This window comes from Intestinicryptomonas porci (assembly GCF_033971905.1).
GTDB classification, from domain to species: domain Bacteria; phylum Verrucomicrobiota; class Verrucomicrobiia; order Opitutales; family Intestinicryptomonadaceae; genus Intestinicryptomonas; species Intestinicryptomonas porci.
Genome location: NZ_JALBUT010000009.1, coordinates 1 through 57,671 on the forward strand (window position 1 = coordinate 1; position 57,671 = coordinate 57,671).

Below are 57,671 nucleotides of genomic sequence, written 5' to 3' on the forward strand. Positions count from 1 at the left end.
TTTCGCCAACTTCGTATTACTCTATAAAAACTAAACAGCATAAGAGGCATTGTAGGACTTCCGTCCTCTTTGCCTCCATTTTTTTCTACTTCTTCTACCCTCATCCCACTACCTTTGACGATGAGCGTAATTTTTTAATTCTTTTGCGCCGCCTATAGCATTTCTGACGGCTGTTAATAATCTTTTTTCTGCTATTGCCCTATTTCTAAACCAATCTGTACTCCAAATTCTGTAGATATTCCAACCTAGATTTTCAAGCTGTTCTTGTCTTAATTTATCTCGGTCTCTTGCAGATTTTGACGAGTGGTATGTAGCTCCATCGCACTCAATCCCAATCAAATGCTTACCCTCGTCTGAATCAATTACGATATCTATCAAATATCCAATAGAGCCAACTTGATAACGAACATTAAAGCCATTTCGTTCAAGGAAAGAACCAACGGACGCCTCAAAATCATTTGTAGGAGAAGAATTTGACTTGCCTAAATCTTCAGAGCCTCCATTTGCAGCATAATTTAAGTATTCTTTCAACGCCTTAGGTCCGCTGTCAGAACCATCCGCTACGTCGCTTAACCTGATATCCGAATATTTCATCGATGTAAAAACGTATATTTTCTCTTTAGCTCTAGAGAACAAAACATTCAATCGGCGATATCCATTTTGTTGATTTATTGGGCCAAAGTTGTTTGCGACTATATTGGTTGCTGGAGATGGACCATAGACAAACGAAATAATTATAATATCTCGTTCATCCCCTTGTACATTTTCAAGATTTTTAATGAAGAACTCTTCCAATTTGTTTTCCCAACTTTGAATGTATTTGGCGACATTCAGATTTTGTGAAACAAGAGAATCTAATTTTTCTCTAATCAATTCGGATTGCTTTTGGTTCATTGCAACAATGCCGATACTCTTGTCAGGATTATTCTTCATAATATCAGGCAAAGCGTTTATTAAGGTATCGGCTTCGATTTCATTTACGCCGTTGTCGTATGTCCCTCCGGCAACGAATCGATACTTTATCCCAAAATCAGAGGCGGTACCTTCACTTGAAGGGAATACGACTAATTTGTTATTATAAAAATGTTTGTTGCTGAAATTGATTAAAGATTCGTGCCTTGCTCTATAGTGCCAATTGAGCATTCTTTTATGAGAAAGCTTGCTTTCTGCCATATCCAAAATCGATTCTCCGTCTTGGATGTCGTCGTTAGCATTAATAAGATTTGAGCTAAAGAAATTTGTTGGCGGCAATTGTTTACTATCTCCTACGATTATTACCTGTTTTGCCCTCGCCATTGCGGCGATGGTATCTGATGGCAACATTTGTGAAGCTTCGTCTATAATTAAAATATCAAAAAGCTCTCCTTTACATGGAAGATATTGAGAAACCGTTTGAGGCGACATCATAAAACAAGGTTTTAGAGCCATTACAGTTTGCAAGGAACGAGATAAATATTCGCGCAAAGGCATATGCGCGCGAGTTTTTCCCGCTTCATGAGAAACAAGTGAAAATTCGGTAAAAGTTTTAGGAGATCCTTCGTGAACACCTTGCTTAACTTTAACTTTTGAAAGTGTCTTTGCGATAAATTGAACATTTTCGCTATATAATTCTTTATCCAATTTTACGAAATCACTTTTTATGTTTTCGATTTCTGCGACCTTTTTGATCCCCTCTATTTGAGATTTAGTTAGAAGCGTATAAAGATATGCAAGCCTAAATGCATCTCTAAATTTCTGGACGGGAATCCTCTTTGACAACATTTTATGGATTAAATCAAGTATCCCATTTCCCTTTAGCCTCTCTGAGATTTCGTTCAATTCGCAATACTCACTAAGCATATCTTGCGCATTAAGTATTTCTTCTAAAGACGTAATTGTTTTTGCAGAGAAGTCTTCGGCCAATAAATTTTCTTTTTGGAAACAAGTTGGGACTCCTCCCGCAAGAGTATTTATTTTCGCTAACAATTTCTTTAATGCTTCTAATGTGAGATTATAATTATCAATAGGAATTTTTAATTTATCTACAAATTTTAAATAAAATTCTTTATCTAGCAAATTAGATCTCAACGAAACGTCTTCGGAGAGATTGTTTACTGCGTTTATATAAGTTACAAGCTTGTCAATAATTGCTTTTGTGTTATTGCGATACAATTTTACAAACGTTAAGAACTCGTTTAATTTTGAATATTCTACATCTGCAGACTCGCATATTTTTGTAAGATTATGCAAATCTGCAACAGGTACATCTTCCTTTAAATACAACGAACCCGAAAGGGAAATAATCTGCTTTAAATAATCGCTACGCTTTTTGATTTCGGCATGTAAATCCGAAAGATTTTTTGCATCGTTAATGTCCGCATTTTTGTTCAGCGAACTTATTGCGGATAGAATATTATTGTCATCAAAGGCGTCTAACAATCTCAAAAATTCAGATACAGAAAGATTGAAAACACGAGAAAGGGTATCAAGACAATTGGGATTAGAAATTTTTAACCCCCACATCTTTGCAAGAATGCTATTGTATTTTCTTAAAATAGATTTCCCATTCTCATCCAAAATGAAGTTCAAATTTGCCCTTAGAACAATTTTTTCAGTTCTTACTTCATTTATTGATTCCCATAAGTCGGCAAAATCTTTTAAACATTTTATTTTTTCTTCCTTTTTTAAATTCTTTGCCTCTGGGCATATCTTAACAAGCACTTTTTTTGCTAATCTTGATTCTTTTTTCAAATACCAATTAAAAATAGATGAATTAGTTTCAAGGTCTGTTGCATGTTGTCTGATATTTTCGCATAAAGAAAGTTCTTTTATATTTACAGCGTAAGCGTATTTTTTCAATTTATGCTCAAGCTCTAGCGACTTCCCAAAAGCCGAGTTCCATTCGTTTTTAACGCTATCTTCGTCATGCAAACCTGAAAATACAAATTCGTAATGCTCTTCGCCTATAAGTTTTATTTCTTTTAAAATAGATATTATGTCCTTCAAACCTATAATTGAGAACTCTTTAGAGTTTAAATCGAAAACGCGAGGGAAATTTCCACCGAGCTTCAACAACAGCTCAACAAAGATCCTGTCTTGTTCTGTTGCGGTGTATTCGTCATTTATTTCTTTCAATGTTGTGTTAGGTATTGGAGAAGTAAACGCCTTTATTCTTTCTAAAATATCAGAAATTTTTCTTTCTTCGATGATCGCCCGCAAATATTCGGAATTGTTTGTATAACGATTTGCGCGTTCAATATATTTTAAAAATTTATCATAAGCGGATTTTTCAGTTAATATGGTTGAAAGATATTGCGAATTTCTAAACTTGCAGATTATCTTTTGGTCAATATCTGGCGTATCGGCGTCAAATAAAGTCTTTATAGCATTGATGTTTTCGGTACTTATGTCTGATTCCAAATTTAAAATATTTTTCAGCTCTAAAAGATATTTGTAAATTTCTCTCGCCTTGGATAATAATAAATCTATTTGTTTTATTATATTTTTTTGCTCTATTTTATCTATATTGCAAGATGTTACCCATTTCCAAGGATGTATTGTTATATCGCCGCAAACTTTTTGTATTTGTTCGCATTGTTTTACATAAATATCAATATTACTTGTTATATTTGAAATATTTGCTTTAGAGAGATTTAAAATCTTTTCATCAAAATAGAGATCGTCTACTGAAGCGTTAAATTCAGAACGCAACTTTTCATGTTCCCAAACGGCATCAACATAGGTAATTTCGCTTTTACCAATGTTTTGCTGCATGTTATTGGAAAAAACTCTTAACGCAGTTCTCTTTTCGTTTATATTTTTGACTATTTCGTTGTAATCGCCAATTGAAATACGATTTTCGTCTATTTCTAATCTTCGCTTCATTTCAGAATGAACTGCCTTTTTAGATGTATTTGAATGCAATTCAAAACAGAAATCGCCAAGAGACAAATTCGAACTAGTTTGAGGCTTTATGAAACAGTGATCTAATCTATTTTTTACTACTCTAAGCGCCGCCAACTTTTCACACATAAAGAGGACTTTTTTACCTCTATATAAAGCTTGGGCGATAAGATTGGTAATAGTTTGAGATTTACCAGTTCCTGGAGGCCCTGCGACAACTAAATTGTTCCCTTCCATCGCGTCTAAAATCACCGAATGCTGGGAAGAGTCTGCTTCTTTTATAAGAATATCGTTTTCGTAGTTCTTTACCGCCTCTCTATCAATGTCGTATTCCTTTAAAGATGTTATTGATATTATGCGATCGCTATCTGTGTCATTAGAATCTTTTCCCCAAATGACAGCGCCAATAGTTGGCGAAGAAGAAAGCGGATAATCTTTCCAGTTTTTGGGGTCTAGATCTTCGTAAATTACAACCTTATTAAAATCTAAATTCGTTAATGTTACAAAACGCCTTACTTTCCACTTAGGATTATCTTTTATGGCTTCGTCAACTAACAAGAAATAGTCTTCAATGGTTCCTATCAGATCGCCATTATCGTCAAAACGAAGCGGCGGGAGTTCCATTTTAAAAGAGAGTTTCAGCTTTAAGTCTAAGCCTTTATTTATACGCGGCCCGCCGGCCATAGAAAGCTTATAACTTGCTCCCCTTGCGCCCGTCTTGCATTCTAGCGAAACTGGAAGCAAAATAAGCGGACTTGTTAATTTTGTTGTAGAATTTTGAGATTCTCGCCACTCTAAAAAACCGAAAACTAAGAACAAAGAGCTAATACCTTTATCTTTTTCGTTTGTTTCCGCTTCTGTGTAAATGTACGAAAGACGTGCATTTAAATCATCTTTTGAATACAAGGTCTGAAGAATCGTATCATTATGTTTCTTTTCTGCGGATGCTGAAATTAAATCAAAACTTGGGTTAATGTTCTGCGCTTCCGCAAGAGCTTGAATGTCTTTTGCGTCTGGAATCTTTTTCATTCCGAGCTTTTCACGAACAATATTTCGAATTTCTCTGTCTTTTTTTTGAAATTCAGCTGCCGTTTCAAAATCTTCATCGTCTTCAGATATTCCACGCCTTTGCATTTCATCAGAAAGTGCGTTCCTAAAAGCGAGCGTTTTTTCATCATCTGGATTTGTCAAAGAATCCAGATATCCGAATTTCATAGACCTATCTTCATTCGCGACAAGTTTAAAAATTTGAGAAGGGACTTCGTCAACAATACGTATCAAACGTTTTGATCTATTATTATGAACGAATTTTATAAGTTTGTTCTTTAAACTTATATCCAGGAGATTCTTTCTTAGATCTTGAATTTTTGATTCGAAAAGTTCATCTGTAACAATGTCTTTTTTCATTTTAAAACATTAAATTTATTTAAAAACGCATAAGGATAGATTGTTAAATTCGCGAGTTCTAATTTTTAGTTTTTCAAGAATTGCGAAACTTTTATTTTTTAAAAAACCATATTCCTTTTTTCTGGCGTCAAATATTTCACTTTTATTTCATTATTTTGTCAAGGCCTTTAATTGTTTCTCGATGGCGATAGGAGCACGACCATTAATTATATAAGTCTGTATACAATAGGAGATTCAATACCTGAGTATTTATTAAAATTATCTACTTTATGCAAGTTGTTGAATTTCCGATATATACAAAAATAGGCATTGCAACTAAACGCAACTGACGCTCGCCGTTAAAATTTGCTTGTTGGTAATAAACGACTTGTGAATTTCGGCGCATTCCCTCTCTCTCCGTTTTTTTGGGTCAACCCCAAATGGGTCAACACTAAAGGTTGTGAAATAGCGATTTTTGCGCGGTGTATATGCGCTAAGAATACAAGCGTCTTTCTTAATTCGCCCTTGCCGAATTACTATCTTAAAGTTTTTATATCATATTTGGGCATTGCAAAGGTTTTTCCTTCTCCCGCCTTTTTTCATCAATTCCTCAATTTTTGACGTAGAACGGAATTTGCGCGCCATTTTCTATCGCTTACAACTTTGCGTTAATATGCAAAAAAAAACGGCTTGCAAAAGTTCGCCGCATTTTTAAAAATTATTTAATGACAGATTTTCAATTTAACGTGTTTCTTCTATTTGCAATAGCTATTCTTATTCTGTTTTTTATAAAAAGAATATCTGATTTAAGCAGCCGAATAGATTCATTGCAGTCTTCTTTCAACAGATTATATCAAAAAGTTTTAAAGCTTGAAAAAGAACGCTTTAATATTTCAAAAAAAGAGGCTGCAAACACATCTGAAAATCCGATTTCAAAAACTGCCCCTACCCACAAAATCGAATCGCAAATCAGAGCGAAATTTGAACCCGTCTCCACCGAAAATCAAACTAAAAACGTTGAAGACTTTAATGTTTATTCAACTCTTGACACTTCGAGTTTTGATTTCGGAGAAAAAATAAAGGCTTTCTTTGAAGATTATGTTGCATCGAAAATATTTCTTTGGCTCGGCGGGCTGGCTCTAATTTTTGCGGGATTTTTCTTGGCAAAATATTCCATTGAACGCGGATTGCTTTCGCCCTTTATGCGGATATGTTCCGCTGGAGGATTTTCTTTTATATTGTTTATAGTTTCAGAATATTTAAAGCGAAAGAACGAAAGTTTTTGCATAATATCTGCCATATTGTTTGCATCTGCATTGGCAATAGCTTACGGAGATTTTTATGCGGCGGGTCAGTATTACGGAATCATTTCCAACAAATGCAGTTTCTGGGGCAGCGTTGCAGTGTCGATGGCAGGTTTTGCTTCCGTGCGCCGCCATGGAACTTCCATGATTTATTTGGCTTCGTTTGGTGCCCTTTTGGCTCCCGCCATTTTTTCGACGGACAATCCAAGTGTACTGACGCTTTTGGCGTATCTCTTTGTTGTTTCTGTTTTGTCGATAAAAATATCAGTTTCAAGAAATGCCGTGTTTCAAATATTATTTATGCTTTTAGGCAATATGATTTGGATTTTCACGGTCAATTTGCATATATTGGAAAACTCATTTGCGGATTTTAAGTGGCTGATATGGTATATTGCAGTTATTTCATACATTTTTCATTGGGCAGGACAGCGTTTGGTTTTTTCATCTTTAAACAAGCAGTACCCCAAACTTTTTGAAATTTTCGAAAATCCCGATTCTGGCACATTGGAATGGTTAATATCTTATGCGATTATGACAGCGGGGCTTGTTGTATCGTTTTTTGACATCGCAATATTTGATTTAACAAACCATTATCATTCGCCTATGTATAACTTGGCATTGGCTTATTGCCTGCTTGCTTCATTGGCGATATATGGAAGCATAAAAAGTTCCGCAAATGCAGTAATAAGCATTATGGCATCATTGGGAACTGCGGTAATTTTACTGATGTGTAAAGATAAGTCTTTCTTGGCGGAACTCGGGCTTTTGTGCGTATGTGCAACAAGTGCATTTGTTTATTTTAAGGGAAAATCTTTTGCAAGCCTTGTTTTGTGCGTGATAGGCGCAGTTGCCTCTTTCAATGGAATGAGCATTGATAGCGCAATTGCAATGGGAACGCTTGCAATTATTTATCTATTAGAACGCAAATTTAATTGTTGCGAGCGCAAAGAATTAGTTATCGCAACTTTTAATATTGTTTTGATGGCATTTGTCGCAAACGGCGAACTTTTTAAAGACGGATTTATACTGTGTCTTTCCGGTATTATAGCCTTAAACGCAGTGCTTTTTTATCTGCTAAAAGACGACTCGTTTAATTTTGGAATTAAAACGGTAGTTCTTCTTTTCTCTCCATTTTTAACGATTTTAATTCTGTGGCACTCGCTTCTTTTATGCAATACGCTAACTTCTAATTTAAACGATTTTGAAAGAGTATCGTATATAGCAATTCTTGCGTTTGTAAGTTTCATTGCATATTTTTACACACGCAAAGACAGCCGTGCAAATAAGTTTTTTGATTTCTTTATATTGTTATTTTTGGCAGGCGGCGTGTTCAATTTTGCAGGCTGCTTATTTGCGCGCCTTTTGGGGGAAGATTGGCTATTTGCCTCAAAAGGGATTGCAATCTCTTTAATGGGAATAGTTGCACTGCTTGGAATGATAATTTCTAAGCACCTTCCTTCAAACGCCATTAGAAATGCAAGTTATTTTTTGATACTTATCATGAGTTTACTATCTCTTGCCAACCTTGCAGTGGCAAGGATAAGCGGTCTATATATATGCGGATACCCCATACTTAACGCCTCTATTTTCGACTTGCTGATTCCTGCGATATTGATGATTGCCTTTTACAAGAAAGTTTCGCAAAAAGTAATGAGAAACATAACAATCGCAATGGCAGCAATTTTGCTTTTCGCTTTTGCAAATGTTGAGTTAAAGCTATGCTTTGCTGATAATTTTATAAATAATAAAGCATCGCAAATAGAGTTTTATTCATATTCAGCACTATGGCTTGCAATGGGCGTTGCATTGTTAATATTGGGCAAAATAAACATAAGTTTCAGATACTTGTCGCTAATCTTGATTTTGGTAGCAGTAAGCAAAATTTTCATATTCGACGCCTCAAACTTGGACGGCATTTTGCGCGTTATATCTTTTTCAATGTTAGGAGCGGTATTGATTGGCGTTGGCTATGTCTATAAACGCTATATTTTAAAATAGATACCGAAAACATCGCCTTCAAAAACAAAAAACCCCGCATCTATAAATGCGGGGCGACCTCATAGAAAGGAGGTGATTGTAAGATTTGAGGTCTAATTCGATTCTTAATCGTAATTACAAAAACAAGTAAAAATTACTTTGGCTGAATTGTCAATAAAAAGTCTGATTATTCGGCTACAAAGATTTTTAGCTTTTTAGCCCAAATTACAAAACCACAGGCATTTTCAATTTCTCGCGTACCGAACTCGTCATCGATATCGCTGATTTTCACACAGATTGCCTTCGGAGCGTCAAACTTTATAATCGTTATCGGCTCGTTTGGGTTATAGACTTGCCTGCGCGTAAGAAGCTCGGCGTTTTTGAACTCTTCAAAATTGCACTTTAATACATCTACGCAGTTTTTTCCTTTTCCGTAAAGATTTGAGTATTTTACGCCATCTATAACGATATTCCCGTTTTCTGAAATTGTTGAAAATGCATCAATCCAAAATGTTGACAACAAGGCAGTATCTATTTTCGCTTTTTCTTGTATTTCACCTTTGTATTTTTTGTAAACAACATCTCCATCAAAATCATTTAAAATTAAATAACAATCTCCAAGCTTTTCGCCGCGAACCATATCTTTTTCCTTTTTGGCAAGAGAATAATGTACTGCATAGTCAAGCAATGTCTTTTCAGAAGAGCTTATAGCAGGACGACAAGTCGAATATTTACCCGAACCAGCAAGCTTGAATTTATATATCTTTTGACCTTTTGTATATTTCATCAATTCTTTCTAATTAAACACACAATTTTTACAAAAACTTTTTAATAAAAAAAAGACTTAAAGATAAATTTAAATCCATTAGTAAACTGCGCTCAAACATAAAATGCGAGCAAAGCAAGAAATCGACGAAAATTGTATATTCGCAAAGAGTAGGAAGCATCAACTTGGTAATATTTTTGCAGATTTTACATTTAATGAAATTTTAAGAGGGCTTTTGGGAGATACAAAAACCCCATTTTAATGCAAAAAATCGGTTTCTTTTTAAGGATATTCAAAATTTGCGATTTTTTAGAGAAAATTTTTCATAAGTTCGATTTTTTTCTGCGTAAGTCGTTTTTCATCAATTTGTATTCATTTTTTTAAATAAAATAAAAAATTTTCCAAAAAATGGAGTTTTTTTCCAAAAAAATGTTGACAGTGGGTAAAAATGGGCGATTATGGTAGGAAATGGGTGAAAAATACTGATACAACTATGTCCACTTCTCGAACAGCCAGACCTTTCTTTATGGGCGAATACACTCGTCCCATGGATGACAAGCGACGTCTGACTGTGCCGTCAAAGTGGAGGTTTTCAGGCGATGACGGCGAAAATGCCTATCTCGCGCTCCCAAATCCGAACGGCTCGATAACCCTCTACCCTCCTGAAATGATGGAAAAGCTGTATGAAAAAGTCTCCCAGATGGGGATGGCAAATCAGGACAGGCAAAGGGTGCTGATGAATATTTTTAGAAAGGGCGAAAGTCTCGGCTGCGACAAGCAGGGCAGAATTTCGCTTACGGAAAAATTGACTGCGTATGCGGGAATTTCCAAAGAGACGATTTTAATTGGCAATCTTACAACCTTCCAAATTTGGAACCCTGAAAAGTTTGAAGAATGGTCAAACAAAGAAGGTGGAGAAAGCGTTGAAGACGTGCTGAACGAACTTGGAATTTAACCGGACAAAACAATGCAGAACATATCAAGACTACTGATTTCAACAGGCACCCTCACAATCGCAAGAGAAGACCCGCGTTCGGGTTGGGAATATTTTGAACTCCCGCCCTCCCAGCAAAAAAAGCAGCAAAAGAACTCAACACCAAAAAAAAGAAACCTATTCAAAGCCCTGTTAGATGCCTTCAAGATGCCCTGAAAGTCAAGATTTTCCCGATAAAATCGGACACGAACCCGTGCTGAAAAACGAGTCTGTCGCGCTTCTTGCGCCGAAAGACGGGGGGGCGTACATAGACTGCACTTTCGGGGGCGGCGGACATTCCCGCGCGATTTTGGAAAGCGCAGACTGCACTTTAACGGCATTTGACAAAGACAGGGACGCGGCAATCCGCGCAAGAGAATTTGCAAAAGATTTCCCCGGCAGATTTCAATTTATAGGAGAGTCATTCTCCAAACTGAACGAACTAAAAACATCGGGATACGTCGGGATTCTAATGGATCTCGGCGTATCCTCATTCCAGCTTGACGAAGCCGACCGCGGTTTTTCGCTCCGCAAAGAAGGTCCGATTGACATGCGCATGGACGTTTCAAGTGGCATTACCGCCCTTGAACTCATCGAAAGGACGCCGCTTTTCGAGCTTGAAGAAATCATACGCGATTACGGGGAAGAACCGCGTTATAGAAAAGTCGCAAAAGCGTTGAAAGATGCCGCCCAAAACGGCGAACTTAAAACCACCATCGACTTGGCGAACCTCGTTGAAAAAGTTTTGGGGCGCAATCCGCGCTCAAAAATCCATCCCGCGACTTTGACATTCCAAGCCTTGCGAATTGCGGTAAACGACGAGCTTCAAGAAATCGAAAAAGCCCTGCCCGCCGCATTCAACTTGCTTTCCTCTGGCGGAGTTTTAGCGGTCATATCGTTCCACTCGCTTGAAGACAGGATTGTAAAAAAATTCTTCAAAAAGATGGCGGGAAGACCCGAAGACCGCTTCGACAACTCTTTTGTGCAAGAGCGCGTAAAGCTTGCAGAAATAATAACACGCAAGCCCATAACCGCAACAGATGAAGAAATTTCAAAGAACCCGCGCTCGCGCTCCGCTAAATTAAGGGCAATTAGAAAGCTGTAAAACAATGAAAAAACAAACACAAAGCCTCATGCCGTCATTTTTAAAGCTGTCAATTTTGTTTTGCGCCATTTTGACAAGCGGCGCTCTCGGCAAGTCGTTTTTCATGCGCGAATGCTCGAATATTGCAAAAGAAATGAAGCGCGCCGAAAGCGAAATCAGAATTTTAAACCGCGAAAACGACTTCTGGGACGCTGAAATCGCCAAGATGCAGGCACCGTCAAGCCTGAGGGCAAAAGCAGGCTCAAAGCTTGCTCCGCCCGCCGCGGATAAAGTCGTGCTTGCCTACGAAATCACAGAAATTTTGCCAAACGGAGAAAAAGCCCAAAGACGTCTGCTCTCTCGCAGAGCCGACGGACAGCACAAAACATTCAAAACCGCAAAGAGATGAAATGCTCGCCGTTCATATCAAAATGGAGATACCGCGCCGTGCTGTTTGGCACTGCAGGGATATTTTGCATTATGCTGTGGCGGCTTTACGATCTCCATATAATTGAAAGCAAAAACAGCAAAGACGCCGTTCAAAGCCAGCGACAAATCGTAAGCCCCATAAGCGCGAAGCGCGGCAACATCACCGACGCCCGCGGCAACATTTTGGCTACGTCGCGCTCTGTGATAGACTTGGGCGTCGATCCTGAAGCGATAAAGGAAAAGTTCGACCGTCCCGAAACTCGGGAAAAGCTTTCAAAAATGGCGCATATTTTAAATCTTCCGCTTTCGGAAATCTTGGAAAAATGCAAAAGCGAAGAAATAATATCCCCCTCCGGAAGAATAATCAAACGCCGCTGGAAGCTCATCGCAAAAGTTGAAGAAAATGTCTATGAAGAGATTTCAGCCTTAAAAATCTACGGAATAACAGGCGACAGAAAATACGTCCGCACCTACCCATCGGAAGGCTTGGCAGCGCACGTCATCGGCTTTGTCAACAAGGAAGGCGTCGCAGTCGATGGCATAGAGAAGAACGCAGACTGGTATTTAAAGGGGCAGGAAGGCTGGATTCAAAGCGAAAAAGACGCCCGTCGCCGCGAGCTTGCGCATTTCAGAACGCGCGAAGTACCCGCAACAGACGGAATGAACATCGAACTTTCAATAGACATAATAATACAGGAAATGGCAAACCGCCAGCTCCAAAAAATTGTCGAAGAATTCAATCCCGAAAACGCGACAATCATAGTAAGCGACCCCGCAACGGGATTTATTTTGGCACTCGCAAACTATCCCTCTTTCGACCCGAACAATTACAACAAATACCCTGTTGCAAACCTCAAAAATTTTGCCCTCTCTTCGCAAATAGAACCGGGTTCGACATTTAAAATTGTCCCGATTTCTGCGGCTCTGAACGAAGGGCTTGTCACGCAGGACGACACTTTCGACTGTTCCCAGCCAACCCTCACCCATCGCGGCAGGATTTTAAAGCTTCCGCCCGACGACCATCCCGCGGGGGTTTTGAGCGTCCGCCAAATCGCGGAAAAAAGCTCCAACAGAGGGTCTGCGCAGCTCGGCGCGATGCTCGGCGAACAAAAGCTTTTTGAATACGCAAAAATGTTCGGATACGGCTCAAAAACAAACATTGGGCTTTCGGGAGAAATAAACGGCGTTTTGATGAACCCAAAGAACTGGGATGGGCTTACAATAACAAGGCTCCCGATGGGGCATGCCGTTGCCGCAACGCCCCTTCAAATACACTGCTCGATGGCGACCCTCGCAAACCAGGGAGTATATATGCGCCCCCAGCTTGTAAAGAGGATTTTTTCGGAAAAGACGGGAAAGGAAATAGTATTCGCCCCAAAACGCCTGAGGCAGGTTGTAAGCCCCAAAACGGCTTCAATCATGTGCGACATTTTAACTGACGTCACCGAAAAAGGCACAGGGAAAAACGCCCTCGTAAGCGGATTTAAAGTCGCGGGGAAAACAGGGACGGCGCAAAAAATAATTGACGGCAAATACAGCAAAAAACAGCACGTCGGCTCGTTTTCGGGATTTTTCCCGTCGGACAGGCCGCGCCTTGTGATAACCGTAATTGTCGATGACGCCAAAAGGCAAAACGGCAGACCCGCCTACGGCTCTGTTGTGGCCGCCCCCGCATTCGCAAACATAGCAAAAGAAGCGGCGAGCTATCTCGGCATCCAGACAGACGAAGAATTTGAAAACATCATAGCATTGAAAGATTGGGAATGATAGGATTTAAAAATTTGGCAAGTTTAATTTGCATGACTCCGCGCGGCGGGCTTTCTTTCGCGCAGACCGACGGCGGCGAAAGCGCGTTCACGGTTGACATGCTCGCAAAAGCGGTAAAATGCAAAAAGCTTTCGGGCGAAAAAAACACCGAAATCAAAAACCTCACAAACGACAGCAGAAGGGTCGTAAAAGGCGCGGCTTTCTTTGCTGTCTCTGGGGCAAACACCGACGGCAACCTGTACATAGAAGAAGCCGCCCACAGAGGTGCGGTCGCGATAATTTCCGAACGTCCCGCCCCCGGAAAATATTTCCCGTGCGCATGGATTGAAGTCGAAAACATTTCAATGGCGATGGCAATGGCGTCAAAGGCGTTTTACGAAAATCCGGACGAACATCTTGATATTTTCGCGGTTACAGGAACAAACGGCAAGACGAGTGTGACATGGCTAGTACAGCATATTTTAAACGATATGCAGGAAAAATGCGGGCTTATCGGCACAATCCAATACGACCTCGGCGGAAGATGCCTGCCCGCCGCGCGCACGACGCCGCAGGCTCTCGAAACCTACGCGATGCTCCACCAGATGCGCCGCGCAAAATGCAAGGCTGCGGCAATCGAAATAAGCTCGCACGCAATCGCGCAAAAGAGGGTTGAAGGGCTTGCGATAGACTGCGCATGCTTCACGAATCTTACGCAAGACCACATCGACTACCATCTCGACATGCAGTCGTACTTCGAGACAAAGGCGTCGCTCTTTACGGGCGGGCATGCCCCGCTTCCGAAAAATGCGGCGATAAACTTCGACGACCCGAAAGGCGTCGAAATAGCCTCGCGCATAGACAAAAAAAACACAAAGGTCATATCATTTTCGATAGAAAACCCAGATGCCGACATACGCGCAAAAGACTTGGAATTAAATCCGCAGTCGTCCTCTTTTACTCTCGTTTACCCGAATGGCGAAGCGAAAGTGGAATTGAAGCTTCCGGGCAGATACAATGTTTCAAACGCCCTTGCGGCATTCGCCTGCCTTTATTCAAAGGGCTACGATTTGAGCATGGCGGCGGCGGCCTTAAAATCGTTTAAGGGAGTTCCCGGAAGAATGCAAAAAGTCTCCTCCAACGCGCCGTTTGACATCTTTGTTGACTACGCCCACACCGACGACGCCCTGAAAAACGGGCTTGAAATGCTAAGGGAAGTCGTAAAAGGCAAAATACTCGTCGTATTCGGCTGCGGAGGCAAACGCGACAGGACAAAACGCCCAAAAATGACCGCCGTCGTGCAAAAGTATGCCGACATAGCCTGGGCGACTTCCGACAATCCGCGCGGAGAAGACATAAACACAATTTTCGGCGACATGAAATCGGGAGTTTCCGATCCCTCAAAAATCGCCTTTGTGGAAGACCGCAGAAGAGCCATAAACCTCGCAATAGACGCCGCAAGCGCGGGCGACTGCATTCTTATCGCGGGCAAAGGGCACGAAGCTTTTCAAGAACTCGGCGACACCATCATACCGTTTGATGACAAGCGTGTTGCCGAAGAATTATTAACAGTAAAAGGATTATCTTAATATGCCGCTTTTTAAAATAGATGACTTACAGGTTTGGACTGCCGGAAAATGGTCGGGATTGCAGAAAAAGTATCCCGAAATAAAAGGTTTTTCTACAGATTCGCGCAACATGCAGCCGAATTTCGCCTTCGTTGCGTTGTGCGCTAAAAGAGACGGGCACGACTTCATTGAAGACGCCGTAAAAAACGGCGCGGTTGCCGTAATCGCCTCGAAAGACGTTGAAACTTCCGTGCCAGTCTTAAAGGTTGAAGACACCTTGAAAGCCTTGCAGACAATCGCAAAATTCCACCGCCTACGCTTCGATGCGCCCGTTGTCGGTATAACAGGCTCATGCGGAAAAACGAGCACAAAGGAATTCATATCGCACCTCGCCGCGTGGAAAAAACCCTTGTCAACCAAGGAAAATTTCAACAATGAAATCGGGGTTGCCCTTACCCTCACACAAATCGACATTCGCGAAAACCTTTGCGCGGTAATCGAAGCGGGAGTGGCAAAATGCGGGCAGATGAAAGAGCTTGCCGACATGATTGAACCCGACATAGCCGTAATTACGAATATCGCCCCCTGCCACATGGAAGGCTTTGGAGAAATTGCAAACATTGCAAGGGAAAAATCCCTGCTCGCGCGCGGGGTTGCAAAAGACGGCTGGGTTGTAATGCACTCAAATCTTTTAAGCTGGAAGGCCTTTGAAGAATTGGAATGCAAAAAAGCAGTGCTTGCCCCGAACGACGCCCCCGAAATCCGCGCAGACTTGGTTTTCAGATACTCGGTAAAGGAAGAGAAAGACCTTGTCAAAATAGACCTCGCCATAGAAGACGGCGGCGAATACTACTTTGAAATGCCGCTCTTTACAAAAGGAATGACAGAAAACGCCCTTCTTTCAATCGCGACAGCCCTGATGCTCGGCACAACCGAAGAGCAAATAGCAATGCGCCTTGAAACGCTGAAAACGGGCGCAATGCGCGGTTCGATAGTAGAAACCGAAAAGGCGAAATTTTACATCGACTGCTACAACGCCTCCCCCGCCTCAATGAAAGACGCGATGCGCCGCTTCCTGTCGATAAGCGAAAACTCTCCGCGAATGTTCGTCTTGGGAGACATGGCGGAGCTTGGGCTTGCAACCCTGCGCTACCACAAGGAAATCGGGGAAATTACGCCTTTTGCAGAAGGGAACAAAGCGGTGTTAGTGGGCGCAAACGCGCAAATTTACAAAGACGCTATGCTTTCAAAAGGCTGGGATGAAAACAGCATTTCAATCTTTGAAAAATCGCCCGACGCGGCAGGCGCGCTCGCGGATTTCAGCGGCTGGATTTTCGTAAAGGGAAGCAGAGTCTGCGAACTTGAAAAGTCATTGCCAAGCGAAGTTAAAGCGTCGCTTCCGTCTTCTATTCAAGAAGAAGAGGAGCAGGCTTCTGAAAGCGAAATTCCCGAGGAAGAAACCGGAGAAATTCAGGAAGAAAACGACGAGGAAGACGAAAATTTCAACGAATTTGAAGAGGAAAATTTTGAGGACGAAGACATCGAAAACGATTATTCGGAAGAAGAATCTGACGATGAAGAAAAATCAGAAAGCCTTGAAGACAGATTTTAAAACTACCGAAAGCCAAAAGACATGCTGCATTATATTTCAAACTTGGAAAGCGTTTGGGGGCCTTTCCGACTTTTTAACTATTTGTCCTTTCGCTGCGTATTGGCGGCAGTTACGGCGTTTTTAATCGCATTTGCGTTTGCTCCGCGCGTAATAAGATTTTTCAGGGCAAAAAAAGCGTTCCAAATCCAGCGCAACGCCGAAATAATGGGGAAAACCGCCGAACTGCACTCGTGGAAAGAAGGCACGCCGTGCATGGGCGGGCTGATTATTTTTGCGGGAGTGATGGTTTCCGCCCTTTTGTGGTGCAAAATAAACACCATGGTAGTCGCCGCACTGTCGGTTTACGCAATTCTTACAGCAACGGGCTTTGCGGACGACTACTTGAAACTTTTAAAAGGCAATTCAAACGGAATAAAAGGCAAAACCAAAATTTTCTGGCAAATAACAGCATCGGCAACAGCGGGCGCGATTTTGTTTACAAACCCCGCCTATGCCCAGTCAATGCAGGAGCTTTGGCTGCCGTTTGTGAAAACCTGCGTGTGGGTTATGCCGATAATTGTAGCAATCGCCTTCCTTGCGCTTGTGATTTCATCTTCAAGCAACGCCCTGAACTTGACAGACGGCTTGGACGGGCTTGCCACGGGCTGCACAATATCGGTCGTATTGGCATACGGAATTTTTGCGTACGTCACGGGCAACCAAATCGCCGCCGAATATCTTTCCCTAGGCTACATTCCCAACTGCGGTGAACTCGCTGTATTGTGCTGCACTATTTTGGGCGCGGCAATGGCATTTTTATGGTTCAACTGCTATCCCGCATACATTTGGATGGGAGATACCGGCTCGCTCGGGCTTGGCGGAATTATCGGCGTAATCGCGTTTATGGTCCACCAGCCAATAACTTTGATTTTGGTTGGCGGAGTTTTCGTGATGGAAACAATGTCGGTAATAATTCAAACGAGGTATTACAAGCTGACCGGAGGCAAGAGAATTTTCAGAAAATCGCCAATCCACCACCATTTTGAAGAAGGCGGATGGAAAGAAACGCAGGTTGTCATAAGATTTTGGATTTTATCGCTGATATTTGCCCTTGCGGGTCTTGCAACACTCAAATTGCGCTAAAAAAATGAGGGAAATAAAGAAAACGCTCGAACGGCTGGCAGGCGGGGAGAAAGTCGCCCTTTGGGGGCGAGGCGCAAGCACTGCCTCCGTCGAAAAGCTGTTCGCAAAAGCGGGCATCGAATGCGTTTATTACTCCGACAATCCAAACGACAAAAAATTCGATTTCGACGCGGCAAAAAAACACCGTCTGGCGGTTTATTCGCCCGCTTTTCAAAGCTCGAACAAATTTTTTGAAGCCGCCAATGCCGCAAACGTCGCGACTTTGGGAGAGCCCGACATCGCGGGCAAATGCTGGAAGGGCAAAATAGTCGCGATAAGCGGCACAAACGGCAAGACAACGCTTACATCGTTTCTAACCCTCGCCTTGAATAATGCGGGATTTAATGCGATAAGCGCGGGGAACATAGGCACTCCCCTTTGCGAGTTCGTCGAAAGCGAATGCGAAACGAGAACGGCAGTTTTGGAACTTAGCTCTTTCCAGACAATGCGCCTTAAATATCTCCACCCCGACGCCTATATCTGGACGAACTTCGCCCCCGACCATCTGGACTGGCATAAAGACATGCGCGAATATTTTTTGGCGAAGCTAAATCTTGCAAAGATGCTGAAAAAAGACATCTTCATTGCGGGAAAATCCGTGTATGACTTCGCAAAGTCGGAAGGCATAAAACTCCCAGAGTTCATTAAAATTGCCGAAAAATCGCAAGCCGAAAATCCCCCTCCCCCGTTTGACAATTCGATTCAATCTGAAAATTTCGCGATGGCGAAAGCTTTTTGGAAGGTATGGTCGCTCGACGAGCAAATTTTGGAAAACTCCGCAAAAAGTTTCTCCCTTTCAAAGTTCAGATTTGCGAAAACCGCCGAAATCGGAAAAGTTGGATTTTGGAACGATTCAAAAGCCACAAACGCCCACGCGGCAATAGCCGCGCTCCGCGAACTTAAAGGCAAAAAAGTATTTTGGATTGGCGGCGGAAAAAACAAAAACTGCGACTTGAAAGAGCTTGCACAAACCGTCCGCGAATGTGCCGACGGAGCCTGCCTTATCGGGCAAACCGCCGAAATTTTAAAAAATGAAATAAAGTCGCTCAAAAACGGTATTTTCACTTGCCAAACATTGGAAGAAGCCGTAAAAATAGCATTCGAGAAATCAAAAAATGGGGGCAATGTGCTTTTCAGTCCCTCTTTTTCGAGTTTCGGAATGTTTAAAAACTACGCGGAAAGAGGCAGAGCTTTTGACGCGGAAGTGTTTAAACTAAAAGAATTTCAACACAACAACATAAAATAAAAATTTAAAAAACAAAGATAATGAAAGCTCCTATAACAATCGCCGTAATCGCATTGCACTTGGCAATCGTAGCAACAATTCTCGTTCCGGGTTGCAAATCTTCAACTGAAAACGCGGAACCAAATCCGGAAGTCACCAAGTCAAATACCGACGTAAACAAGGAAAATGTTGAAATCCAGCCCGTAAAGGAAGACGACTCAGTTGCTATTCTCAATTCCCAAAGCCAGGAAGGAAGCGAAGATTTAAGAGAAAATCCCATGCGCCCGATGACGCTTGAAGACGAAATGCTCGGCGGAAAAGAAGAAAAGGCAAAAGGCGAAAAAATCGAGCCGAAAAAAACGCAAAAAACCGTCGCGATGAACGAGGATTTGCAGCCCTCTTCAACTTACATTGTAAAGAAAGGCGATACTTTAAGCGGAATTGCGGCAAAGCATGGCGTCAACCTTTCCATCTTGATGGAAGCAAACGGAATGAACCGCAAGTCCGTCATAAAAGTGGGGCAGAAGATTTCAATCCCCGCAAAATCAGCGTCGGCAAAATCAAAATCCGCATTTGAAGAACCGAAATCTGCACCTCTTTCAAAAGAAACTTCTTCGGCGGAAGTCGTGACATACGTTGTGGAAAAAGGCGACAACCTCTCAAAAATCGCCTCGAAATACCGCACGTCGGTCGCGGCAATAATGGAATTAAACGGAATGTCAAAAACTTCCATAAACGTCGGCAAGAAATTGAAAATACCGACAAACACAAAATCTGTCGCACAAACCGCCGCAGTTGCAAAACAAGACTCCAAGAAGTATGAAGGCAAGCTTACCCACACCGTAAAAAGTGGCGACACCCTCGGCGGAATTGCCATTAAATACGGCGTGCCCCTAAAAACTCTAATGGAGCAAAACGGCATTCAAGACGCCCGCAAAATCAGAATCGGCAAAGTTTTGATAATAAAAGACAAGGCGGCAAACTCCGAAAAGATATTTGAGGACAAAAAGCCGCAGGCGACCGCTCCTGTTGAAGTAAAAACGGAAACTTCTGCAAGCGCGCCCGCAATTCCCGCATCTTCCAACGCGCCACAGGTAACCCCTGCGGAAGAGCAAGCGGAAGCCCCTGCGGAAATTCCATCGGACGCTGTAAACACTCCGGCTCCTCAAGCAGAGTTGCCGTCACTGTAATTTAAATCCGATTATAGATGCCGGAAACGGAACTAAAATCGGGACAGCAGAAAACGAGCGCATGGCTTGCCGTACTTATGCCGGTTGTGCTTTTATCAGCAATCGGCATAATTTCGCTTTTAAGTGCGGGAGAAATTCGCGGCAACGCCTATTTGCTTGTTGAAAAACAGCTGGTTTGGATGTGCGTCGCCCTCGCGGCAGGCATATTTACAAGTTTTGCGCCCTTGCAGTTCTGGAAAAAAGTCGCGCCATTTGCGGCTGTAATAGTTCTTGTCTTGCTCGTGCTCGTGCTTATTCCGGGAATAGGCAGAGAAGTTAAAGGCTCGCGCAGATGGCTTCAAATAGGCGGATATGTAATCCAGCCGAGCGACATGGCAAAAGCCGCGATTGTTTTGTGGCTTAGCGCGTACATGCAGATTTTTCAACGCCACATAAAGTCGTTTTTTAAAGGCGTTTTTATTCCGTCGGCTTTAATCGGAATATTTTTGCTTCCGATAATAAAAGAACCTGACTTCGGAACAACCGCGCTTTGCGGAGCGGTTGCCTTCTTAATGCTTTTCATGGCGGGAGTGAAAATAAGGCACGTCGCGCCTTTTGTACTCATCGGAGTTGCGGCAGTTTCAACGCTTGTAGCTTTAAATCCGAACCGAATGGAGAGGCTTTTCGCGTTCCTTCACAGGGAAGAGGAAGCTCTCGGCGGTGGATACCAACTGACCCAGGCAATTTACGCGTTCGGCGCGGGAGAGTGGCTCGGTGTCGGGCTTGGCGAAGGCAGGCAGCAGTATTCCTTCCTGCCGGAAGCGCATACCGACTTCATTTTTGCGAATATCGCGGAAGAATGGGGATTTGTTGGAACTGCAACAGTCCTCACCCTGTTCTTCATAATTTTCATAGCGGCGATTTTAAATCTGAAAAAAGCCCCCAACATGTTTGAATATCTGCTATGCCTCGGCGCGCTTTTGATGATAATAATCCAAACGCTTTTCAACATGGGAGTCGTTATGGGGCTTTTGCCGACAAAAGGCATATCGTTGCCCTTTTTAAGCTACGGAGGCTCAAACCTCGTCGTGATGTTCTTTTTCAGCGGAATTTTGATAAACTGCATTCGTTCATGGAATACCCCAAAGCCAATAAAGGTCACTGATTATGAGTAAATATTTGATTTCCTGCGGAGGCACGGGAGGACATCTCGCCCCGGGCATCGCAATAGGAGAAGCCCTCGCAAGCAAGGGGCACGACGTCTCTTTCATAATAAGCGAAAAGGCAATAGATTCGCGCCTTTCTGCAAAGTATAAAAATTTCAAGTTCATAAAAACTCCCGGACTTCCCTTTTCGCCAAGCCCGATAAAATTCCTAAAATTTTTAATATCGCAATTCCGCGCGGTAAAATGCTGCAAAAAAATCTTCATGGAAAACAATGCGGATGTTGCGATAGCCTTCGGAGGCTTCAACTCGATGGGGCTTGCAATCGCGGCGTGGCTTGCAAAAAAGCCGCTCGTTTTGCACGAAGCAAATCGAAAACCGGGCAAGGCAGTGAGGCTTTTCGGCTTTATAGCGACAAGAGTTTACCTTCCGCACGGAGTCAGGATAGAGCAAAACAAGTCGGGTGTCGTAAGGCAGGCGGGCTACCCGATTCGCTCCGAAATTTTCAAAAAAGACGAAGCAAAATCAAAGGAGCTGTTCGGTTTTGGGAAAGAAGCCAACATAGTTTTGGTCTGCGGGGGCTCTCAGGGAGCGGCGGCATTGAACAGATGGGCAAAAGACAATTTTGAGCATCTCGCACATGAAGGCATTGACATCTTTTGCATTGCAGGCCCCTCCCAGTCGCAAATAGAAAACCGAACCTGCAAGGACAAAAACGGAATTGAAAGGCATCTGCGCTCAATCGCCTTTTGCGACAACATGGCAGAAGCCATGTCGGCGGCAAAAATCGTGGTCGCGCGCGCAGGCGCAGGGTCGATAGCGGAATTTGCCCGCTGCAGAACAATTCCAATACTCGTACCCTTCCCGTTTTCGGCGGACAACCACCAGCTTGAAAACGCAAGATACGTCGAAAAAAACGGGGCAGGAATTTGCGTTTTGCAAGAAAACATTTCAAGCCTTTCAACCGAAGTGCTTGCGCTTTTCGGCAATCCAAAACTTTGCGAAAAAATGCGCCGCAATCTGGAAAAACTCGACGAATTAAACGGCATATCAAAATTTGTTTCGGATCTTGAAGAGCTTGCACTAAAATAAGGCTATGGGGCGGAAAATTTTCATGGGGGGAATTTGCGGCATGGGCATGGCGCCACTTGCCATGTTTTTGCGCGATGAAGGATGCGAGGTTTCGGGCTTTGACGACAATCCAAACCCCGCCGTAAAAAGTATGCTTCTGCAAAAAGGCGTAAAGTTTTGCGAAAGCAAAAAGCCTGATTTTGACGCGGACGAATTCATCATAACAAGCGCACTAAAATATGTTGAACAAAACTTAAAAGACGCACCCTGCAAAAAGTTTTTAAGAAGGGGCGTCGCGCTTGCCGAAATCGCAAAAGAGCGAAGGCTTATCGGCGTTTGCGGAAGCCACGGGAAAACCACCACGACTTCGCTTATTTCGCACGCAATATCAACTCTCAACCTCGACGCGGGCTACATAACAGGGGCAATTCCAAACGGAATTCCGCCGCAAAAATTCTGCGAAAAAAATAAAATTCTCGCGGCAGAACTCGACGAAAGCGACGGGACTATCGAAAATTTTTCGCCGGAAATCACGGTGGCTTTAAACGGAGACCTCGACCATACCGACACCTACCCCGACTTGAAAAGCCTTGAAGAAATGTTTGCCCGCCTTTTTTCGCGGACAAAAAAATACATTGTCATCCCCGAAGGCGACGGGCTTTTAAAACGTGCGGCAGGCTCCGCAAAAGCAGAAACTATTTTCGTCAAATGCCCGAAAGACGACTTCATGATGTCAGACAAGCTTATGGCTCTTTGCGCCCTAAACCTTGCCTTTGAAAGTGATTTCAGCCTCTCGGTTTTCGAAGAATTCAAGGGGGTTGGCAGGCGGCAGGAAATTTTAAAAGACGACGGCGAAATTCTCGCAGTGGCAGACTATGCCCACCACCCCTCTGAAATTGCGGCATTTTTAAGCTGGCTCGACAAAAATTCCCCGCAAAAGAAGCTGGTTTTCTTCCAGCCGCACCGATATTCCAGAACAAAACGCTTCGCGAAAGACTTTCAAAAAATCCTGCAATCGCGCGCCGACAAAGGGGATAAAATCTATATTCTTCCCGTATATCCCGCAAGCGAGCCTTTCGATGAGAGCGGCTCTGAAAAAAATATCGCAAATTCCAATCTTATGCTTGCGAATTTTCAAGACATCGGGCATATTTTAAACGAATTTAAACGAAACGCCGAAAGCAAGTTTTGCGCCGCTTTCATAGGCGCGGGAGACATATATTTTTACGCAAAAAAATTATTTTGAAATTATGGAAAATTTTAAAGTTGCCGTGCTCATGGGCGGGATTTCCTCGGAAAGGGAAGTGTCGCTTGTAAGCGGAAAATTTGTATTTGAATCCGTCAAAAAAAATTTTGACGCCGTTTGCATCACTCTCGACAAAAACGAGCTTCCCAAAGGCTTGTCTTCGCAGAATACCATAGTGTTTCCCGTAATGCACGGCGAATACGGGGAAGACGGGACCCTGCAAAAAGAGCTTGAAGACGCAGGATTTGCATATGCCGGAACAAACAGCATTGCAAGCAGGGTATGTATGAATAAGCCTGCGGCAAAATTCCTCATGGGCGCGGCGGGATTAAACGTTGCAAAAGGGATTGCTTTCAGCGCAAAAGAAAAACCCTCCGCTTGCGCCGCGGCAGAGATGCTCGGAGAGCGCCTGATTTTAAAGCCCGCCGACAAGGGAAGCAGCGTCGGGCTTAAAACACTGAACGGGAAAGCGGAGCTTGAAGCCGCGCTTTCTGAAATCTCGGAGGGAATGTGGTTGCTTGAAAGCTTTTTCAAAGGCAGGGAATTTTCAATCGGCGTAATAGGCGGAAAAGCCGCAGGAATTGTAGAAATTATCCCCGAAGGCGGCGTTTACGACTTTAAGCGCAAATACACGAAAGGCGCAACCCGCTACGAGTTTCCCGCAAAGCTTTCCGAAAAAGAAACGGAGAATATGAAGTGCGCGGCTGAAAAAGCATTCGCAGTCTGCGGATGCAGGGATTTTTCAAGAGTTGATTTCCTCATGGATGAAAGCGGAAATTTTATCGTACTTGAAATAAACACCCTGCCCGGAATGACGCCCACAAGTCTCCTTCCCAAAAGCGCATCGTGCGCGGGATACGATTTCGACGGTCTTTGCAAAAAAATGCTTGAAGGCGCAATAATGCGTTTCCGAAAAAACAGATAAGTGCCGCAAAAAAAAACACAGTCTTGGCAGGATTTAAAACCCTCCTCAAAAAAGCGCGAAAACGCAACCTGGCGGGCGCGGCTTAAACTTGTTTTCATTTGGTTTAAGCGCATATTTTTGCTTGCCGCTTTTTGCGCAATCGCATTCGGGGCATTCTATGTTTACGACAACGGGCTGATTGAAAAACTCCTTACGCCCTCAACCGAAGAACTGAAAGAAACAATTTATAAAACCAACGGCAAAATTTCAAAAATCTGGGCAAAAAAGCACGGATACTTGCCAAAGCCCCAAAACCTCGCACAAATAGACGTAAAGCAAATCCAGTCCAACCTGCTGAAAATATCGCAGATAAAAAGCGCGGACGTCGCCAAAATTTACCCCGACAAAATTTCCATTGAAATAAAGGAATACTCTCCGTCTGCAAGAGTAGCCATTGCGCAAAACCGCAAAGTTAGGGAATACATGCTTTCAAAAGAAGGCGTCATATTCAGCCCTGTCTGCATAAAAAAATCCGAAACTGCCGACCTCCCGTGGATAACGGGCATACCCATAATTCAAAAAGGTCCGCACTTCGCCGCCTATCCCTATGCAGAAAGCATAGACGAGCTTGTAAAAGAAGCCCGCCTGCGCGTGCCGAAAAATTTTTCAACCTGGCGCACGATAAACGCAAGGGAGCTTGGAAGCATCACCCTGCCAATCATGATAGTTTCGACAACCGAAAACGTAAAAATAGTGTTCCACGCAAAAAACATAAAATTTCAGTTGGAAAAACTGGAATATATCTTGAGATTTTTTGAAGAAGAAGGTTTAGTGAATGTAGAAAAAATCGATCTTGCCCTGAAAGGCAGGGCTATTGTAAGCTTGCGCAAAAACAAATGAACAACAACCCGATAGTTTTGGCACTCGAAATAGGCACCTCAAAAATGGTGGCGGTGGCGGGCGAATTGCTAAATTCGTCCGAAATAAACGTGCTGAGCGTCGGCAGGGGGAAGCCGGGGGGAGTAAAAAAAGCGGACATAATCGACCTCGGGAAAGCGGCTTCGCTTGCGCAGTCCGCCATTGAAGAGGCGCAAAAAGAAATAGGAAACGCAGATGTTGATTTTGTCTATCTTGCAATCAGCGGCTCGCAAATTTCCGCAATCCGCTCGACAGGTTCCGCAAACATAAGCGCAATAGACGGCACAATATCAAAGCAAGACATAGAGCGCGCGAAAAACGACGCCAAAAGCAAAATTCTGCCACCCGATGCCTGCTTCATAAACCGAATTTGTTGCGGATACTACATAGACGGTCAATACGTTAAAAATCCCGAAGGGCAGAAAGGCAGCCTCTTGGAAGCCGAATACTGGCTGATGTACGCCAATAAGGACAAGATTTTAAACGCGATGAGCGTCGTGCAAACTTTCGGAAATCTTGAAATAGAGGAAATTCTGCATTCCGGCATAGCCTCCGCCCTCGCCTGCACGACTCCCCTGCAAAGAGAAAACGGCGTGCTATGCATAGACATAGGCTGCGGCGCAACCGACTACGCTTTCTTTAAAAACGGCAAAGTTTTTCAGGCGGGAACAATTCCCGTCGGCGGAGACCATGTGACAAACGACCTTTCTCTGGGGCTTAGGCTCAGCATGAAAAACGCCAACAAAACCAAGCTGAAATACGGAAAAATAATTCCCACCGAAGACGAACTGCGCGGAGATGTCTGGCTTAACGGAGATAAAAGCATCGGCGATAAAATAATACCACTGGCATCGATAAACAAAATAATATGCCTGCGCTTTGAAGAACTTTTCAGCAATATTCGCGCAGAACTTTCCGACTACTTTGCAAACGGCAATGTCTCGGAAGTCCTGCTGACAGGCGGAGTGTCGCGCACGCAGGATTTGAGCGGGCTTGCAAGCACGGTTTTAGGAGTCCAGACAAGAAACGCCCGCGCGGCGGAATGGGTGCCTGCAAATTTGGCGTCCCCCGAATATTCAACGGTTCTCGGGCTTTTGGCGGCGGCAAGCCGCGACATGAAAAAGCGCGGCAAAAAAAGCGGCGGCTCAATATTTTCAAACATTTTCAAAAAGCGTTAAGCGATGTCTAATTTTGGCAATTTCATAAAGGCGGTTGGTATCGGCGGAGGCGGTGTAAACTCCCTCGAATACTTGCGCGGCGCTCTATGCGGCGGCTCGTGCCTTGCCATAAACACAGACGCAAAATCAATCGAAGCCTCTTTGGCGGAAGAAAAAATTTTAATAGGTAAATCAATAACGCGCTCAATGGGCGCGGGCGGGGACATATCTCTTGCAGAACGCGCGGCGCAAGACGACTTGGACGCGATAAAGGCGGCGTTTGAAAATGTAAAGCTTCTATTTATAACAGTGTCATTGGGCGGCGGCACAGGGTCTGCGGTCGCTCCCGTTGCGGCAAAAATAGCGAGGGATTTAGGTATTTGCGTGATAGCTTTCTGCACCCTTCCATTCAGCTTCGAGGGACAAGGCAAGACGAGAGTGGCCGAAAACGCATTCAAAAAAATGCGGGCAATATGCAATGCGGCAATAGCCCTGCCAAACGACGAGATGCTCGCAGAAAGCGCGCAGGCAAACATAATTTCAGCATTTGAAAAGGCAAGCCTTTGCGTCAGGGCGGCGACGGGGTCTATTTCAAACCTCGTCTCGGAACGCGGATTTATAAATGTCGATTTCAATTCGCTAAAAAACACCCTGCAAACCCCTGCCCCCGCAAAAACGGCATTCGCATTCGGCTCGGGGCAAGGCGCAAATTATGTCTCAAAGGCGTTAAAAAACTTTGAATCTTTCCCCGCGCTGAAATCCAAATTTTCCGCCCAAAAAGCGGACAAGCTTTTGGTGGGAGTGCGCGCGGGAAGCGACACGCAAATGGCGCAATTAAAAGAAACCCTGATTTCAATGGCGTCAAAATTCACAAACAGCGAAAACGTCAGCTTCGGAGTAATCATCGAACCGTCTTTTCAAAAGCGCATAGAGCTTACGGCTATCGGACTTGAAGTATCGGAAGAGCTGTTTGAAGAGCCCGAGGAAGAGGAAAAGCCAAAAGAAGCGCAAAAAAAGCCACGCAAGATACGCCACAACAAAAATATCGAACAAAACCAGAGCGAATTCGACTTCGTGGACGTCGATTTGAAACGCGGATTTTTTGACGACACCGCGCGCAACATTTACGGCAAGGAAGATTTGGACGTTCCCACTTTTATGCGCCGCAACATAAAAATTCAAATTTCAAAAAAATAGGCTTTAATTTATAAACGAGTCCAAAAGTGCAATTAAAATCATAACAAAAATAATTGCCGACTTTGCAAATACGCCCAAAAGCGTGCCCCAAAAAGCCCCTTTGCCCGAACGCCAAGCCATTTTTGAATCGCCCCATGCCCTCTCGAAAACAAACGCAAAAAGAGGCGGAGAGAAAAATATTGCAAGAAGCGCAAGCGGCGGAAAGGCAAAAGAAAAAACTATTCCGAACACCACCCCGAAAAGCGCGCCACGCGCCCCCTGCCTCGTGGGAGTGTATTTTATCGGCAACCAAAAATCCAAAACTTGCGCAAACAGCGCAAGAGCCGCGCATATAAATACGCTAAGCCATGACATGGAATAAAATCCTATTGTAAGCTTCCAAATTAGAATTCCGCAAAACGCGAGAAACACACCGGGAAGCATAGGCAGAATGCACCCCAAAAACGAAACGGCAAAAATGATTAAAAGAACCGCTGAAATTGCCACAAACTCCCCGAAAGACCAAACTGCGTCTTTGTTCTCGCATATTGAAAGCCATATGTCCCGCAAGCATTCCATGGATTAGTTTTCCTTATTCCTTGTATCAGCATTTTCTTCAAAATTCCCACTCGGATTTTTTAACCAATTAAACCCGAAAACAGCCTCGTCGGACACTTTGACTCCATGTTCCAAAAGGCGGTTTTTCGCAAACTGCGCCAGAGTTTTTTCCGCCGCGGAGCGCGCAAGCGCAAAATTTTCAAACGAACCTCCGCGCTTTCTGTAATTGTCAACGACATTCATAACCAAGCGAGAGCGCAGCATTTCGGCAGTCGATTCAAAACGAGTGAATTTTGAATTTTTAGACGAAAAGCCAAGCTTTGAAATGTCAACTATCGTCGCGGTGTCGTCAAAAAGAATTTCAGGAAGCCATATATCTACATACTCAAAACTTCTGCCGTCTCTTTTTTCGTCGGAATAAACAATCTTCCACCTCGCGTCGTTTACAGGCACATAGTAGTTGTAAAACGCGGGCAGAGGCTCCAAATAAAAAACCAAATCAGGCATAAGCTCGCGCTTTAAAACGATTTTATCCTCTATCTCGCCATGAATTGTCGCAATTACCCATTTGTCGGCAGGCATTGAATTTTTAATCGTCGCGGAGGAAAGAGTGATTATCCTGCCGCCGCGCGCGCAAGCCAAAACTTCGTCGGCAAGCCCGCTTGCGATAAAATAAAATATTGCGCCCGAAAGCAGAAACAAAAATGCAAGCGCAAGAAAAGCGGCGCGTTTTAGTTTTCTCATATAACCAAAAATCCTCATACAAAAACTTTACGAAAAAAAACGCACAAAACGCGAGAAAATTTTGCTAACGCCTGTCGAGAGAACGATAGTTTATTGCTTCAAGCAAATGCCTGCGCTGAATTTTTTCGGAATTGTCCAAGTCGGCAATGGTTCTTGAAACTTTTATAATCCTGTCCCACGCACGGGCAGAAAGGTTTAGGCTTTCCATCGCCGAGGCAAGCATGGAACGCAAGTCGCCGTCCAAAGAGCAATACGCCTTTATATGCTTTGATGACATTGAAGCATTGTTGCGTATGCCCGAATCGGCAAAACGCTCCGATTGTATCTTGCGGGCGGCATCAATTCTCTTTCTGATTTCCGCCGAGCTTTCCCCCTGTGCAGACGAGCCTATTTCGTCCAAGGATATGGCGGGAGCTTCAACATGTATGTCTATCCTGTCAAGAAGAGGCCCCGATATTTTCGAGCGGTAACGCTGTATCTGAAGAGGCGTGCAATGGCAGGCATGGCGTTTATCCCCGTAATATCCGCACGGGCATGGATTCATTGCCGCAACAAGCATAAACTTGCACGGGATTTCCACCTTGCCCGCAGAGCGCGATATGCTGACATATCCGTCCTCCAAAGGCTGGCGCATCACTTCAAGCGCGCTGCGCTTAAATTCCGGAAGCTCGTCCAAAAACAAGACACCGTTATGGGCAAGAGAAATTTCTCCGGGCTTTGGAACAGAGCCGCCTCCTATCAAGCCAACGTCGCTGATTGTGTGGTGCGGAGAGCGGAACGGACGCTTGAAAAATTTGTTTTCGCCGTCCCTTGAAATTCCCGCAGCGGAGTAAATGCCCAAAACTTCCAAAAATTCTTCGAGAGTGGGCATTGGCATTATGGAGGGTATTCTCTTTGCAATCATGCTCTTGCCGGAACCCGGAGGGCCAACCATGAGCAGATTATGCCCGCCCGCAACCGCAACTTCAACCGCCCTTCTAACTTGAAGCTGCCCCTTGACTTCGGAAAAATCGGGCATATAACTTTCGCCCGCCCTTCTTGAATAAGGGGAATCTTCAAGGGCGACAGGCTTTAATTCGATTTTCCCGTTTAGGAAATCCACAACTTCAACAAGACTGTCGGCAGCGATTACTTCAATTCCCTCCACAAGCGCGGCTTCGTAAGCGGACTCGCGGGGCAAAATCACACCGCGCTTCAATTTTCTTGCAAGAAGAGCAAGCGAAACACCGCCGTAAATGCTCCTTATTTGCCCCGATAGCGCAAGCTCGCCCGCAATGACATACCCGCTCATTTTTTCAGGCGCAATCCTGCCCGTTGACGCCAGCAATCCAAGCGCGATTGGCAGGTCGTACATGGGGCCTTCCTTGCGAATGTCGCCAGGCGCCAGATTTATCGTGGTGCGTGTTTGGGGCATCGCAAAGCCGCTGTTTGCCAAAGCGGAGCAAACCCTGTCCTGCGACTCTTTCACTGCGGCGTCGGGAAGCCCCACCATAAAAACGCGCGGTTCCCCTTTTTCCCCCGAGTTTACTTCCACTTCGACAGGCAAGGCGTCAACGCCTACAAGCGCGCCCGAATGTACGGTTGAAAGCATTTTAAAGTTTCAATTCAACCGCATCTTTCCAAAGGGCTTCAAGCTTGTACTGCCCGCGCTGTTCTTCAAGGAATATGTGCGCCATAAAGTCGAACGCGTCAACAACAATCCATCCGCTTCCCGCGGCATAGTCCCTGCCGACCGCCTCTACGCCGTTTTCCTTCAACACGGCATCAAGCGATGCCGCAAGAGCCTTCATGTGCGGCTCGGAATTGGCGGTCGCCAAAATGAAATAGTTTGTTATCGGAGATTTGCCCCTTACGTCCAAGATTTTTAGGTCGATTGCCTTTTTGTCTTCGAGGGCGTCGCGGCAGGCTGTTAAAATTTTTAAGATGTCTTCTTCTTGCATAATTAAAAATTATCAAATATAAAGTTTCTTTTCTTTTATATAATTTAAGACATTTTCGTCAACAAAATCATTTTCAAAATTTCCTTTTTTCAAATTTTCTCGGATTTCAGTTGACGAAACTTCCATCGGCTCAAAAGGCACAACTTCTATTTTTGCATAGTTTGGGAGATTATGGTTTTCCATTTTTTCATCGCCGCGCTTGGCAACGGCAAAAGACGCAAGCCTTGCAAGCTCTTCAATGTTGTGCCACTTATGGAGGCTCAAAAGCTGGTCTGTGCCAATAATCCAAAAAAACTGCGCGTCTTTTATCTTTTCCCTTAAAAGCTTGACAGTATCAACCGAATAGCTGATGCCACCGCGATCCTTTTCGATTTCCAAAATTCTGTATTTTTTGCCGAATTTTTTAAGGGCGATTTTAAGCATTTCAAGCCTGTCGTCAAAACTTGCGATGTGCGGATTGGGCTTTAACGGCGCGGTAAAGGCGGGTATAAAAAAAATTTCGTAAAGCCCCAACGCCTCGCATGCGGCATTTGCAATTTCCAAATGCGCCTTGTGAGGTGGGTCGAAACTTCCGCCCATTATTCCGATTTTAAGCATATTCTGATTTAATTTTATGAAATAACATAGCGCAAAAAATGACACGGCATAAAGTGCGGCAAAGTTCCATTAAACAAGACTTTGAAAAACCACGAAAAAATGCGCAAATAACACCGACACGGCTTCTTTTCAAAGCCAGAAACAGCGTTTTCGCACATTTTAGCGTTTTCTGTTTTTGGAAAGCTGCTGGGCGATTGCAAATCTTATTGTGGATTCGAGCCTTTCGATTTCCTCAGGGTCGGACTCGCGCAAAGACTTGTATTTTTCAAGAGACGCGACCGCCCTCGCCTTCGCCTCTTCCACACTTTCCAAATCGATGTTATCGACTTCGATGGCGGCTTCGGTAAGCACTGAAACCGTGTCTGAAACACATCTTGCGTACCCTTTGTCAACCGCAAGGCTCTCCTGCTTTCCGCCGCGCACAACTTGGATTTCGCCCGCCTCGATAATCGTCACAATCGGAATATGCCCCTTTAAAATCTGAATTTCTCCAGAGCGGGTGGGCAATGTCACACTCTCCACTTCGGAACTCTTCCAAGCTATTCCTTCTGGAGTGACTATTTCAAGGTACAACATGCTATTTCTTTTGTGATTTTTCGTGCGCTTCCAAGACTTCTTCTATCCTGCCTTTCAAATAGAAGTCGTTTTCGTTGATATGGTCAACTTCGCCGTCCAAAATCATTTTGAATCCCCTTACGGTGTCGGCAATTTTAACGTAAGTGCCGGGCACGCCGTTAAAGATTTCCGAAACGTGGAACGGGTGCGACAAAAACCTCTGTATTTTTCTCGCGCGGAAAACCGTCAACTTGTCCTCGTCTGAAAGCTCGTCGATGCCCAAAATCGAGATGATGTCCTGCAAGTCTTTGTACTTTTGCAAGACTTCCTGGACGCCGCGCGCAACCTTGAAATGCTCTTCGCCAACGATGTCGGGCGTTAGGGCGTTTGAAGTGGAGGCAAGAGGGTCAACAGCGGGATAAATGCCCAAGGAAGCTATCGCCCTATCCAACACGATTGTCGAGTCCAAGTGCGCGAAAGTGTTTGCAGGAGCCGGGTCAGTCAAGTCGTCAGCGGGAACATAAACCGCCTGGAAAGATGTAATAGAGCCGTTTTTGGTGGAGGTGATTCTCTCCTGAAGCTCGCCCATTTCAGTAGCCAAAGTCGGCTGGTAGCCCACTGCTGAAGGAGAACGCCCCAAAAGCGCGCTGACTTCCGAACCCGCCTGCGAAAATCTGAAAATGTTGTCGATGAAAAGCAATACGTCCTGACCTTCCTTGTCGCGGAAATACTCAGCCATTGTAAGGGCAGAAAGAGCAACGCGCATACGCGCGCCGGGGGGCTCGTTCATCTGTCCGTAAACAAGCGCAACCTTTGATTCGGAAAGATTTTTTTGGTTAATGACGCCCGAATCCGACATTTCGTGGTAAAGGTCGTTGCCCTCTCTCGAGCGTTCGCCGACTCCCGCGAAAATCGAAAAGCCGCCATGCGCGTGCGCAATGTTGTGGATAAGCTCCATAATGACAACCGTCTTGCCGACACCCGCGCCGCCGAACGCGCCTACCTTGCCGCCCCTGACAAACGGGCATATCAAGTCAATCGGCTTTATGCCCGTTTCCAATACTTCCGCCTTGGTGCTTTGCTCCGACAAACTCGGAGCCTTGCGGTGGATTGGCATTCTTTCGGAAACTTCGATTTTTCCCGCATTGTCAACCGCATCTCCCACAACGTTAAAAATTCTGCCCAAAACTCCGCGCCCCACGGGAACTTTTATGGGAGAGCCTGTATTTTCCGCCTTGTCTCCCCTTCGCAAGCCTTCGGTCGAACCCATTGCAACGCAACGCATGACGCCGTCGCCCAAGTGCTGCTGGATTTCCAGAACAACGCTCTTTTCAACGCCTTCAACATTCATTTTTGCATTCAGCGCGGTATAGATTTCAGGCAGCGGATTGCAATCGAACTTAACATCCACAACCGCCCCCATGACTTGCGTTATAATTCCTATAGAGTCGCTCATTTTTATTTCCTTAAATTCATTGTTGAGAAATTGCCGAAGCCGCGGCGATTTCCGTAATTTCAGTTGTAATGGCGGTTTGGCGCGCCTTGTTGTACTCCAAAGTGAGAGCCGCCATCAAAGATTCCGCATTGTCGCTTGCGCCCTTCATCGCGACCATTCGCGCGCTTTGCTCCGAAGCCTTTGCGTCGAGTGCCATATGGTAAACGATGTTTTTTATGTAGTAGAGCGGAAGCTCGTACATAAGCTCGCCCAAAGACGGCTCAAACTGTATTTCCCTTGCATCTGTCTTCCTGTCTGCCAAATCCGCCTTGTACTTTACGCGCATTCGGTCGATGAAGTTATCCAAGTCGTCGATTGGAAGTATTTTTACAAGCTCAGGCTCCTGCTTAATCGTGTTTATGAAAGCGGGATAGAGAACTTCGATTGTGCCGACGCGGTTTTCCCTGTATTCGGAAACGGCAAGCTCGACAATCGGGCGGATTTCGGAAAAAGAGATGTTGTCTGAAATTTTGAACTGCGCCAAAAGTTTGCGACCCGTCGCGCTTATAAACCTTGCCGCCTTTGCGCCCACTGCAATAAACTCGCAGTCGCCTTCAAGGGCGGATATGCGCTTAAACAAATTTGTGTTCAAAACCCCGCATAAGCCCTTGTCGGTTGAAAAAACTATTATCAAGCGGCGGTCTTGATTTTTCCTGACGCCGAAAAGCTCCTGAAACTTCGCCGTCAAATGAGGATCCAAAATATCTATCAAATCCATCAAAAGCAAAGTATAATCCCTGCCCGACGCCGCACGCGTCTGCGCCTTTTTCATTTTTGAAGCCGCAACAAGCTGCATTGCGCGGGTTATCTGCCCCGTGCTTTTCACAGCCTTGATTCGGCTTCTTATTTCGCGCATTCCCTTCACGTTTTAAGCTCCGCTTAGTTAAAAGATTTTCTCCACTCGGCACAAGCTCCGCCAAGCTTCGACTTCAATTCGTCGCTTAACATTTTGTTTGCAACGACATCTTCCAAAAGCCCCGCAAATCTCGCCTCAAAATAGTTTTTGAAACTTTGAACCGCCTCCATGATTTTCTTAACGGGGATATCGTCCAAGAAATTGTTTTGATAGGCGTAAAGGATTGCGATTTCCATTCCAAGAGAAAGCGGCGAATTGTTGTTCTGCTTCAAAAGCTCGACAAGCCTGTCGCCCCTGCCGATGATTTCCTTTGTGCGCGCGTCCAAGTCCGAGCCGAACTGGGCAAAAGCCGCCAATTCCTTGTACTGGGAATATTCGCCCTTCAATGTCGAAGAAACCTGTTTCAAGGCTTTAAGCTGCGCCGCAGAACCAACGCGCGAAACCGAAACCCCGACCGCAATAGCGGGGCGGACGCCCTGGTTGAACAAGTCCGTTTCAAGGAAAATCTGCCCGTCGGTGATTGAAATCACGTTTGTGGGAATGTAAGCTGAAATATCGCCCGCCTGCGTTTCGATTATCGGAAGAGCGGTGAGAGAACCGCCGCCGTTTTCCTTGTTGAGGCGCGCCGCGCGTTCCAAAAGTCGAGAGTGCAGATAAAAAACGTCGCCGGGATACGCTTCACGACCTGACGGGCGTTTCAAGATTAAAGAAATCTGCCTGTAAGCCGCCGCATGCTTTGAAAGGTCGTCATAAACGATTAAAGCGTCCATTCCATTTTCCATGAACCATTCGCCCATTGCGCAACCCGCATACGGGGCGATGTAAAGGCTCGAAGCGTTTTCTGCCGCCGAAGCCGCAACCACGATTGTGTATTTTAACGCATTCTTTTCTTCCAAAAGCTGGATTGTGCGGGCAATTTTAGAATTTTTTTGACCTATTGCGACATAAATTGAATAGACAGGTCTGAAATCGGGCTTATTCTTGCCTTCTTCGTTTAAGCGCGCCTGGTTTATTATGGTGTCTATCGCAACGGAAGTCTTGCCCGTTCCCCTGTCGCCGATTATCAGCTCGCGCTGTCCCCTGCCGATTGGAATCATGGAGTCCACCGCCAAAATGCCCGTTTGCAAAGGCTGGTCAACGCTCTTTCTCGGCAAGATGCCCGGAGCTATTTTTTCAACGGGATACGTCGCGACACTTTCGATTGCGCCCTTGCCGTCGAGAGGATTTCCAAGCACATCGACAACCCTGCCAAGAAGCCCCATGCCGACAGGCACACTCAACAATTTGCCCGTCGTCTGCGCGGTCTGCCCCTCTTTTATGTGGGACACGTCGCCCATCAGGACGCACGACACTTCGTCCTCGCCCAAATTCAGCGCGATGCCGTAAACGCCGCCCTCAAAGGCAATCATTTCGTTATACATCGCCTCGCGCAAGCCGCTCACTCTCGCAACGCCGTCGGCAACGGAAATAATCGTGCCTATGCTGCTTTTTTTGGAGTCGTTTTCAATGCGCTTAATGTGCGCTTCAATGTCTTTTAGTATCTCGTTCATTTGGCTTTTGTTTAAAGTTTTGCCCCCAAAGACTTTGCAAGGTCTTCAAGCTTCATTTTAAGGGAATTTTCGTAAACGGCATCGCCCACCGTGATTTTAAGCCCCGCTATCAGATTTTCGTTTTCGACAAATTCGGGAACGGATTTTGGATTTTTTGAAAGTATAAAAGCCGCGATTTTGCCCTTTTCCGAATCTCCAAGCTCTCCCGCAAATTCAACGACGGCTTTGTCGGACTCAATCCTAACGCCCATGCGCCTCTTGTATTCGCGCAAAAGCTTCATTTTGTTCGCTTCGGGAATTTCAGTTTCCACAAATTCCAAAACGGCGTTTACCCTTTCCAAAGATATGCGCCCTTCGGAATCTTCCGAAAGCGAAACCAAGCGTCCTGCCAAATCCCTAACAGTCATCTATTTTTCTAATTTTTCAGCCGATTTTTTGGCAATTCTCGATTTTGCCTCCGCGTCAAGCTCCTCTTTCAAGACGCTTTCGGCGGTTTTGACAACCAGCGCGGAAAGCTCAGCCTTCAATTCGGATTTCATCTTTTCGCGCTCCGAGGCAATCTCGCCTTTCGCCTTTTCGATTGCTTCAAGCGATTTTTGCGAAGCTTCCGCGCTTGCCTTTTCGAGCATCGCTTTCGCGTCGTTTTTTGTTTTTGCAATTATTTCGGAAGCCTCCTGCGCCGCCGCCGCAATCTTTTGCGAACACTGCTTCTCGCATTCGAGGAGGCGTCGCTGCGCTTCCATGGCATCTTGAACGCCCTGCTCGATTTTCTTTTGGCGGGCGTCGGCTGTTTTCATTACAGGCTTAAACACGAATTTGTAGAGGATTGCCGCCAATATCACAAACATCAGCCCCTGGGATATCAAAATATCCCATTCCACCCCGAATTGGGAAAGGAACGACAGACTGTCTCCGCCTGCTGCAAATAACGCGTTCATAAAATACGCTTATTACTTTGCAAGAAATATTGCGTAGAACACGATAGCTTCAGCCATCGCCATTGCAAGAATGCCGAAAATCATTATGTTTGTAAACGCACCCGGATTGCGCCCGACAGCTTCCGCGCCCTTCGCGCCGATAAAGCCTACGCCCAAAGCCGCGCCCAAGCAGGCTATCGCAACGTGTATGTTGCCCGTTACACCGCTATTTACAACTTCTGCCAATAATTCTGTCATTTTTTTACCTTTCGTGATGTTAAATGTTTAATGTTTTATTTCTCGCTTAAAGTCTGCCCCAACGCCTCAGAATGTTCGAGTTTCAAAGTTTCCCCGCTCGGATGGGCGTCATGGTCTTCGCCGTGGTTTGTGATAAGCCCTATGTAAAGGGCTGTAAGAAGAGTGAATACGAAGGCCTGCACGCATGCCACCAAAAGCTCCAAGAAGTAGAACGGCAGAGGCACAATCCACGAGATAAACTGCATCGCGCCCCCGCTCCAAGCCATCGAGTGCATGGCTTCCAATAGGGTTTCACCGCCAAAAACATTGCCAAACAACCTAAAAGAAAGCGATATCGGACGCACGCATGCGGAAATCACTTCGATAAACCCGACCGCAAAAAATATGGGAAACAGCATGTAATACATGAGGGCGGGAACTTCGCTTTTGTTTGCCTTGTTGCCGAACCAGTCGTGATAGAGCGCGCCAAAACCCGCATACTTCTTTACAAAATAAAAGAAGAGGAAAAACGAAATGAGAGAAAGCGCAAGCGTCATGTTTAAGTCGGTATGCGCGGGGCGGATGAAAGGCGAAAACTTTTCAGCCTTCAACTCTCCGCTTTCCATATGCTCAATATGAAAACCCTGCGCTTCATACTTTGGCGCATCTTCGGCGGAAACTATTTGAGTTTTTTCCTCCCCGACAGAGCCTACGCCCGGCAAAAGCCCGCCCAAATTCATCGCCAAAATGAACGTAAAAAGACATATTAAATAAGGAGCCGCCCCCTTGTAGGCGCGCTTTCCCATGATGGGGGATAAAACATTGCCTATTGCGTCAATCAAAGTTTCAACGATAACCTGCCCCTTTGACGGGACTTCTTTCGCGCCACCTTTCAGCAACACGAACCTGAAAAACAAAGCGATGAAAATACAAAAAGCCGCCGCCGTAAGCATTGAATTTGTTATGGGCATTCCCCAAACCCTGAACATGACATCGGGCTTCAAAGACGCAGAGGCATATGCTCCGTTAGACGCAAAAAATAACGATGAAATGCAACCAAGCCGAAGCAAATTGCGAATAAATTTTATCTTAAAATAATCGATAAAGTGCGCCATTTTTAGTATATGATATTCGCACCGCCCCCGCAATTTGTCAAATAAAATAAGTTTTTTTCCAAAAAGCCCATTCAAAAAAATCCAAAATAAAAACCATAAACTACTAAACGACAAAAACAAAGTTTATCTTAAACAAAAAAAACACCTTAATCAATAAGAGACAAAAAAAGCCGCTTGCATTTTGCAAACGGCGTAGCTGAAATTTTCGTTTTATAAAAAAATCTGCAAAAAAACTGCTTAAAGGACAAATTTTAATATATGATAAAAAGAATGCGTTAAAATCAGTCTTTTTTGGGAACTGATTTCAAAATTTGAGAAAGCATGTGTATGGATTCGCGCATGGGTCTTCTCTGCAAAAATTCGGCGACAATTTTTAGATCGTCGTCAAGAGTTGAAGTTGAGTGCCTGCCCTTAATTATAGGCTCAATTACGTCCAAGTTGCAACCTACGCGCTCAATTTCATCTTTCAAATACGCGTTTAAAATTTTTACGCCAAATTCATCGTTATCCCACTCGTTTAAAAGTTTTTTCAAAGTCTCAGTAGAAGGGCGAACGCCTTGCTTTAAATTCGTCGGCATGGTCTTGTTGAGACCATTCTGCTCCGCCCACGACGACGGCGCAACTCCCGACTTATTACAGGCTTCAATGAATTCCGTATAAAGGTAATTTTGCATAAATTAAATACAGATTCAAATTGAAATTTAAATGCGAATCAATTTTTAAGATTGACAGGTTTTTCAATTTTAATCTGAAATTTAGATTTAAATAGAGATTAAAAAAAACATTCAAAAAACAATTAAAATCATGGAAAAGATAAGAGTTATAGTATGCATTATGGCTGCGGGGCTGTGTGCGATGCTTGCGGGCTGCGGAGAGAGCGGCTCTAAAAAGTGGAGGCTCGACAACAATGATCTTACGCACGTTGAAAGGGCGTGGCTTGAAGAGGGGATAAAAATCCGCGAAAAAGCCCAAAAAACGGGCGATTGGAGCACTATCGATTGGCCCAATTTTCTTATAATGTTTCCTCAGGACGCCAAAAAATGCGAGAAAGCAGGCGGCTTTGAAAAGTTCACCGGATGGGACTGGTCGAGGCTCATTGCCCAAGAGCCGCGCTTTGAAAAGCAGTGCGAAAAATTCGGCGGTTGGGCTAAAATGTCAAACAGCAACTGGATATCATTGCTCTCCGAAAACGAGTCGTTTATGAAAAAAGCCGACGAGCTCGACATTTGGAAGAATTTTTCCGCCAAAGACTGGCAGTACGCTCTTTCGACAAAAAAGCCTTATTTAAAAGATAAGTGCGACAAGCTTGACGGCTGGAAGCATTTTGATTTGCCCGCCTGGATGCAGATGATAAAAGAAGACGGCAAATTTTTGGAGTACGCCCAAGAGCGCAAGTTGTTCGACTGTTTGTCGGCGGATCAGTGGATTTCCATATTGATTTCCGAAGAGGATCCGAAATTTTTGGAAATCGCAAAACATAAAGGAATCTTTAAAAATTTCAATTCAGAAAATTGGTATGACATTCTTTCGAAAAAACCTGAATTTGTGCCGTATTTTAAGGAGGTCGCTTCGTTTGATATTTTTACGGACAAGGATCTCTATAAATTGTACATCACGGTTTCGAATTTGCGTAACGAGATTTTCAAGCTTGGAAGAATCGACGTCGACGACGCGGCGGAGATGGAAAATATAATCGCGAAATTCCAGTCGCGCTTCGATGGGAATCGTCGTTCTTTTTATTCGAGAGATCGCGGAATTTCAGGCGCGGAGCTTGCCGTTGTTTTTGAAATGTTTCCCGATTACGCCATTTCCAAATTGAACGAGGGCGCAATAAAATCTTTTGACAAAAGCGTGTTTGTGGATTTGTTCAGTCGCTGCGACAAATCGGTTTTCGATGGCATCTTGGAAAAGTACGCCTATGCCATCGCATGGAAAAAGATTTCTCTTTCGCAGTGGTTTGCGATTGTTGCCTCGCAGGAAAGCGGGTACGATTTGTTCAAAAAGAATGTGGATATAAAAACCGTTTCGGGCGCGGCGATAAAAGCGGCAATGTCGGATAATGTCAAAAATTTTGCCTATCTTTTTGAAAAGCACGATATGGGCAGGGAACTTTCAAAAAATCAGTGGGTCGAAATTTTTGCAAAAGTGCAAAATTCCAACAGCGATTTTGAAGCCTCAAAAAAATTACTCGAAATTCTTACGGGGCGCAAAATAAACAGCTATCGGGATCTGGAACTTGCAGCAATCGAGATGGAAAATATGTCCGAAGCAGAGAAGCTCGACGCGTTAAATCGCGCGGCGAACTCAAATGCGGCGGCAGGCAAAGAAGACAAACTGCTGGGTTTGCTAAAAGGCAAAAAGCAAGCCTCTGACGAAGCCAAAAAAGAAGAGCAAAAGCCGTTTGATATTGTTGAAATCGCAAAAAAATGCGGCGTGTTTGAGCAGTTCAGCAGAGAGGACTGGCTGAAAGCCACAAGCGGAGAATATAAAGACAAAATAATCGAGGAATATTTCCGCCTAAACAAGGACAAGCCTTCACAAGAGTGGATAGAAGAGCTTGTTCAGCTGCGGCCTGTGGAAATTTTTAACTTGTGGGAAAAACTTCAAACAAATCATTGGAAAAAATTCTTTTCGGATTTTGATGAGGCAATAGGAAAGCTTGAAGATAAAACTTCCCGAAGCAGAAGCGGGGATGGGGAAAGCGAAAATGTTTTGGCGCAGGGGCGGAAAACATTTAACGAATTGTTCGCGAAGGCGGACGAGCACAAGGCTTTTGAAAAATTCGACGACCTTCGCTTCCTTTTAGATTATGCATTTAAATATCCCGCCGCAAAAGAGTGCGCAAAAAAATATGTAAAAAAAGAGATATGGCAGGATTATTTTTCGGCAAACGCAAACGATGATGAAATTTGCGAATATTTCAAAGAAGAGATTTTGGCTTTGAATAATGCCGACGTAATCCAAATTATAAACTCAGACGGCAAAGTTTCGGAAAATGCAAAGCGAAGATTTAAAAGCAAAAGGGAAATACGCCAATATAATGAAAGAAGAAGAAATAGGGGATATCAAAAAGGTAACTTGTTGCCGATTTTAAAAATTTACGACGTCAACAAATTATCTTTTGATGAGCTTTTGGCGATCATTGACAAATGCCCGACGGCGATTTTGGAGTATAAAAATTTTGTTAATCTTACAGAAGAACAACAAAATGCATTAATATCTAAAAAAGTATTTTTTAATGCCGATTTTGCAAGAAAGATGGAAAACGACAAGGAATTTGCAGATGTATTGCCCGATGAAAAAAATTATGCATTACATGATCTTCATACAGATTCGTTAAGATTGCAATACGGATTACAACCCGGATTTAAAAATTTTAATAGATATGATTTTGAGCAAATATGTTACAAACTAGAAAACGGTTATGGCTCATATAGAGGAGATCCTCAGCCTGTTTTTGAAAAAATATTCAAACTTTATCTGTATTATATCGCGGCGGAAAACGGATCGGCGTTGGCATGGTGGAAAATCGGGGAATATTATGAAAATAATCCGCCGTTTTTTTGGGAAAATTATAAAAGATTCGCGGAAAAGCCGGACAAAGACTTTTGCCAAAAATTTTATAAAAAAGCAAAGGAACTTGGGTATGATCCTGGCAATAAATAATTTCAAAAGGCAAAACTTATGAGCACTGTTGCGGGGTTGATTTACGGGGCGTTGTGCTTTGTGATATGGACTTGCTCCTCGTGTACGTCTTGGGGCGCGGAGGCATCGCCATGCGTTTTTGAAGGCGGCGCAAAAAAACTACATTTGCAAGTCTTGCGGCACGATTGTCTGCGCAAAATCGCAGCCGAAAGTCGGCGGCTGCCCGAATTCAAAATCGCGCATTCACCAGTGGTTTTGCGCGGGCGAGGCGGGGCAAACGCCTTACCAGTGCTCGAACTGTTCGATTCTGATCTATTCAAAAAATACTCCTATAGCAAGCGAATGTACTAAAACTACGCTTCATGTTTGGCACAAGTTAAAGTAAAGATTTGTTCGCCTTATAAAAATTTGAGCCTGCCGATTTCGGCGGGCTTTTTTGTGAGGAAAATCGGTTTTTTGGCGCGCAAAAGTTTTTGCTTTATATTTGTGGCAAAGGGAGTATTGTATATTCAAACAGATTTAAAATATGGCAAGCATTCATCCCACTGCTATTATTGGCGAAAACGCAAAAATCGATCCGACGGCGGAAGTCGGCGCGTATGCGATTATTGAAAACGGCGCGGAAGTCGGCGCAGGGTCTGTCATAGAGCCTCATGCCCGTTTATGTTCGGGCGCAAAGATTGGCGCAAACTGCACGATTTCTTCTTTTACAACGATAGCGGGGCTTCCGCAGGATTTGCATTTCGATAAATCCACAATTTCTTATGTTGAAATTGCTGACGGCTCGGTTGTAAGGGAAGGAGCGACAATCCACCGCGCAACAAAAGAAAACGCCTCAACCAAAATCGGCAAAAACTGCCTCATCATGGCGAATGCCCACATAGGCCATGACTGCGTTTTCGGCGACAGGGTAATTATGGCTCCTTTTTCAGCGGCAGGCGGTTTTGTGGAAGTAGGCAATGACACTTTCATTTCGGGCGGCGTAATGCTTCACCAGAAAATAAGGGTTGGCGAAGGCGTGATGCTAAGCGGAAATTCCGCGCTTAGTTTGGATGTCCCGCCTTTCGTAAACTCGCTTTCGCGCAACAACATTGCGGGGTTCAATCTCGTGGGGCTTATGCGAAGAAAAGTCGCAAGAGAGGCCATAGCGGAGTTAAAAAAGCTGTACGCCTTGGTGTATGGCGGCGGCAATCCCCGCAAAAACGCAAAAGAGGCGTTCGATTCGGGCCTTGCAAAGACAAATGAGGGAAAAACATTTCTGCGTTTCTTTTTTGAAAATGAAAACAGCAAAGGCATAGTTCGCCCGCGTTCGCGCAACGAAGACTGATTTATGAAAAAAATCGCCCTGACAATAGGAGACCCGTCGGGAATAGGCCCTGAAATTATAAAGTCTTGGGCGGAAACCCATGCGGAAGATGCAAAAGGCGTCGAAGTCTTGGCGCATGCCAAATTTTTGGACGCCCTGCCCGACTGTGTCGGAAAATTTGAAATCAAGACAAATGCCGACTTTAAGTTTGGCAAGCCCTGCAAAGAAGGCGCGCAGCTTGCGTTGGACGCCATGGAATTTGCCGCCAAAGGATGCCTTGAAGGCAGATATTCCTCGGTTGCAACGGCTCCCGTAAGCAAAATTTGCATGGCGCAAGTATGCCCTGACTTCATAGGGCAGACCGAATTTTTCCAAAAAAGATGGGGTGGAAACGCGGTAATGAGTTTTGTAGGCTCAAAAATGATAGTGGCTCTTGCGACATGGCATATTCCTCTAAAAGACGTTCCGAGTTCGATTTCAAAAGAAAACATATCCCGCGCGGTTGAATGCGCGGCAATTCTCGCCGAAAAAGTACGCGAAAAAGCCGTCCCAAACATTGCGCTTTGCGGATTAAATCCGCACGCGGGCGAAGACGGGATGCTGGGAAGCGAAGAGCGCGATGTCATAAATCCGCTCGCCGATGTTTTGCGAAAAAAATATTCGGGATTAAGCTCCGCCCTGCCCCCTGACACGGTGTTTAACAGAATGTTAAAAGGTGAATTTGACGCGGCGGTTGCGATGTACCACGACCAGGGGCTTGCGCCCTTGAAGGCGGTTGATTTCGACAACGCCGTAAACGTTTCAATGGGCTTAAAATTTATCAGGACAAGCCCCGACCACGGAACGGCTTTCGGGATTGCGGGCAAAGGGCTGGCGGACTGCAAAAGCTTGGCAAGCGCAATATCCCTTGCCAAAAAGCTGGCGTGATGCGCCCTATTTTGAAATGTCCTGTTTTGGAGAGACGCCGAAGAGCCTTTTATATTCCCTGCTGAACTGGGTCGGGCTTTCATAGCCGACCGAATATGCGGCTTCGGCAATTCCCGCGCTTTCGGCTATCATAATCCTTTTTGCCTCGTGAAGGCGCAGAGCTTTTTGATATTGTATCGGGCTTGTGGATGTAATTTTTTTGAACCGCCTGTGGAAAGTTGTCGGCGCCATGTTAACATACTTTGCCAAATCTTCTACTTGGAAAGATTTTGTGAAATTTTCTTTGAGCCATTTTACCGCGCGGGAAATTCTGTTACTTTCGGTTCCCACCGTGCAAAATTCGCGCACATGCCTGCCCATTGGGCTTATCAGAACGCGCGAATAAATTTCGCGAATTACAATAGGAGCCAAAACGTCCCTTTCACCATCTTTGTCCAAAAGCTCCACAAGCCTCAAAAACGCGCCCAGCATTCCCTCGTCGGCGTCCGCCACCGCAAGCCCCTTGCAAAGCCCCGAACCGCTTATTTTTTCAAGAGGCATTTCAGCAATCATTTGCGAAACCACTCCGATATCCAAATCTACCGAAAGCGTTATGAGCGGCTTTTGCGGGCTTGCCTCCATAACGTAGCTCGTCCCGGGAACTTCTATGCCCGAAACAAGACACTGGTTTTCATGATACACGGTTTCTTCTCCGCCTACGACCGCCCTCTTAGCACCCTGCACCATCAAAATAATTTTGGGGGAATAAAAGCATTTTTCGCGGCGCGAGGCATCGTCAACCCTGTTCATGTAAAATCCCGCGATTTCAGTGGTTTTATATCCCGGAACACCAAGGCGTTTTAAAGCCGCCTTTTTTAAACACGCATTTATTTTAGATATACCCATAAGCCGCAAAAAACAATTTTTACGAAAAAATTACAGTTCAAGAATATTCGGTCAAGCACAAATCGGCAGGATTAGGCAGATTTTAGGTCGTTGCGTGTATTTACTCTTTACCGTTTTGATGATAGAATGCGAAAGTTAAATTCTTAAAGCATTGAAATAATCCGAACATTTTACGATGCGCATCTGTATAGATATTGCAATGTTTCCAATTCTCCTGACAGCCCTTGCGTTCAGGATTACAGGGGGATTGACGCACGAATGGACGGGGATTTTCGCCGCAATTTTGTTTTTGATTCACAATATTTTAAACTTGCGCTGGCACAAGGGCGTTTTAAAAGGCAGGTTTAACTTCAAAAGATTGCTAAACACCGCGGTAAACTTCTCGCTTGTGATTTTGGCGGCAACTATTCTTTCGACAGGAATTCTTGCCTCCGCGCACATCTTCGGATTTGGAAACTATTTTAACGGAATGGAGCTTCGGCAAATTCATTCCGTTTCCGCCTACTGGTTTCTGATTGGCGTTTCCGCGCATATCGGGCTGCATTGGGATATGATTTTGGCAAGAATGCCCCGATGCGCATTTTTATCGGAAAAAATTGCACGCATTGCATTGCTCTTAATTCTGCCTTTTGGAATATGGGCTTGGATTGAGCGCAACATGACAGGCAAGCTCTTTCTCGGATATTCGTTCGATTTCCATGAAGGATGCGCAACCCTTTTCTTTTTTGAAAACCTTGTTATAGCCGCCCTCGTTGCGCTTTTAACGCGCCTTGTGTCAAAAATACCCGATATTATATTTTCAAAAACAAAAAAACAAAAGGAAAAGAAATGAAAGGTTTTATAAACCACATACCATCAAAATTCGTATTCGGAAGCGGCAGCTTCGGAAAAATCGCAAATGAAAAACTCCCGGGGAAAAAAGCCCTGATTGTTATTTCAAAAGGCAAATCTACCCGCGCAAACGGCTATCTTGAACACCTCGAGAACCAGCTTAAAGCTATTGGCATCGAATTTGCCCTCTTTGATAAAATCGAACCCAATCCGCTGAAGCCAACCGTTATGGAGGGAGCAAAAGCCGCAAGGAAAAACGCATGCGATTTCGTCATAGCTCTCGGCGGAGGCAGTGTTATGGACGCCTCAAAGGCGATTTCGATAATGGCGACAAACGAAGGAGACCTATGGGACTACATATTATTTGGGACAGGGAAGAAAAAGCCCTTCAAAAATTCCGCCCTTCCGCTTGTCGCTATTTCGACAACCGCTGGAACAGGATCCGAACTTGACGCGGGAGGAGTGATAACAAATCCCGAAACAAACGAGAAAACGGCGGTTTTCCACGAATCCCTTTTCCCCGTCTTATCTATTGTGGATCCCGAACTCACGCTTTCCGTTCCGCCAAAATTCACGGCATATCAGGGCTTTGACGCGCTTTTTCACAGCATCGAAGGCTATGTAGCATCAGGAGCAAACCCAATAAGCGACATGTACGCATCAACTGCCATTGAAAATGTCGCAAACTATTTGCCCCGCGCAGTGAAAGACGGCAAAGACCTCGAAGCCCGCGAACACGTCTCGTTCGGAAATTCGCTAACGGGAATGATGATGTCAACGGGGCACTGCACGAGCGAACACTCGCTTGAACACGCAATGAGCGCATACCACCAAGAGCTTCCGCACGGCGCGGGGTTGATTATGATAAGCGAGGCGTATTTTACTTTCATGATAGAAAAATCCGCCTGCCCCGAACGCTTCATAAAAATGGCAAAACTAATGGGAATGAAAAACGCAAACGAGCCGATGGACTTCATCCGCGCGCTGAAAAAACTCCAAAAGGAATGCGGCGTCGAAAATCTTAAAATGTCCGATTACGGCATAACTCCCGAAGAGTTTGAAAAGTTCGCAAAAAACGCAAAAGATGCAATGGGCTTTCTCTTTGAATGCGACAGAATTCCGCTCTCAATTTCAGACTGCGTTTCAATCTACCAAAAGTCATACAAATAAAACTATTTTAAAGAACAAACAGGAAAAATGAACAGAAAAAAATTTATGGCAACCCTTCCCGCCGCCCTCTTTGCAATGAGGGAACTCTGCGCCCAACCCCCCGAAAAGAAAGGTCAAAAAATGCTGATAGTCTATTACTCCTGGAGCGGAAACACCCGCGTTTTGGCAAACACTATAAAAAGGCTTTCAAATGCCGACATCTTGGAAATCCTGCCTGAAAAGCCATACCCTGATTCTTACAGGCAAACCGTCGATATCGCAAAGAAGGAAACAGACACAGGCTATACTCCGCCAATCAAAACAAAAATTCCAAATATTTCGGACTACGACATGATACTAATCGGCTCCCCGAACTGGTGGGGAACGGTGTCGTCTCCCATTCGCACATTCATTTGCGAAAACAATCTATCAGGCAAGAAGATTGCGCCATTTATAACGCACGAAGGAAGCCGCATGGGACGTTCTTTAAGCGACATAAAAAAACTGTGCCCCAATTCAGAAATTCTCGAAGCCCTGCCGATAAGAGGCGGCTCGGTAAAAGAAGCAGAAAAAGAAGCCGAAAAATGGCTAAAAAGAATAAACGCCATATCCTGAAAAGTTGTCAGAAAAAAATTTTAGTTTTTAAATAAAGAAAAGATTTTCAATACATTAAAACCGGTCGCAGGGATTAAAAAAAAACGACAGGGCTTTTTAGCGCGCTTGCTTTTGCAAAGCCATTTTTCGGCAAAGCCGACGCCAAAGATTTGAAGGAAGAAAAATAGTCGTCTGAATACAGGACGCTCGGAACGGAGTCGCGGCAATGAAGGTTGCGCCGCTCGGATTCGGCTGCATGGGCATGAATTACAACCGCGGCAAGGCAAAAGACGAAAAAGAAATGATAAGGCTTTTGCATAAGTGCATTGACTATGGCGTAAATCTTTTTGACACCGCAGAAGTTTACGGGCCGTACATAAATGAAATTCTTGCCGACAAAGGTTTATGCGAATACAAAAACATAAATGTAACGACAAAGTTCGGGCATAAAATTATTGATGGCAAATATTACTATGGGGAACTGAACAGTTCCCATAAACAAATAAGAAAGGCCTGCGAATAGTCTTTAAAGCGCCTGAAAAGAGATGTCATTGATATTTTTTACCAGCACAGATTTAACCCGAAAATTCCGATTGAGGATGTTGCAGGAACAGTAAAAGAGCTTATCAAATAAGGCAAAATAAGGCATTTTGCCCTTTGCGAAGTAAGCCCTGAAATAATAAGAAGAGCCCACGCAGTCCAGCCAATTACAGCAATCCAAAGCGAATGCCACTTGATGTGGCAAAGCCCCGAAAAAAATATTTTCCCGACGCTTGAAGAGCTTGGCATTGGCTTTGTGCCGTACAGCCCTTTAAACAGAGGCTATCTGGCGGGAACGATGGACGAAAACACCAAATTTTACGAAGCAAACGACAACCGCCACACCCTGCCGAGATTCACCCCAGAAGCGATGAAAAAAACTACGCGATAATAGAAGTGATGAAAGAGTTCGGCTCGCCCAAAGGCGCAAGCCCCGCCCAAGTCGCCCTCGCTTGGCTCTTGCATAAACGGCCCTACATTGTGCCAATCCCCGGGACAACCGTTGAGGCGCATTTAAAAGAAAACCTTGCCGCCTTAAACTTCAAATGGGAAGACGCAGAATGGTCTGAATTTGAAGAAAAAATTTCAAAAATAGAAATCGTGGGCGACAGATACAATGCCGACCTGCAAAAACAAATTGCAAACTAAATTCAATAATTTCGGCAGATAGTAATTGTTTGAAGACCTTTTAGGATTTTCTATCCATGCCCTATTTTTGTTCGCTTCACAAACTTTTGAAGTTTTCAAAAAGCATCAAAAAAAGTTAACGCACCCCGCGTTAACTTTTTTAATGTATCGAACGCGACTTTACTAAGAGATAATAAAATATTTTTAATAATAGAAGATGCAGTGTTGTGCTAGGGATTTTGCTAAAAAAAAGTATATTTTGCGGACGCCGTATGGACGCTATGCGAACAGTCAAATCGGCTACAATCCTTGTAAACACAAACAAAAAAGCCCGCAATCTTTGTAAAATTGCGGGCTTAAAAATGGTGCTCAGGACGGGACTTGAACCCGTAAGCCTTTCGGCATACGCCCCTCAAACGTACGTGTCTACCAATTTCACCACCTGAGCGTTTAAAAGAAAGATTTTGAATTTACCCATATCCGTTTCAAAAGCAAGTATTTTTTTTAAAATTTTTTACAAATATTGCCGATAATTTTATTATTGAAACAACCAAAGGCATTTATGGCAAAATTAATCTTAATAAGGCACGGGCAAAGCCAATGGAATTTGGAAAACCGATTTACGGGATGGACTGACGTTCCCCTGACTCCCCTCGGAGAAGACGAAGCTCTGCGCGCGGGGAAGGCGCTGGTAAAGGAAGGCATTGTTTTTGACGCCGCGTTTACTTCACTACTTTCGCGCGCAATAAAAACCCTGCATATTTTACAGGAAGCCTGCTCGTCGTGCTGGATAAAAGAAAATCGAAGCTGGAGGCTAAACGAACGCCACTATGGTGCATTGCAGGGCTTGAACAAAGACGAGACTGCCGAAAAATACGGCGCAAAACAAGTAAAAATCTGGAGAAGAAGCTACGATGTATGCCCGCCCGCACTTAACAAAGATGATAAGCGAAATCCGCGTTTTGACATAAAATACAAAAACATCGACCCCCGCGCCCTTCCCCTCGGAGAATCGCTAAAAGATGCCATTTTCAGAGTCATTCCCTATTGGCAGGACAACATTGCCCCCGTCCTGCTTTCGGGCAGAAACGCCCTTGTTGTCGCGCACGGCAACAGTTTGCGCGGGCTGATAAAATATCTTGAAGGAATATCGGACGACGCGATAGCAAACCTTGAAATCCCAACGGGAGAGCCTATAATATACGATCTCGACAAGTCCTTAAACGCCGTAAAAAGCTACAAATTACAAATATGACGACGGTATTTACGGGGAAAATATAACCTCGTAAAAGCCCCCTTTTTCGTCTTTTTTCCAAAGGATTTTATTTAGATTGTTTTTCAGATAATTTTCAAAGGCAAAATCCAATTCCTCAATACCCGAAACAGAAGTTATGAGAGGGGGGCTTACTGAGCCGTCTTCCGCGACAGCAAGAGTCATCTTTACGGGAGACCAAAGCGCGCCGTCTGAATCAACCCCGATGTCAATATGCGAAGAATACACGATTTCCCCTGTATTTGCCGAAACAATAGTCATCAGCGCGCCCGGATTGCGCGCGGTGTCCACAGGCTTTAAATCGGACCTCATAAAGTTTGAAAATGACAAATTCTTCAAGAAAAACCCTGTCGGAATTTCGTATCCGCCCCTAAGTGAAAAGGAGACTTCAAAAGTTTTCATCGCCTCCATGGGGCTTTCTTTTTTTGTGTTTGCCAATTTGCTTCCCGACTGCGGCAAATCGAACTCCGGAACTCCGAAATTCAAGCTTGTGGGAAGGAACAGCGGTGAGGAATCGCCAAGCAGGGTTATTTCAAAAAGATTTTCCCTCACGGAATTTTCGTCGTAAACGGAAATTGCCGAAACTTTATTTTCGGGTTTCGGCAAAGAAATGTCTGTTTTCGGAAAAAGCAAAAGAAGAACAATAAACGGCAAAAAAAGCCAGCCCGCGATTTTGAGCCGCTCTTCGGAAAAACAAGATGCAAAAAAATTCTTCACTTCGATTTCGCCGCAATTTGTATTGATTTAAATCCCGCTTCCTTTGCAAGCACCGATATGTTTAAGAGAGTCTGCCCTGAAACACCTGCGTCGGTCTTGATAAGCAAAATCTCCCCGCGCGGCTTGTAGTTTTTTATTTCCCTTGCGAAAGCCTCTTCATTGAAAACTTTTCCGCCAAAGAAAATCATTCCGCTTCCGCGTATGTTAAGGACGCTTATAGAATCTTCCGCAAAAGCCCCTACCATTGAATTTTTAGGGACTTCGGGCAAGTTTATTTCAGAATTTAAGTCCACGGAAATTCCAGATGCCAATATGTATTTTGAAGACAGCGTAAAGAACATCAACGCTATCAAAAGCACGTCAAAAATCGCAAAGACGCTCAGAGTAAAGCCGTCTTTGTGGACTTTTGAAAGGATGTCAATCGGTTCCGTCGCCATTTTCGCTCTTCTCCAAAAGCCGCAAACCCTCGTTTTCGGGCATGCCTTTTTCAATAAACAAAACCATTTCGTTTGCCGCCCAGTCGATGTCGTGGGCGATTGCCCTCACCCTGCCAAGCAAAAGCGCGTACATAACCCAGGCAGTAAGGCAGAGCAAAAGCCCCGCCACCGTAGAAACCAACGCGTTGTAAATTTGCGCCGAAAAAATATCAACGGTAAAATAAGACCCCGTTTCGGATATTTTGTTAAAAATCTGCAAGAGCGCAAGAACAGTGCCTATCATTCCCATGAGCGGCGCGATTTTTGCAATAAGCATAATACTTGATATTCTGCGTTGGAGCATCGGAAGCTCCAAGAGAGCCGCCGCCCTTACGGAATCGACAATCACGGTTCTGCCGCTTTCGCAAGTTAATAGCGCCGCTTTTACCACGCGGGAAACGGGGCACGGAGTTTCCTCGCAAATGGTGAGTGCCTCGGTAAGCCTGCCGTCTTTTAGCGAATTTTTAAGCCCATCAACGAAATCAACAGCCTTAATCTGCCCCTTGTGCAAATACAAAAATCTCTCTAAAAAAAGGAGCGCGACGACAAATGCCGAAAGCACTATCGGAACCATCATCGGCCCGCCCGCGTAAAAGATATTGAGGAGTTTTTCCATGTTCTATTTGTCTTTGATGTTTAAAAGTTTTTGCCTTGCGTTTTGCACGCCTGGCAGATTATGGCTTACAATAAGCTCGTAAGCCGACACTGCGGAAGATTTTTCGCCGAGCCTCTCGAATGTCTTGGCAAGCTCCAAAAGAGTGCGGGCAATCCAATAGCGTTCATTGGGCCCAAACTCTACGCCCAAACCTTGCCCGCTCTGTCCTCCGCTTAAAAATTTGTTCGCCGAAATCCACCATATTTCAGCCGCTTCCCTAAACCTGCCCATGCGCTCGAATGCAAAGCCCCATTTAAAAGCCGCTTCCGCTTTCGCACCCGCAGGGATGTCGGGCATCGAGTAAATTCGCTCAAACATCATCGCGGCGTCCGACTCGTGCCCCGTTTGCGCCAACATGCAGTCGCCAAGCCCCATGTTTGCGATTTTTATTTGCGGATGGCTTTCAAATTCGGAAATTATGTTTCGGTACATCGCCGCGGCGTTTGCGAAGTCGCTCATAAGCCTCAGAATTTCAGCCTGCGCGATTTTCGCGTAAAAGACTTTAGGAGACTTCGGATATTTTTCAACGAGGCGCGAAAGCAAAATCAAAGCTTCTTTGTAGTCGCTTTCAAGTCCGAGGCGACGCGAATAAGACGCGGCGTCATAGAGCGCGACATCGGCATATTTCCCGTCGGGGAAAGTATCGGCAAGAGTTTTGCAATGCTGCAGAGCCTGTGCATAAGCACCGCGCAGGGCAAAATTTCTGGCTTCATACAAATAGGAAATCTGCGCCGCGTCAGAATCGGGATATTCTCCGCGCAGTTTTTCGTAGGCGTCAAAAGCTCCACCATTGCCGTCAAGCCTGCCAAGCGCGGCAAGAGAGCGGGCTTTTATAAGCATTGCGTTGGAAGCTATCATGTTTGCGGTTTCGGCGGAAGGCTTCAATGTTCCGAGTTTCAACATCGACAAAATGTTTTCCGACAAATCCAAACTCTTGCCAAAATCCCCCGACTCTTCCGCAAGGCGCGCTTCAAGCCAAAGCATTTTTGCGCGCAAATCCTGGTTGGCATCTCGGTTTATGACGGTATTTAAAAGATGCTCAACTCTCCTGCCCGCCTCTTTTGCCTTGCCGTTTTTGCGGAACATAGAAGAAATGGACCATTCCGTGCGCCAAACGTCGTCGGGATTTAATGCCAAACGCGAATACGAGGAGTCGGCGAGCAAAACCGCGCTTTCAATATCGCCCAAATTCAAAAACGACTCCGCCGCGCGGGCAAACGCCCCGCCTTTCCACCGCTCAGACAAGTTCGATTCAATCAGAGCCTTGTACATCGCCCCCGCCGTATCAAAGTCGCCCTCCAAAAAATAGCAGTCTGCGGCAATGAAGCGTATGAAGTCCGACATCTTGGGATTTTTTTCAAGTCCGGACATTTCAAGCAGATAACGCGCCGCCTGCCTGTATTCGGGCTTCTTGTTTTCCCCCGAAGCGAAAGCAGACCACGCAAGCGCGCCAAAGGCGTTCACTTTGAATGCGGAAGCGGGATAGTCGCGCAATAGGGCGTCTGCAAACTTTGCGGCGTTTTCAAAATCGTTTCTGCCGATTGCAATGTAGGAAAGCTCGAGCAAAATTCTGTCCAAAATAAGAGGGGAACCGGATTTTAAAACATCGTTTAGCATATCCGCATAAGACTGCGAATCATCGCCGAAAGACGCGCGCAAAAGATATATCGCCTGTTCGGTTACCGCGGGAGACTTCGTGGTCTTTAAAAGAGTGCTTAAAAGAGCGCGCTTTCTTTCCTGCGAAGGCTCTATGGAAGACGAAATCAACTGCAACTCGTCTCTATCAATATCGGGCATGAGAGCGATATTCAAGGCATTTTCTACGACAGACAAGGCGTCCTGCCTGCGGTTCAGCCTGCCAAGCAAAAGGGCGTACTGCTTGGCAAACTGCACGCCCGCATTCGTTCCCATGAAAAGGCTGGTCTTTAAAGACAATTCCGAAGCGAGCGTCTCCAAGTCTTTTACCCCCATGTCCTCCGACATCCTGCACAAGTTTATGAGGGCGTCCGCCTCGCGCTTGACAACTTCGGATTTAGCCAGCTTTTTTGCCGCTGAAAAATCGTCTGACGCACTGCGGAAATTGCCTTCGTTAAACAAAATAGACCCTCTCGCGACATAAAACCACGCGCGAGATTTTTCTGAAAGAGCGTCCTCGGAAAGTTTTGAAACTATTTCATGCGCTCCGTAAACATCGCCAAGCTGCAAAGAGACGATTGCCTTGCGGATTAAAAATTCGGGAGAGTGCTGATTGCCAAAAAGCGGAAAAATTTTTCTCACATTCTCAAACTTGCCCTGCGCAATCAAAGAGTCCGCCAACACGAAACAAGCCTCGTCGCGCCCGCCTTCGGGAAGCGAATTTACGAGCTTTTCCGACATGTTTTCGGAAATGGCAGGCATGCCGAGCTCCAACGCGCTTCGCGCATTCTCCAACACCGCCTCCGAAGACAAAATCCGATTTTTCTGAACGTCATTTCCCTGCGGCGCGGGCATTTGCGCAAACGCGGCTGCGGCGCCCGACAAAAGCGCGACTGCAAGAAATTTTGAAAAATTAAGCATTTCCTATAAAATCTTATTTTAATTTTGTTTTTGCAAATAAAAATCGGATATTTTTTTTATGATTTCAAAAAGCTTTGCGTCATAAATCTTCTTTGCGCGGTTTGCCGATATGGCAAATTTCACAAGGTCGATCGGCAATGTCGGCTTTTTCAAAAATACCCCGAAAAACTTCGCAAATGAAAAAGAGCTTGCCCCCGTGTCGAAATCCATGAGCGAATTAAAAAACTCGGCAGGAATTTTTGAATCTACTCCATCGCTTACCGCGCGCAAATGCGCAAATTTTTCCTCGCAAAACAATGGCTTGAAAAATCTCGCCTCCATCTCCACTGCCGAAAATCCGCTTTCGCGCATCTTGGATTTCTTCTCCGAGTCCGCGACTGCCTCCACGCTTGCAATCCTGCATCGGACTGCCCCCAAAGACCGCAAAATTTCTGCAACCCCGATATTTGCCGTTTCAAAAATGAAATCGCCCTCTTTTATGGACGGAGAGCATGAGCCGCAAAATCCACAAAGCAAAGCCAAGTCAAAAGAATGTTTTTTTTGAAAATTCTCCACCCTGTCTTGAGACGCCTTGCAGCCAATTCCCGAAACAATGCCGAAAAATTCCACGCCGCCAACGGATATTTTGGCAGTTTTGCCAAGCGCGGGGCGTTCGCCCGCCTTTTTGAAAAAAGCCCAAGCCTCAAACGTAGTTGGAAAGACTAAGAGAGCCTTCATGCTAAAATCCGTTTATTTTTGCGCTCGCGCTCGCGCTTTCCATCGTGCAAGGCAATCCTCCCGCCTCGAGCCAGTCTCCGCAAACGACCGCATTTGAAAAATGCCCGTTCGGGCTTGGGCGCAAAGCCTCGGCAACGCTTGTTGAAAGAATGGTGGCGTCCTTGAAAAGCGACGGCAAAAAATCGCATATTTCTATTTTCCCGAAATATTTTTCAAGCTCCGACTGCACCGCTTCCCTTATGGCTGAGGGATTGAAATCCCCGTCAAACGCGCTGACTGTTATGGAGTACACGCGCTTTTTCCCGCCCGATTTTGTCCTGTCGAAAACCCAATGGATTTGCGAATTTGCAAGCGCCACGAAATCTTCATCGAAAAGCTTTTGCGAAGTCGAAAAGTACACATTTAAAATCGGTGAGCTTTCAATGGCATTTGCCGCGTCTTTTAGCGGACATTCGGGAAGAAGCCCCGCAAGCTGTTTTCTGCCAAGCGCAAGAACGTAAAAATCGTATCCGCCCTTGGTTTCAGAACCGATTTCAAAAGACTTAACGCCTCCGCCGCCATAATTTATTTTACTTACTCTGCTTGATAAATTCACGCTTCCTCCGCAAGCTTCAATGTACAATTTCGAGTTTTTAAAAACTATGTCGACAAGCGGAATTTCGTTTAAAATGAGAGCACTTTTGCGCACTCCCTTTAAGAGCGATTTCTTTATGCTTTTTACAAACATGTCGGCAGACGCCGCGGAGATGTCAGTATTTTGGACGGAGACGCAAAAAGGATGCCACAAAAGATTTTTCGCCATCTCGCCTACGCGCTGTCTGTCCAAATACTCCGAAACAGTTTCGCCTTTCATCGCCCCGCCAAGCCCGAATTTTATTTTAAGGAGCATTGAAATGTTGCGCAGTGTCTTAAAACCCTTTATGCGCGGAATTTTAAAAATGGAAAAGCGCGAACCGTTTTGCGGAAACTCATAGCAAAAAGACGTTCCATCAGGATTTAAAAAGCGCATTCTCTCGCACGGCTTTTTAAACGAGCCGTTTTTCGCCCCGATTAAATCGAGAAAGCCAAAAAAGTTTTTGTAGCACCCCATGACGGCGTGCCCGCCGTTGTCAAGCCTTCCGAATTCGGGAGTTTCTATGGCGGCTATTCTACCCCCTGCCGACGCCTTTGCCTCGAACAAATCAACTTCAAAACCCTTTAAAGACAAGTTGACTGCGGCTTCCAAACCCGCCAGCCCGCCGCCCAAAACAGCGGCTTTCCCAAAATTTGAAGGAGGCTTTTTTGAATATTTCTTGGCTCTATAAATTGCCCCGAGCGCAAGAAATATTTTTTGAAACTTCGGGATTTTTATGACATTTTCAGAAATATTAAAACCGCAAGCGCAAATCTTGTCGAGAATGCGCTCGTAAATGTCGCTCATGATTAACGCAGGCGCAAGGGCTTTTGCATCTTCTGGCTGCAACAAATTCCGCGCCCTGTTAAAGAAATGCTTTGCCCTGAAATACATCATTTTTAAAAGCGATTTGCAGTTTTCGCCAAGCTCTGCGCTTTCAAAATCTTTCGGCTTTACCCCGAACGCCTCCATTTCAGACCGCGGAATATAGACGCGGTGCATGGTTTTCCAATCAAACACGACGTCCCTCAAAATATTCGTAAACTGCAAGGCGTAGCCCAAAGATTCGGCAAATTCCTTTGTTTTTTCATTTTTGAAGCCGAAAATGTAAATCGATGCAAGTCCCACCGCGCTCGCTACGCCATAGCAATACTTTTTGATGTCGGCAAACGTTTCAAACGGCGAGGAATCGGTATCGCGCAAAACCCCGTCTATTATGTCGAGCAAATACTGCTTTGGAACGTCCCTTCTCATGACAACCCCTCGAAGCTGCCTTTCAAGAAGCGAAAGTTTTGACGGCTTGCCCGAATATATGTTTTCGACCTTCGTCTTCCAATCGTTCAAAGCGATGATTTTTTGCTCTGCCGACGTTGAAGAGTCGTCCGCAATATCGTCCAAGACCCTGCAATAAGTGTAGAAAACCTCCATGTCGCGCGCCCTGTCTTTTTCCATGCAAAAAAACGCGAACGCCAAATTTGAATTTTTGCGGGCTTCGACTTGCGAATCTTCGTATGCTGAAAATCCCTCGTTCATTTTTTTAGAATAAAGCGGAAAGTAAAAGTTTTATCTTGTCGAATTTTGAAATTGCGGGGCGGGACTTCAAAGTGTCGAATTTTTGAGATTCTATCTTGTTTAAAATCGCCCTGCCGCCTGCAAGAGTAAGGCGTATTTCAAGACT

At 44.7% G+C, this 57,671-nt stretch carries 51 protein-coding genes, 1 tRNA gene and 1 pseudogene (1 of these 53 running past the window's edge); 28 read left to right on the forward strand and 25 right to left on the reverse strand.

Going from position 1 to position 57,671, the window contains the following annotated elements:
- Positions 1-108: 108 nt before the first annotated feature.
- Entirely contained in the window at positions 109-5,289 is a 5,181-nt protein-coding gene (locus tag MOX91_RS07740) for a PDDEXK-like endonuclease domain-containing protein (protein WP_370397512.1), read from the reverse strand.
- A 704-nt stretch (positions 5,290-5,993) separates the two neighbouring features.
- Here MOX91_RS07740 and MOX91_RS07745 point away from each other — a divergent pair.
- On the forward strand, positions 5,994-8,570 hold the full coding sequence (locus MOX91_RS07745; protein ID WP_370397513.1) for a DUF2339 domain-containing protein: 2,577 nt from the start codon (positions 5,994-5,996) through the stop codon (positions 8,568-8,570).
- A 166-nt stretch (positions 8,571-8,736) separates the two neighbouring features.
- Here MOX91_RS07745 and MOX91_RS07750 read toward each other — a convergent pair whose 3' ends face one another.
- Positions 8,737-9,336: a hypothetical protein gene (locus tag MOX91_RS07750; RefSeq protein ID WP_370397514.1), complete on the reverse strand. Its 600-nt coding sequence runs from the start codon at positions 9,334-9,336 to the stop codon at positions 8,737-8,739.
- Between the two features lie 472 nt (positions 9,337-9,808).
- Between MOX91_RS07750 and MOX91_RS07755 the strand changes: the two genes are divergently transcribed.
- Genes MOX91_RS07755 through MOX91_RS07835 form a run of 17 tightly spaced genes read left to right on the forward strand, consistent with a single transcriptional unit; the run spans position 9,809 to position 27,939 of the window.
- A complete protein-coding gene (locus tag MOX91_RS07755) occupies positions 9,809-10,270 on the forward strand; it encodes a division/cell wall cluster transcriptional repressor MraZ (RefSeq protein ID WP_370397515.1) in 462 nt (153 codons plus the stop codon).
- 12 nt (positions 10,271-10,282) lie between these two features.
- Positions 10,283-10,465, forward strand: a complete 183-nt coding sequence (locus MOX91_RS07760; RefSeq protein ID WP_370397516.1) for a hypothetical protein — start codon at positions 10,283-10,285, stop codon at positions 10,463-10,465.
- On the forward strand, positions 10,446-11,393 hold the full coding sequence (gene rsmH / locus MOX91_RS07765; protein ID WP_370397517.1) for a 16S rRNA (cytosine(1402)-N(4))-methyltransferase RsmH: 948 nt from the start codon (positions 10,446-10,448) through the stop codon (positions 11,391-11,393). Before MOX91_RS07760 ends, rsmH begins: the two co-directional genes overlap by 20 nt.
- A gap of 4 nt (positions 11,394-11,397) precedes the next feature.
- On the forward strand, positions 11,398-11,781 hold the full coding sequence (locus MOX91_RS07770; protein ID WP_370397518.1) for a hypothetical protein: 384 nt from the start codon (positions 11,398-11,400) through the stop codon (positions 11,779-11,781).
- A complete protein-coding gene (locus MOX91_RS07775) occupies positions 11,778-13,568 on the forward strand; it encodes a peptidoglycan D,D-transpeptidase FtsI family protein (protein ID WP_370397519.1) in 1,791 nt (596 codons plus the stop codon). The genes MOX91_RS07770 and MOX91_RS07775 overlap by 4 nt, the downstream gene beginning before the upstream one ends.
- Positions 13,569-13,582: 14 nt before the next feature.
- Complete coding sequence (locus tag MOX91_RS07780) at positions 13,583-15,136, forward strand: UDP-N-acetylmuramoyl-L-alanyl-D-glutamate--2,6-diaminopimelate ligase (RefSeq protein WP_370397520.1); 1,554 nt, start codon at positions 13,583-13,585, stop codon at positions 15,134-15,136.
- A gap of 1 nt (position 15,137) precedes the next feature.
- Positions 15,138-16,727, forward strand: a complete 1,590-nt coding sequence (locus MOX91_RS07785; protein WP_370397521.1) for a UDP-N-acetylmuramoyl-tripeptide--D-alanyl-D-alanine ligase — start codon at positions 15,138-15,140, stop codon at positions 16,725-16,727.
- Between the two features lie 21 nt (positions 16,728-16,748).
- Positions 16,749-17,849 carry a phospho-N-acetylmuramoyl-pentapeptide-transferase gene (gene mraY / locus MOX91_RS07790; protein ID WP_370397522.1) on the forward strand — a complete coding sequence of 367 codons (1,101 nt, stop codon included), beginning with the start codon at positions 16,749-16,751 and terminating at the stop codon, positions 17,847-17,849.
- A gap of 4 nt (positions 17,850-17,853) precedes the next feature.
- Positions 17,854-19,134 (forward strand): UDP-N-acetylmuramoyl-L-alanine--D-glutamate ligase, encoded by a 1,281-nt coding sequence (gene murD, locus MOX91_RS07795; RefSeq protein WP_370397523.1) that lies wholly within the window; start codon positions 17,854-17,856, stop codon positions 19,132-19,134.
- Between the two features lie 20 nt (positions 19,135-19,154).
- Positions 19,155-20,303 carry a LysM peptidoglycan-binding domain-containing protein gene (locus MOX91_RS07800; protein ID WP_370397524.1) on the forward strand — a complete coding sequence of 383 codons (1,149 nt, stop codon included), beginning with the start codon at positions 19,155-19,157 and terminating at the stop codon, positions 20,301-20,303.
- 17 nt (positions 20,304-20,320) lie between these two features.
- Entirely contained in the window at positions 20,321-21,457 is a 1,137-nt protein-coding gene (gene ftsW, locus MOX91_RS07805) for a putative lipid II flippase FtsW (protein WP_370397525.1), read from the forward strand.
- Positions 21,450-22,538: a UDP-N-acetylglucosamine--N-acetylmuramyl-(pentapeptide) pyrophosphoryl-undecaprenol N-acetylglucosamine transferase gene (locus tag MOX91_RS07810; protein WP_370397526.1), complete on the forward strand. Its 1,089-nt coding sequence runs from the start codon at positions 21,450-21,452 to the stop codon at positions 22,536-22,538. Before ftsW ends, MOX91_RS07810 begins: the two co-directional genes overlap by 8 nt.
- A gap of 4 nt (positions 22,539-22,542) precedes the next feature.
- The gene (locus tag MOX91_RS07815) at positions 22,543-23,763 is read left to right on the forward strand and encodes a Mur ligase family protein (RefSeq protein WP_370397527.1); all 1,221 of its coding nucleotides are present in this window, start codon (positions 22,543-22,545) and stop codon (positions 23,761-23,763) included.
- Between the two features lie 4 nt (positions 23,764-23,767).
- Positions 23,768-24,688, forward strand: coding sequence for a D-alanine--D-alanine ligase family protein (locus tag MOX91_RS07820; RefSeq protein ID WP_370397528.1), 921 nt, complete (start codon positions 23,768-23,770; stop codon positions 24,686-24,688).
- Positions 24,689-25,567: a cell division protein FtsQ/DivIB gene (locus MOX91_RS07825; protein ID WP_370397529.1), complete on the forward strand. Its 879-nt coding sequence runs from the start codon at positions 24,689-24,691 to the stop codon at positions 25,565-25,567.
- Positions 25,564-26,763 carry a cell division protein FtsA gene (gene ftsA, locus MOX91_RS07830; protein ID WP_370397530.1) on the forward strand — a complete coding sequence of 400 codons (1,200 nt, stop codon included), beginning with the start codon at positions 25,564-25,566 and terminating at the stop codon, positions 26,761-26,763. The genes MOX91_RS07825 and ftsA overlap by 4 nt, the downstream gene beginning before the upstream one ends.
- Before the next feature lie 3 nt (positions 26,764-26,766).
- Entirely contained in the window at positions 26,767-27,939 is a 1,173-nt protein-coding gene (locus MOX91_RS07835) for a cell division protein FtsZ (RefSeq protein ID WP_370397531.1), read from the forward strand.
- A gap of 3 nt (positions 27,940-27,942) precedes the next feature.
- Here the strand turns inward: MOX91_RS07835 and MOX91_RS07840 are convergent, their stop codons facing one another.
- From MOX91_RS07840 to MOX91_RS07905, 14 genes are all read right to left on the reverse strand, one after another.
- The gene (locus MOX91_RS07840) at positions 27,943-28,497 is read right to left on the reverse strand and encodes a DUF456 domain-containing protein (RefSeq protein WP_370397532.1); all 555 of its coding nucleotides are present in this window, start codon (positions 28,495-28,497) and stop codon (positions 27,943-27,945) included.
- Positions 28,498-28,500: 3 nt separating this feature from the next.
- Positions 28,501-29,220, reverse strand: coding sequence for a hypothetical protein (locus tag MOX91_RS07845; protein ID WP_370397533.1), 720 nt, complete (start codon positions 29,218-29,220; stop codon positions 28,501-28,503).
- Positions 29,221-29,284: 64 nt separating this feature from the next.
- Entirely contained in the window at positions 29,285-30,811 is a 1,527-nt protein-coding gene (locus MOX91_RS07850; RefSeq protein WP_370397534.1) for a YifB family Mg chelatase-like AAA ATPase, read from the reverse strand.
- Position 30,812: 1 nt separating this feature from the next.
- Positions 30,813-31,160 carry a ribosome silencing factor gene (gene rsfS, locus MOX91_RS07855; RefSeq protein WP_370397535.1) on the reverse strand — a complete coding sequence of 116 codons (348 nt, stop codon included), beginning with the start codon at positions 31,158-31,160 and terminating at the stop codon, positions 30,813-30,815.
- A gap of 12 nt (positions 31,161-31,172) precedes the next feature.
- Positions 31,173-31,757 carry a nicotinate (nicotinamide) nucleotide adenylyltransferase gene (nadD, locus tag MOX91_RS07860; RefSeq protein ID WP_370397536.1) on the reverse strand — a complete coding sequence of 195 codons (585 nt, stop codon included), beginning with the start codon at positions 31,755-31,757 and terminating at the stop codon, positions 31,173-31,175.
- A gap of 159 nt (positions 31,758-31,916) precedes the next feature.
- Positions 31,917-32,333 carry an ATP synthase F1 subunit epsilon gene (gene atpC, locus MOX91_RS07865; RefSeq protein ID WP_370397537.1) on the reverse strand — a complete coding sequence of 139 codons (417 nt, stop codon included), beginning with the start codon at positions 32,331-32,333 and terminating at the stop codon, positions 31,917-31,919.
- 1 nt (position 32,334) lies between these two features.
- Positions 32,335-33,768: a F0F1 ATP synthase subunit beta gene (gene atpD, locus MOX91_RS07870; protein WP_370397538.1), complete on the reverse strand. Its 1,434-nt coding sequence runs from the start codon at positions 33,766-33,768 to the stop codon at positions 32,335-32,337.
- Positions 33,769-33,784: 16 nt separating this feature from the next.
- The gene (atpG, locus tag MOX91_RS07875; protein WP_370397539.1) at positions 33,785-34,663 is read right to left on the reverse strand and encodes an ATP synthase F1 subunit gamma; all 879 of its coding nucleotides are present in this window, start codon (positions 34,661-34,663) and stop codon (positions 33,785-33,787) included.
- A 23-nt stretch (positions 34,664-34,686) separates the two neighbouring features.
- Entirely contained in the window at positions 34,687-36,213 is a 1,527-nt protein-coding gene (gene atpA, locus MOX91_RS07880) for a F0F1 ATP synthase subunit alpha (RefSeq protein WP_370397540.1), read from the reverse strand.
- An 11-nt stretch (positions 36,214-36,224) separates the two neighbouring features.
- Positions 36,225-36,620 (reverse strand): F0F1 ATP synthase subunit delta, encoded by a 396-nt coding sequence (locus MOX91_RS07885; protein WP_370397541.1) that lies wholly within the window; start codon positions 36,618-36,620, stop codon positions 36,225-36,227.
- Complete coding sequence (atpF, locus tag MOX91_RS07890; RefSeq protein WP_370397542.1) at positions 36,621-37,151, reverse strand: F0F1 ATP synthase subunit B; 531 nt, start codon at positions 37,149-37,151, stop codon at positions 36,621-36,623. It abuts the gene before it with no gap.
- 12 nt (positions 37,152-37,163) lie between these two features.
- Positions 37,164-37,388 carry an ATP synthase F0 subunit c gene (locus tag MOX91_RS07895; protein ID WP_370397543.1) on the reverse strand — a complete coding sequence of 75 codons (225 nt, stop codon included), beginning with the start codon at positions 37,386-37,388 and terminating at the stop codon, positions 37,164-37,166.
- Between the two features lie 35 nt (positions 37,389-37,423).
- On the reverse strand, positions 37,424-38,482 hold the full coding sequence (gene atpB, locus MOX91_RS07900) for a F0F1 ATP synthase subunit A (RefSeq protein ID WP_370397544.1): 1,059 nt from the start codon (positions 38,480-38,482) through the stop codon (positions 37,424-37,426).
- Between the two features lie 281 nt (positions 38,483-38,763).
- Positions 38,764-39,156, reverse strand: coding sequence for a hypothetical protein (locus MOX91_RS07905; protein WP_370397545.1), 393 nt, complete (start codon positions 39,154-39,156; stop codon positions 38,764-38,766).
- Between the two features lie 130 nt (positions 39,157-39,286).
- On the opposite strand from MOX91_RS07905, the gene MOX91_RS07910 reads away from it, so the two are divergent.
- From MOX91_RS07910 to MOX91_RS07925, 4 genes are all read left to right on the forward strand, one after another.
- A complete protein-coding gene (locus tag MOX91_RS07910) occupies positions 39,287-42,148 on the forward strand; it encodes a hypothetical protein (protein WP_370397546.1) in 2,862 nt (953 codons plus the stop codon).
- Positions 42,149-42,266: 118 nt separating this feature from the next.
- Positions 42,267-42,512, forward strand: coding sequence for a hypothetical protein (locus MOX91_RS07915; RefSeq protein ID WP_370397547.1), 246 nt, complete (start codon positions 42,267-42,269; stop codon positions 42,510-42,512).
- 141 nt (positions 42,513-42,653) lie between these two features.
- Entirely contained in the window at positions 42,654-43,454 is an 801-nt protein-coding gene (gene lpxA / locus MOX91_RS07920; protein WP_370397548.1) for an acyl-ACP--UDP-N-acetylglucosamine O-acyltransferase, read from the forward strand.
- 3 nt (positions 43,455-43,457) lie between these two features.
- Positions 43,458-44,360 (forward strand): PdxA family dehydrogenase, encoded by a 903-nt coding sequence (locus tag MOX91_RS07925; RefSeq protein WP_370397549.1) that lies wholly within the window; start codon positions 43,458-43,460, stop codon positions 44,358-44,360.
- A gap of 6 nt (positions 44,361-44,366) precedes the next feature.
- On the opposite strand, the gene MOX91_RS07930 is transcribed toward MOX91_RS07925, so the two are convergent.
- The gene (locus MOX91_RS07930) at positions 44,367-45,245 is read right to left on the reverse strand and encodes an AraC family transcriptional regulator (protein ID WP_370397550.1); all 879 of its coding nucleotides are present in this window, start codon (positions 45,243-45,245) and stop codon (positions 44,367-44,369) included.
- Positions 45,246-45,420: 175 nt separating this feature from the next.
- Here MOX91_RS07930 and MOX91_RS07935 point away from each other — a divergent pair, with 175 nt between their 5' ends.
- The 5 genes and pseudogenes from MOX91_RS07935 (at position 45,421) to MOX91_RS07955 (ending at position 49,007) form a co-directional block, all read left to right on the forward strand.
- On the forward strand, positions 45,421-46,077 hold the full coding sequence (locus tag MOX91_RS07935) for a DUF4405 domain-containing protein (RefSeq protein WP_370397551.1): 657 nt from the start codon (positions 45,421-45,423) through the stop codon (positions 46,075-46,077).
- A complete protein-coding gene (locus MOX91_RS07940) occupies positions 46,074-47,246 on the forward strand; it encodes an iron-containing alcohol dehydrogenase (protein ID WP_370397552.1) in 1,173 nt (390 codons plus the stop codon). The genes MOX91_RS07935 and MOX91_RS07940 overlap by 4 nt, the downstream gene beginning before the upstream one ends.
- 27 nt (positions 47,247-47,273) lie before the next feature.
- Entirely contained in the window at positions 47,274-47,840 is a 567-nt protein-coding gene (locus MOX91_RS07945; protein WP_370397553.1) for a flavodoxin, read from the forward strand.
- A gap of 241 nt (positions 47,841-48,081) precedes the next feature.
- Positions 48,082-48,750, forward strand: a pseudogene (locus MOX91_RS07950) (aldo/keto reductase).
- Positions 48,750-49,007, forward strand: coding sequence for an aldo/keto reductase (locus MOX91_RS07955; protein WP_511021739.1), 258 nt, complete (start codon positions 48,750-48,752; stop codon positions 49,005-49,007). The pseudogene MOX91_RS07950 and the gene MOX91_RS07955 overlap by 1 nt, the downstream one beginning before the upstream one ends.
- A gap of 342 nt (positions 49,008-49,349) precedes the next feature.
- Here the strand turns inward: MOX91_RS07955 and MOX91_RS07960 are convergent.
- A tRNA-Leu gene (locus MOX91_RS07960) sits at positions 49,350-49,434 on the reverse strand.
- A 114-nt stretch (positions 49,435-49,548) separates the two neighbouring features.
- Between MOX91_RS07960 and gpmA the strand changes: the two genes are divergently transcribed.
- Positions 49,549-50,241, forward strand: a complete 693-nt coding sequence (gpmA, locus tag MOX91_RS07965) for a 2,3-diphosphoglycerate-dependent phosphoglycerate mutase (RefSeq protein WP_370397554.1) — start codon at positions 49,549-49,551, stop codon at positions 50,239-50,241.
- Between the two features lie 9 nt (positions 50,242-50,250).
- On the opposite strand, the gene MOX91_RS07970 is transcribed toward gpmA, so the two are convergent.
- The 7 genes in view from MOX91_RS07970 to hpnC are tightly spaced (at most 18 nt apart) and all read right to left on the reverse strand, a layout consistent with a single transcriptional unit that may run on beyond the window.
- Positions 50,251-50,976, reverse strand: a complete 726-nt coding sequence (locus MOX91_RS07970) for a hypothetical protein (RefSeq protein WP_370397555.1) — start codon at positions 50,974-50,976, stop codon at positions 50,251-50,253.
- Positions 50,973-51,413 carry an ExbD/TolR family protein gene (locus MOX91_RS07975; protein WP_370397556.1) on the reverse strand — a complete coding sequence of 147 codons (441 nt, stop codon included), beginning with the start codon at positions 51,411-51,413 and terminating at the stop codon, positions 50,973-50,975. The genes MOX91_RS07970 and MOX91_RS07975 overlap by 4 nt, the downstream gene beginning before the upstream one ends.
- A complete protein-coding gene (locus MOX91_RS07980) occupies positions 51,394-52,068 on the reverse strand; it encodes a MotA/TolQ/ExbB proton channel family protein (protein WP_370397557.1) in 675 nt (224 codons plus the stop codon). Before MOX91_RS07980 ends, MOX91_RS07975 begins: the two co-directional genes overlap by 20 nt.
- Before the next feature lie 3 nt (positions 52,069-52,071).
- Complete coding sequence (locus MOX91_RS07985) at positions 52,072-54,663, reverse strand: tol-pal system YbgF family protein (protein WP_370397558.1); 2,592 nt, start codon at positions 54,661-54,663, stop codon at positions 52,072-52,074.
- 18 nt (positions 54,664-54,681) lie between these two features.
- Positions 54,682-55,380 (reverse strand): nucleoside phosphorylase-I family protein, encoded by a 699-nt coding sequence (locus tag MOX91_RS07990; RefSeq protein ID WP_370397559.1) that lies wholly within the window; start codon positions 55,378-55,380, stop codon positions 54,682-54,684.
- A 1-nt stretch (position 55,381) separates the two neighbouring features.
- The gene (locus MOX91_RS07995; protein ID WP_370397560.1) at positions 55,382-57,526 is read right to left on the reverse strand and encodes a squalene/phytoene synthase family protein; all 2,145 of its coding nucleotides are present in this window, start codon (positions 57,524-57,526) and stop codon (positions 55,382-55,384) included.
- A 4-nt stretch (positions 57,527-57,530) separates the two neighbouring features.
- Positions 57,531-57,671 carry the final stretch of a squalene synthase HpnC gene (hpnC, locus tag MOX91_RS08000; protein ID WP_370397561.1) on the reverse strand. It continues 717 nt past the right edge of the window, so only the last 141 of its 858 coding nucleotides appear in the window; its start codon lies off the right edge, out of view; its stop codon occupies positions 57,531-57,533.

What these genes read in the sequence shown, in the direction of transcription:
- MOX91_RS07740 (WP_370397512.1), bottom strand. Translation starts at nt 5,289, where the DNA reads ATGAAAAAAGACATTGTTACAGATGAACTTTTCGAATCAAAAATTCAA.
- MOX91_RS07745 (WP_370397513.1), top strand. Translation starts at nt 5,994, where the DNA reads ATGACAGATTTTCAATTTAACGTGTTTCTTCTATTTGCAATAGCTATT.
- MOX91_RS07750 (WP_370397514.1), bottom strand. Translation starts at nt 9,336, where the DNA reads ATGAAATATACAAAAGGTCAAAAGATATATAAATTCAAGCTTGCTGGT.
- MOX91_RS07755 (WP_370397515.1), top strand. Translation starts at nt 9,809, where the DNA reads ATGTCCACTTCTCGAACAGCCAGACCTTTCTTTATGGGCGAATACACT.
- MOX91_RS07760 (WP_370397516.1), top strand. Translation starts at nt 10,283, where the DNA reads ATGCAGAACATATCAAGACTACTGATTTCAACAGGCACCCTCACAATC.
- rsmH (WP_370397517.1), top strand. Translation starts at nt 10,446, where the DNA reads ATGCCTTCAAGATGCCCTGAAAGTCAAGATTTTCCCGATAAAATCGGA.
- MOX91_RS07770 (WP_370397518.1), top strand. Translation starts at nt 11,398, where the DNA reads ATGAAAAAACAAACACAAAGCCTCATGCCGTCATTTTTAAAGCTGTCA.
- MOX91_RS07775 (WP_370397519.1), top strand. Translation starts at nt 11,778, where the DNA reads ATGAAATGCTCGCCGTTCATATCAAAATGGAGATACCGCGCCGTGCTG.
- MOX91_RS07785 (WP_370397521.1), top strand. Translation starts at nt 15,138, where the DNA reads ATGCCGCTTTTTAAAATAGATGACTTACAGGTTTGGACTGCCGGAAAA.
- mraY (WP_370397522.1), top strand. Translation starts at nt 16,749, where the DNA reads ATGCTGCATTATATTTCAAACTTGGAAAGCGTTTGGGGGCCTTTCCGA.
- murD (WP_370397523.1), top strand. Translation starts at nt 17,854, where the DNA reads ATGAGGGAAATAAAGAAAACGCTCGAACGGCTGGCAGGCGGGGAGAAA.
- MOX91_RS07800 (WP_370397524.1), top strand. Translation starts at nt 19,155, where the DNA reads ATGAAAGCTCCTATAACAATCGCCGTAATCGCATTGCACTTGGCAATC.
- ftsW (WP_370397525.1), top strand. Translation starts at nt 20,321, where the DNA reads ATGCCGGAAACGGAACTAAAATCGGGACAGCAGAAAACGAGCGCATGG.
- MOX91_RS07810 (WP_370397526.1), top strand. Translation starts at nt 21,450, where the DNA reads ATGAGTAAATATTTGATTTCCTGCGGAGGCACGGGAGGACATCTCGCC.
- MOX91_RS07815 (WP_370397527.1), top strand. Translation starts at nt 22,543, where the DNA reads ATGGGGCGGAAAATTTTCATGGGGGGAATTTGCGGCATGGGCATGGCG.
- MOX91_RS07820 (WP_370397528.1), top strand. Translation starts at nt 23,768, where the DNA reads ATGGAAAATTTTAAAGTTGCCGTGCTCATGGGCGGGATTTCCTCGGAA.
- ftsA (WP_370397530.1), top strand. Translation starts at nt 25,564, where the DNA reads ATGAACAACAACCCGATAGTTTTGGCACTCGAAATAGGCACCTCAAAA.
- MOX91_RS07835 (WP_370397531.1), top strand. Translation starts at nt 26,767, where the DNA reads ATGTCTAATTTTGGCAATTTCATAAAGGCGGTTGGTATCGGCGGAGGC.
- MOX91_RS07840 (WP_370397532.1), bottom strand. Translation starts at nt 28,497, where the DNA reads ATGGAATGCTTGCGGGACATATGGCTTTCAATATGCGAGAACAAAGAC.
- MOX91_RS07845 (WP_370397533.1), bottom strand. Translation starts at nt 29,220, where the DNA reads ATGAGAAAACTAAAACGCGCCGCTTTTCTTGCGCTTGCATTTTTGTTT.
- MOX91_RS07850 (WP_370397534.1), bottom strand. Translation starts at nt 30,811, where the DNA reads ATGCTTTCAACCGTACATTCGGGCGCGCTTGTAGGCGTTGACGCCTTG.
- rsfS (WP_370397535.1), bottom strand. Translation starts at nt 31,160, where the DNA reads ATGCAAGAAGAAGACATCTTAAAAATTTTAACAGCCTGCCGCGACGCC.
- nadD (WP_370397536.1), bottom strand. Translation starts at nt 31,757, where the DNA reads ATGCTTAAAATCGGAATAATGGGCGGAAGTTTCGACCCACCTCACAAG.
- atpC (WP_370397537.1), bottom strand. Translation starts at nt 32,333, where the DNA reads ATGTTGTACCTTGAAATAGTCACTCCAGAAGGAATAGCTTGGAAGAGT.
- atpD (WP_370397538.1), bottom strand. Translation starts at nt 33,768, where the DNA reads ATGAGCGACTCTATAGGAATTATAACGCAAGTCATGGGGGCGGTTGTG.
- atpG (WP_370397539.1), bottom strand. Translation starts at nt 34,663, where the DNA reads ATGCGCGAAATAAGAAGCCGAATCAAGGCTGTGAAAAGCACGGGGCAG.
- atpA (WP_370397540.1), bottom strand. Translation starts at nt 36,213, where the DNA reads ATGAACGAGATACTAAAAGACATTGAAGCGCACATTAAGCGCATTGAA.
- MOX91_RS07885 (WP_370397541.1), bottom strand. Translation starts at nt 36,620, where the DNA reads ATGACTGTTAGGGATTTGGCAGGACGCTTGGTTTCGCTTTCGGAAGAT.
- atpF (WP_370397542.1), bottom strand. Translation starts at nt 37,151, where the DNA reads ATGAACGCGTTATTTGCAGCAGGCGGAGACAGTCTGTCGTTCCTTTCC.
- MOX91_RS07895 (WP_370397543.1), bottom strand. Translation starts at nt 37,388, where the DNA reads ATGACAGAATTATTGGCAGAAGTTGTAAATAGCGGTGTAACGGGCAAC.
- atpB (WP_370397544.1), bottom strand. Translation starts at nt 38,482, where the DNA reads ATGGCGCACTTTATCGATTATTTTAAGATAAAATTTATTCGCAATTTG.
- MOX91_RS07905 (WP_370397545.1), bottom strand. Translation starts at nt 39,156, where the DNA reads ATGCAAAATTACCTTTATACGGAATTCATTGAAGCCTGTAATAAGTCG.
- MOX91_RS07910 (WP_370397546.1), top strand. Translation starts at nt 39,287, where the DNA reads ATGGAAAAGATAAGAGTTATAGTATGCATTATGGCTGCGGGGCTGTGT.
- lpxA (WP_370397548.1), top strand. Translation starts at nt 42,654, where the DNA reads ATGGCAAGCATTCATCCCACTGCTATTATTGGCGAAAACGCAAAAATC.
- MOX91_RS07925 (WP_370397549.1), top strand. Translation starts at nt 43,458, where the DNA reads ATGAAAAAAATCGCCCTGACAATAGGAGACCCGTCGGGAATAGGCCCT.
- MOX91_RS07930 (WP_370397550.1), bottom strand. Translation starts at nt 45,245, where the DNA reads ATGGGTATATCTAAAATAAATGCGTGTTTAAAAAAGGCGGCTTTAAAA.
- MOX91_RS07935 (WP_370397551.1), top strand. Translation starts at nt 45,421, where the DNA reads ATGCGCATCTGTATAGATATTGCAATGTTTCCAATTCTCCTGACAGCC.
- MOX91_RS07940 (WP_370397552.1), top strand. Translation starts at nt 46,074, where the DNA reads ATGAAAGGTTTTATAAACCACATACCATCAAAATTCGTATTCGGAAGC.
- MOX91_RS07945 (WP_370397553.1), top strand. Translation starts at nt 47,274, where the DNA reads ATGAACAGAAAAAAATTTATGGCAACCCTTCCCGCCGCCCTCTTTGCA.
- gpmA (WP_370397554.1), top strand. Translation starts at nt 49,549, where the DNA reads ATGGCAAAATTAATCTTAATAAGGCACGGGCAAAGCCAATGGAATTTG.
- MOX91_RS07975 (WP_370397556.1), bottom strand. Translation starts at nt 51,413, where the DNA reads ATGGCGACGGAACCGATTGACATCCTTTCAAAAGTCCACAAAGACGGC.
- MOX91_RS07980 (WP_370397557.1), bottom strand. Translation starts at nt 52,068, where the DNA reads ATGGAAAAACTCCTCAATATCTTTTACGCGGGCGGGCCGATGATGGTT.
- MOX91_RS07985 (WP_370397558.1), bottom strand. Translation starts at nt 54,663, where the DNA reads ATGCTTAATTTTTCAAAATTTCTTGCAGTCGCGCTTTTGTCGGGCGCC.
- MOX91_RS07990 (WP_370397559.1), bottom strand. Translation starts at nt 55,380, where the DNA reads ATGAAGGCTCTCTTAGTCTTTCCAACTACGTTTGAGGCTTGGGCTTTT.
- MOX91_RS07995 (WP_370397560.1), bottom strand. Translation starts at nt 57,526, where the DNA reads ATGAACGAGGGATTTTCAGCATACGAAGATTCGCAAGTCGAAGCCCGC.